At 58.4% G+C, this 55,719-nt stretch carries 58 protein-coding genes and 2 tRNA genes (1 of these 60 only partly in view); 34 read left to right on the forward strand and 26 right to left on the reverse strand.

Annotation, left to right across the window (positions count from 1 at the left end):
• Positions 1–298: 298 nt before the first annotated feature.
• The gene (locus tag AC07W0_RS21840; protein WP_017847687.1) at positions 299–1,582 is read right to left on the reverse strand and encodes an NAD(P)/FAD-dependent oxidoreductase; all 1,284 of its coding nucleotides are present in this window, start codon (positions 1,580–1,582) and stop codon (positions 299–301) included.
• Positions 1,583–1,766: 184 nt separating this feature from the next.
• On the opposite strand from AC07W0_RS21840, the gene AC07W0_RS21845 reads away from it, so the two are divergent.
• Positions 1,767–1,843, forward strand: a tRNA-Val gene (locus AC07W0_RS21845).
• Positions 1,844–2,393: 550 nt separating this feature from the next.
• Positions 2,394–3,071: an HAD family hydrolase gene (locus AC07W0_RS21850; protein WP_017847685.1), complete on the forward strand. Its 678-nt coding sequence runs from the start codon at positions 2,394–2,396 to the stop codon at positions 3,069–3,071.
• Between the two features lie 19 nt (positions 3,072–3,090).
• Here AC07W0_RS21850 and AC07W0_RS21855 read toward each other — a convergent pair whose 3' ends face one another.
• From AC07W0_RS21855 to csrA, 3 genes are all read right to left on the reverse strand, one after another.
• Positions 3,091–3,387 carry a hypothetical protein gene (locus AC07W0_RS21855; RefSeq protein ID WP_017847684.1) on the reverse strand — a complete coding sequence of 99 codons (297 nt, stop codon included), beginning with the start codon at positions 3,385–3,387 and terminating at the stop codon, positions 3,091–3,093.
• A 95-nt stretch (positions 3,388–3,482) separates the two neighbouring features.
• Positions 3,483–3,746: a hypothetical protein gene (locus AC07W0_RS21860; protein ID WP_017847683.1), complete on the reverse strand. Its 264-nt coding sequence runs from the start codon at positions 3,744–3,746 to the stop codon at positions 3,483–3,485.
• Positions 3,747–3,957: 211 nt separating this feature from the next.
• On the reverse strand, positions 3,958–4,152 hold the full coding sequence (csrA, locus tag AC07W0_RS21865; RefSeq protein WP_003192511.1) for a carbon storage regulator CsrA: 195 nt from the start codon (positions 4,150–4,152) through the stop codon (positions 3,958–3,960).
• 247 nt (positions 4,153–4,399) lie between these two features.
• Here csrA and AC07W0_RS21870 point away from each other — a divergent pair, with 247 nt between their 5' ends.
• Entirely contained in the window at positions 4,400–4,780 is a 381-nt protein-coding gene (locus tag AC07W0_RS21870) for a hypothetical protein (protein ID WP_026140121.1), read from the forward strand.
• Between the two features lie 43 nt (positions 4,781–4,823).
• On the opposite strand, the gene AC07W0_RS21875 is transcribed toward AC07W0_RS21870, so the two are convergent.
• From AC07W0_RS21875 to AC07W0_RS21885, 3 genes are all read right to left on the reverse strand, one after another.
• A complete protein-coding gene (locus AC07W0_RS21875) occupies positions 4,824–5,516 on the reverse strand; it encodes an endonuclease (RefSeq protein ID WP_017847681.1) in 693 nt (230 codons plus the stop codon).
• Positions 5,517–5,520: 4 nt separating this feature from the next.
• The gene (locus AC07W0_RS21880) at positions 5,521–5,772 is read right to left on the reverse strand and encodes a DUF1654 domain-containing protein (protein WP_017847680.1); all 252 of its coding nucleotides are present in this window, start codon (positions 5,770–5,772) and stop codon (positions 5,521–5,523) included.
• Between the two features lie 190 nt (positions 5,773–5,962).
• A complete protein-coding gene (locus tag AC07W0_RS21885; protein ID WP_017847679.1) occupies positions 5,963–7,051 on the reverse strand; it encodes an asparaginase in 1,089 nt (362 codons plus the stop codon).
• A 563-nt stretch (positions 7,052–7,614) separates the two neighbouring features.
• Between AC07W0_RS21885 and AC07W0_RS21890 the strand changes: the two genes are divergently transcribed.
• From AC07W0_RS21890 to AC07W0_RS21920, 7 genes are read left to right on the forward strand one after another with little or no spacing between them, the layout of a single operon-like run.
• The gene (locus tag AC07W0_RS21890) at positions 7,615–8,574 is read left to right on the forward strand and encodes a sugar ABC transporter substrate-binding protein (RefSeq protein ID WP_102618313.1); all 960 of its coding nucleotides are present in this window, start codon (positions 7,615–7,617) and stop codon (positions 8,572–8,574) included.
• 57 nt (positions 8,575–8,631) lie between these two features.
• Positions 8,632–10,185: a sugar ABC transporter ATP-binding protein gene (locus AC07W0_RS21895; protein ID WP_102618314.1), complete on the forward strand. Its 1,554-nt coding sequence runs from the start codon at positions 8,632–8,634 to the stop codon at positions 10,183–10,185.
• Positions 10,182–11,159 (forward strand): ABC transporter permease, encoded by a 978-nt coding sequence (locus tag AC07W0_RS21900; RefSeq protein ID WP_102618315.1) that lies wholly within the window; start codon positions 10,182–10,184, stop codon positions 11,157–11,159. Before AC07W0_RS21895 ends, AC07W0_RS21900 begins: the two co-directional genes overlap by 4 nt.
• 3 nt (positions 11,160–11,162) lie before the next feature.
• Complete coding sequence (locus tag AC07W0_RS21905) at positions 11,163–12,185, forward strand: LacI family DNA-binding transcriptional regulator (RefSeq protein WP_046486747.1); 1,023 nt, start codon at positions 11,163–11,165, stop codon at positions 12,183–12,185.
• Positions 12,186–12,208: 23 nt separating this feature from the next.
• Positions 12,209–13,126: a ribokinase gene (gene rbsK / locus AC07W0_RS21910; protein ID WP_026140118.1), complete on the forward strand. Its 918-nt coding sequence runs from the start codon at positions 12,209–12,211 to the stop codon at positions 13,124–13,126.
• Entirely contained in the window at positions 13,123–13,527 is a 405-nt protein-coding gene (rbsD, locus tag AC07W0_RS21915; RefSeq protein ID WP_017847673.1) for a D-ribose pyranase, read from the forward strand. Before rbsK ends, rbsD begins: the two co-directional genes overlap by 4 nt.
• 26 nt (positions 13,528–13,553) lie before the next feature.
• Positions 13,554–14,582 carry a nucleoside hydrolase gene (locus tag AC07W0_RS21920; RefSeq protein ID WP_046382653.1) on the forward strand — a complete coding sequence of 343 codons (1,029 nt, stop codon included), beginning with the start codon at positions 13,554–13,556 and terminating at the stop codon, positions 14,580–14,582.
• Positions 14,583–14,615: 33 nt separating this feature from the next.
• Here AC07W0_RS21920 and AC07W0_RS21925 read toward each other — a convergent pair whose 3' ends face one another.
• Positions 14,616–14,828 (reverse strand): hypothetical protein, encoded by a 213-nt coding sequence (locus AC07W0_RS21925; protein ID WP_017847671.1) that lies wholly within the window; start codon positions 14,826–14,828, stop codon positions 14,616–14,618.
• A 171-nt stretch (positions 14,829–14,999) separates the two neighbouring features.
• On the opposite strand from AC07W0_RS21925, the gene AC07W0_RS21930 reads away from it, so the two are divergent.
• Positions 15,000–15,308: a hypothetical protein gene (locus AC07W0_RS21930; protein ID WP_026140116.1), complete on the forward strand. Its 309-nt coding sequence runs from the start codon at positions 15,000–15,002 to the stop codon at positions 15,306–15,308.
• 144 nt (positions 15,309–15,452) lie between these two features.
• Complete coding sequence (locus tag AC07W0_RS21935) at positions 15,453–15,773, forward strand: I78 family peptidase inhibitor (RefSeq protein WP_017847669.1); 321 nt, start codon at positions 15,453–15,455, stop codon at positions 15,771–15,773.
• A 72-nt stretch (positions 15,774–15,845) separates the two neighbouring features.
• Here AC07W0_RS21935 and AC07W0_RS21940 read toward each other — a convergent pair whose 3' ends face one another.
• On the reverse strand, positions 15,846–16,058 hold the full coding sequence (locus AC07W0_RS21940; protein WP_003234260.1) for a cold-shock protein: 213 nt from the start codon (positions 16,056–16,058) through the stop codon (positions 15,846–15,848).
• A 289-nt stretch (positions 16,059–16,347) separates the two neighbouring features.
• Complete coding sequence (locus AC07W0_RS21945) at positions 16,348–16,662, reverse strand: hypothetical protein (RefSeq protein WP_082118816.1); 315 nt, start codon at positions 16,660–16,662, stop codon at positions 16,348–16,350.
• Positions 16,663–17,034: 372 nt separating this feature from the next.
• Between AC07W0_RS21945 and thrS the strand changes: the two genes are divergently transcribed.
• The 13 genes from thrS to AC07W0_RS22010 all read left to right on the forward strand — a co-directional run bounded on the left by thrS (position 17,035) and on the right by AC07W0_RS22010 (position 28,765).
• Positions 17,035–18,957 carry a threonine--tRNA ligase gene (gene thrS, locus AC07W0_RS21950; protein WP_017847667.1) on the forward strand — a complete coding sequence of 641 codons (1,923 nt, stop codon included), beginning with the start codon at positions 17,035–17,037 and terminating at the stop codon, positions 18,955–18,957.
• Entirely contained in the window at positions 18,957–19,508 is a 552-nt protein-coding gene (infC, locus tag AC07W0_RS21955) for a translation initiation factor IF-3 (RefSeq protein WP_169850653.1), read from the forward strand. Before thrS ends, infC begins: the two co-directional genes overlap by 1 nt.
• A 60-nt stretch (positions 19,509–19,568) precedes the next feature.
• A complete protein-coding gene (rpmI, locus tag AC07W0_RS21960) occupies positions 19,569–19,763 on the forward strand; it encodes a 50S ribosomal protein L35 (RefSeq protein ID WP_002553160.1) in 195 nt (64 codons plus the stop codon).
• Between the two features lie 30 nt (positions 19,764–19,793).
• Positions 19,794–20,150 carry a 50S ribosomal protein L20 gene (gene rplT / locus AC07W0_RS21965; RefSeq protein WP_002553161.1) on the forward strand — a complete coding sequence of 119 codons (357 nt, stop codon included), beginning with the start codon at positions 19,794–19,796 and terminating at the stop codon, positions 20,148–20,150.
• A 109-nt stretch (positions 20,151–20,259) separates the two neighbouring features.
• Entirely contained in the window at positions 20,260–21,276 is a 1,017-nt protein-coding gene (gene pheS / locus AC07W0_RS21970) for a phenylalanine--tRNA ligase subunit alpha (RefSeq protein ID WP_017847666.1), read from the forward strand.
• A 26-nt stretch (positions 21,277–21,302) separates the two neighbouring features.
• Positions 21,303–23,681 (forward strand): phenylalanine--tRNA ligase subunit beta, encoded by a 2,379-nt coding sequence (gene pheT, locus AC07W0_RS21975; protein ID WP_102618316.1) that lies wholly within the window; start codon positions 21,303–21,305, stop codon positions 23,679–23,681.
• A gap of 3 nt (positions 23,682–23,684) precedes the next feature.
• Complete coding sequence (ihfA, locus tag AC07W0_RS21980) at positions 23,685–23,987, forward strand: integration host factor subunit alpha (protein WP_002553164.1); 303 nt, start codon at positions 23,685–23,687, stop codon at positions 23,985–23,987.
• The gene (locus AC07W0_RS21985; RefSeq protein ID WP_003174972.1) at positions 23,968–24,324 is read left to right on the forward strand and encodes a MerR family transcriptional regulator; all 357 of its coding nucleotides are present in this window, start codon (positions 23,968–23,970) and stop codon (positions 24,322–24,324) included. The genes ihfA and AC07W0_RS21985 overlap by 20 nt, the downstream gene beginning before the upstream one ends.
• A gap of 90 nt (positions 24,325–24,414) precedes the next feature.
• Positions 24,415–24,491 (forward strand) — tRNA-Pro (locus AC07W0_RS21990).
• A gap of 593 nt (positions 24,492–25,084) precedes the next feature.
• A complete protein-coding gene (locus AC07W0_RS21995) occupies positions 25,085–26,317 on the forward strand; it encodes an MFS transporter (protein WP_102618317.1) in 1,233 nt (410 codons plus the stop codon).
• Between the two features lie 13 nt (positions 26,318–26,330).
• On the forward strand, positions 26,331–27,248 hold the full coding sequence (locus tag AC07W0_RS22000; RefSeq protein WP_017847603.1) for a LysR family transcriptional regulator: 918 nt from the start codon (positions 26,331–26,333) through the stop codon (positions 27,246–27,248).
• A gap of 85 nt (positions 27,249–27,333) precedes the next feature.
• Positions 27,334–27,978 carry a DsbA family protein gene (locus AC07W0_RS22005; protein WP_102618318.1) on the forward strand — a complete coding sequence of 215 codons (645 nt, stop codon included), beginning with the start codon at positions 27,334–27,336 and terminating at the stop codon, positions 27,976–27,978.
• 67 nt (positions 27,979–28,045) lie between these two features.
• Positions 28,046–28,765: a TetR/AcrR family transcriptional regulator gene (locus AC07W0_RS22010; RefSeq protein ID WP_046385219.1), complete on the forward strand. Its 720-nt coding sequence runs from the start codon at positions 28,046–28,048 to the stop codon at positions 28,763–28,765.
• 126 nt (positions 28,766–28,891) lie between these two features.
• Here the strand turns inward: AC07W0_RS22010 and AC07W0_RS22015 are convergent, their stop codons facing one another.
• Genes AC07W0_RS22015 through AC07W0_RS22025 form a run of 3 tightly spaced genes read right to left on the reverse strand, consistent with a single transcriptional unit; the run spans position 28,892 to position 32,879 of the window.
• Positions 28,892–31,147 (reverse strand): xanthine dehydrogenase family protein molybdopterin-binding subunit, encoded by a 2,256-nt coding sequence (locus tag AC07W0_RS22015; protein WP_102618319.1) that lies wholly within the window; start codon positions 31,145–31,147, stop codon positions 28,892–28,894.
• Complete coding sequence (locus AC07W0_RS22020; RefSeq protein WP_017847599.1) at positions 31,144–31,608, reverse strand: (2Fe-2S)-binding protein; 465 nt, start codon at positions 31,606–31,608, stop codon at positions 31,144–31,146. Before AC07W0_RS22020 ends, AC07W0_RS22015 begins: the two co-directional genes overlap by 4 nt.
• Complete coding sequence (locus tag AC07W0_RS22025; protein ID WP_102618320.1) at positions 31,605–32,879, reverse strand: c-type cytochrome; 1,275 nt, start codon at positions 32,877–32,879, stop codon at positions 31,605–31,607. Before AC07W0_RS22025 ends, AC07W0_RS22020 begins: the two co-directional genes overlap by 4 nt.
• 235 nt (positions 32,880–33,114) lie before the next feature.
• On the opposite strand from AC07W0_RS22025, the gene AC07W0_RS22030 reads away from it, so the two are divergent.
• The 4 genes from AC07W0_RS22030 to AC07W0_RS22045 all read left to right on the forward strand — a co-directional run bounded on the left by AC07W0_RS22030 (position 33,115) and on the right by AC07W0_RS22045 (position 37,133).
• The gene (locus AC07W0_RS22030; RefSeq protein WP_102618321.1) at positions 33,115–34,032 is read left to right on the forward strand and encodes a LysR family transcriptional regulator; all 918 of its coding nucleotides are present in this window, start codon (positions 33,115–33,117) and stop codon (positions 34,030–34,032) included.
• A gap of 111 nt (positions 34,033–34,143) precedes the next feature.
• A complete protein-coding gene (locus AC07W0_RS22035) occupies positions 34,144–34,788 on the forward strand; it encodes a DsbA family oxidoreductase (protein ID WP_102618322.1) in 645 nt (214 codons plus the stop codon).
• A gap of 37 nt (positions 34,789–34,825) precedes the next feature.
• Positions 34,826–35,938 (forward strand): alkene reductase, encoded by a 1,113-nt coding sequence (locus AC07W0_RS22040; protein WP_102618323.1) that lies wholly within the window; start codon positions 34,826–34,828, stop codon positions 35,936–35,938.
• A gap of 52 nt (positions 35,939–35,990) precedes the next feature.
• On the forward strand, positions 35,991–37,133 hold the full coding sequence (locus tag AC07W0_RS22045; protein ID WP_046486601.1) for an FAD binding domain-containing protein: 1,143 nt from the start codon (positions 35,991–35,993) through the stop codon (positions 37,131–37,133).
• A 167-nt stretch (positions 37,134–37,300) separates the two neighbouring features.
• Here the strand turns inward: AC07W0_RS22045 and AC07W0_RS22050 are convergent, their stop codons facing one another.
• The gene (locus AC07W0_RS22050) at positions 37,301–37,570 is read right to left on the reverse strand and encodes a DUF2790 domain-containing protein (protein ID WP_017847593.1); all 270 of its coding nucleotides are present in this window, start codon (positions 37,568–37,570) and stop codon (positions 37,301–37,303) included.
• Positions 37,571–37,975: 405 nt separating this feature from the next.
• The gene (locus AC07W0_RS22055; protein ID WP_368665946.1) at positions 37,976–38,662 is read right to left on the reverse strand and encodes an amidohydrolase family protein; all 687 of its coding nucleotides are present in this window, start codon (positions 38,660–38,662) and stop codon (positions 37,976–37,978) included.
• A gap of 565 nt (positions 38,663–39,227) precedes the next feature.
• On the opposite strand from AC07W0_RS22055, the gene AC07W0_RS22060 reads away from it, so the two are divergent.
• Positions 39,228–40,127, forward strand: coding sequence for a LysR family transcriptional regulator (locus AC07W0_RS22060; protein ID WP_102618324.1), 900 nt, complete (start codon positions 39,228–39,230; stop codon positions 40,125–40,127).
• A gap of 248 nt (positions 40,128–40,375) precedes the next feature.
• Here the strand turns inward: AC07W0_RS22060 and AC07W0_RS22065 are convergent, their stop codons facing one another.
• The 11 genes from AC07W0_RS22065 to AC07W0_RS22115 all read right to left on the reverse strand — a co-directional run bounded on the left by AC07W0_RS22065 (position 40,376) and on the right by AC07W0_RS22115 (position 51,849).
• Entirely contained in the window at positions 40,376–41,011 is a 636-nt protein-coding gene (locus AC07W0_RS22065) for a hypothetical protein (protein WP_173677830.1), read from the reverse strand.
• On the reverse strand, positions 41,008–41,709 hold the full coding sequence (locus AC07W0_RS22070) for a hypothetical protein (RefSeq protein WP_017847589.1): 702 nt from the start codon (positions 41,707–41,709) through the stop codon (positions 41,008–41,010). The genes AC07W0_RS22065 and AC07W0_RS22070 overlap by 4 nt, the downstream gene beginning before the upstream one ends.
• Before the next feature lie 104 nt (positions 41,710–41,813).
• Complete coding sequence (gene pstB, locus AC07W0_RS22075) at positions 41,814–42,575, reverse strand: phosphate ABC transporter ATP-binding protein PstB (RefSeq protein ID WP_017847588.1); 762 nt, start codon at positions 42,573–42,575, stop codon at positions 41,814–41,816.
• Between the two features lie 76 nt (positions 42,576–42,651).
• Positions 42,652–43,545: a phosphate ABC transporter permease PstA gene (pstA, locus tag AC07W0_RS22080; RefSeq protein ID WP_026140105.1), complete on the reverse strand. Its 894-nt coding sequence runs from the start codon at positions 43,543–43,545 to the stop codon at positions 42,652–42,654.
• Positions 43,545–44,510 (reverse strand): phosphate ABC transporter permease subunit PstC, encoded by a 966-nt coding sequence (gene pstC, locus AC07W0_RS22085; protein ID WP_026140104.1) that lies wholly within the window; start codon positions 44,508–44,510, stop codon positions 43,545–43,547. The genes pstA and pstC overlap by 1 nt, the downstream gene beginning before the upstream one ends.
• A 74-nt stretch (positions 44,511–44,584) precedes the next feature.
• Positions 44,585–45,616, reverse strand: a complete 1,032-nt coding sequence (pstS, locus tag AC07W0_RS22090; RefSeq protein ID WP_026140103.1) for a phosphate ABC transporter substrate-binding protein PstS — start codon at positions 45,614–45,616, stop codon at positions 44,585–44,587.
• A 255-nt stretch (positions 45,617–45,871) separates the two neighbouring features.
• Positions 45,872–47,428 (reverse strand): methyl-accepting chemotaxis protein, encoded by a 1,557-nt coding sequence (locus AC07W0_RS22095; protein WP_017847584.1) that lies wholly within the window; start codon positions 47,426–47,428, stop codon positions 45,872–45,874.
• 353 nt (positions 47,429–47,781) lie between these two features.
• Entirely contained in the window at positions 47,782–48,015 is a 234-nt protein-coding gene (locus AC07W0_RS22100; protein ID WP_102618326.1) for a hypothetical protein, read from the reverse strand.
• 396 nt (positions 48,016–48,411) lie between these two features.
• On the reverse strand, positions 48,412–49,218 hold the full coding sequence (locus AC07W0_RS22105) for a sulfite exporter TauE/SafE family protein (RefSeq protein ID WP_017847582.1): 807 nt from the start codon (positions 49,216–49,218) through the stop codon (positions 48,412–48,414).
• Between the two features lie 28 nt (positions 49,219–49,246).
• Positions 49,247–50,917: a bifunctional protein tyrosine phosphatase family protein/NAD(P)/FAD-dependent oxidoreductase gene (locus tag AC07W0_RS22110; protein ID WP_102618327.1), complete on the reverse strand. Its 1,671-nt coding sequence runs from the start codon at positions 50,915–50,917 to the stop codon at positions 49,247–49,249.
• Positions 50,918–50,970: 53 nt separating this feature from the next.
• Entirely contained in the window at positions 50,971–51,849 is an 879-nt protein-coding gene (locus AC07W0_RS22115; RefSeq protein ID WP_017847580.1) for an MBL fold metallo-hydrolase, read from the reverse strand.
• A gap of 241 nt (positions 51,850–52,090) precedes the next feature.
• Between AC07W0_RS22115 and AC07W0_RS22120 the strand changes: the two genes are divergently transcribed.
• The 4 genes from AC07W0_RS22120 to cydB form a co-directional block, all read left to right on the forward strand.
• Positions 52,091–53,428 (forward strand): sigma-54 interaction domain-containing protein, encoded by a 1,338-nt coding sequence (locus AC07W0_RS22120; protein ID WP_017847579.1) that lies wholly within the window; start codon positions 52,091–52,093, stop codon positions 53,426–53,428.
• A 159-nt stretch (positions 53,429–53,587) separates the two neighbouring features.
• Positions 53,588–53,764 carry a cytochrome oxidase putative small subunit CydP gene (gene cydP / locus AC07W0_RS22125; RefSeq protein ID WP_017847578.1) on the forward strand — a complete coding sequence of 59 codons (177 nt, stop codon included), beginning with the start codon at positions 53,588–53,590 and terminating at the stop codon, positions 53,762–53,764.
• The gene (locus AC07W0_RS22130) at positions 53,761–55,332 is read left to right on the forward strand and encodes a cytochrome ubiquinol oxidase subunit I (RefSeq protein ID WP_102618328.1); all 1,572 of its coding nucleotides are present in this window, start codon (positions 53,761–53,763) and stop codon (positions 55,330–55,332) included. The genes cydP and AC07W0_RS22130 overlap by 4 nt, the downstream gene beginning before the upstream one ends.
• A protein-coding gene (gene cydB / locus AC07W0_RS22135; RefSeq protein WP_017847576.1) for a cytochrome d ubiquinol oxidase subunit II crosses the window boundary here: on the forward strand, positions 55,325–55,719 show its beginning. 742 nt of this gene lie beyond the right edge of the window; the window shows 395 of its 1,137 coding nt (coding positions 1–395); the start codon lies at positions 55,325–55,327; its stop codon lies off the right edge, out of view. The genes AC07W0_RS22130 and cydB overlap by 8 nt, the downstream gene beginning before the upstream one ends.

The following is a 55,719-nucleotide window of genomic DNA, read 5'->3' on the forward strand; positions in this document are numbered from 1 at the left end:
GCGGTAGTTCAGTCGGTTAGAATACCGGCCTGTCACGCCGGGGGTCGCGGGTTCGAGTCCCGTCCGCTGCGCCATATCTGCTTCAAGGCCCACTGAACGCCTTGCAGCACAAAGAAAGCCGTTGGCTGCCTTTGACCCGATAGCAAAGACCCTGGTCGAAAGACCGGGGTTTTTTGTGTCTGCGATTCAGCATTGATCAGCGCGTGTCGGCAAGCTACCTCAGCCCCTGTGGACGCAAGCTTGCCTGCGATGATGTCGGCTGAGTGCGCCGTGCCAGCATCCCAGGCAAGCCTTCCCATCAGAACCCCAGCTTATCCCGTAGCCCGTAATACCAGGCGCCCATCGCGGCAAACGGCGTGCGCAACAGTTGCCCGCCGGGGAACGGGTAGTGCGGCAGGTCGGCAAACGCGTCAAAACGCTCTGCCTGGCCTCGAAGGGCCTCTGCCAGTACCTTGCCCGCCAGGTGCGTGTACGTCACGCCGTGGCCGCTGCAGCCTTGGGAGTAATAGATGTTGTCGCCCAGGCGACCGACTTGCGGCAAGCGCGACAGGGTCAGCAGGAAATTGCCGGTCCAGGCGTAGTCAATCTTCACATCCTTGAGTTGCGGGAAGGCCTTGAGCATCTTCGGGCGGATGATTGCTTCGATATTGGCCGGGTCCCGCGCGCCATAGACCACGCCACCGCCGAAGATCAGGCGTTTGTCACTGGTCAGGCGGTAGTAGTCGAGCAGGTAGTTGCAATCTTCGACGCAGTAGTCCTGTGGCAATAGCGTTTTGGCCAGTTCGTCCCCCAGCGGTGCGGTGGTGATCACCTGCGTGCCGCACGGCATCGATTTGGCCGCCAATTCCGGCACCAGGTTCCCCAGGTAGGCATTGCCGGCGACGATGATGAACTTCGCCCTGACCTTGCCCTCGGCGGTGTGTACCACTGGGTTGGCGCCGCGCTCGATACGCAATGCGGCTGACTGCTCATAAATCGTGCCGCCGAGGGACTCTACGGCTGCTGCTTCGCCCAGCGCCAGGTTGAGCGGGTGGATATGTCCGCCGCTCATGTCCAGCAGGCCGCCGACGTAATTGTCACAGGCCACCACCTCGCGGATGCGCCGCTCGTCCAGCAACTCCAGCTGCGTATGGCCATAACGCTCCCACAAGCGCTTCTGCGACTCCAGGTGACCCATGTGCTTGCTGTTCAGCGCGGCGAATACTCCACCGTCCTTCAGATCGCACTGAATCTGGTACTTGGCGATCCGCTCACGAATGATCCTGCCGCCCTCGAACGCCATCTGTCCCAGCAACTGCGCCTGCTTCGGCCCGACGCTGCGCTCGATCACATCGATATCGCGGCTGTAGCTGTTGACGATCTGCCCGCCGTTGCGGCCAGACGCGCCAAACCCCACCTTGGCTGCCTCCAGGACTGTCACGCGAAAACCGTTCTCCAGCAGAAACAGCGCGCTGGAGAGTCCGGTGTAGCCAGCACCGATCACGCACACATCGGTTTCGACTTCACCTTGCAGCACTGGGCGAGGCGGAGCCGCATTCGCCGACGCGGCGTAATACGACTGGGGGTAGGGGGTGTTCGCCATCCTGGAACCTCTGTTTTATATTTTTTACGAGTGCCCCGATCCTACCTGAGTTGAAAATTGCCTGCCAGCCGCCCGAAAAATACGGGTGTACGGGCCGAAAATAAAAAATTCGCATATTCATAGGGTTAGCTGCAAAAAAGATGTTGACAGCCCTCCGGAATTCCGTAGAATGCCGCCTCACAGCAGGCACGTAGCTCAGTTGGTTAGAGCACCACCTTGACATGGTGGGGGTCGTTGGTTCGAGTCCAATCGCGCCTACCAAACAAAATCCGCTCTGCTGGGCGGTCTAGAAGGGCTCACCGAAAGGTGGGCCCTTTTTTGTGTGCGCCTGAAATTTGCGCGCAGTTTCGCCACGCCCCGTTCGCGGCGGACGGTGAAGCGGGCGATCAGAAGAAAAGCTGAGCCACCGCTAGCAGACAGATGATCTGGACGAGCATCTGGCCGAGAATTTCGCCATTGAACGTTTCCATATGCGTTTGTCCGGCGTACATAGTGGCTAGCCTCTTTGTCGGCAATATTGCCCTGAACGATGCACAGAACGTGGGGTTGCATTGTTGAGTGTAGTGGCTGAATGAGAATCTTCACGCCGGGCCGACACAAGGCGATCACCCCCCCCCCACGGTTTGTCGGTCTGCAGCGACAATTCTCCCGCCTTGGAAAAAACCACTCGAAACACGTCGCCCCGCCCTGGGCGCTGCCGCTGTAGCGCCGTGGATGCGTCGCGTGAGCGCTGTTGGCGTTTACAAGCGTCGAGGTGATCCGTAGATTGCCTCGAGTCTATTTTTGTCGTCGCCTGCGAGGAAGCCACACCGTGCCCATCCCCGGTTCAGCCGTATTTGCCCAGCGTTATCGCGCCTTCCTGTTCGATATGGATGGCACCTTGCTCAACTCCATTGCGGCTGCCGAACGGGTGTGGAGTATCTGGGCTGAACGTCATGGCCTGGATGTGGCGGCGTTCCTGACCACCATTCATGGCGCACGGGCGATCGATACGATCAGGCGTCAGGCGTTGCCTGGGGTCGATCCTGAGGCTGAGGCGCAATGGATCACCGAGGCTGAGCTGAATGATGTCGAGGGTGTGGTGGCGATTCCCGGCGCCGTTGCGTTCTTGAATGATGTGCCCAGCGATCAATGGGCGTTGGTGACGTCCGCTCCCAGGGAGTTGGCGCTGCGGCGCCTGCAGGCGGCGGGCATCAGTCCGCCGGCGGTGTGGGTGACGGCCGAGGATGTCGCCAACGGCAAGCCGGATCCCGCCTGCTATAGGCTGGGTGCGCAACGTCTGGGTGTCGCGGCCCAGGACTGCCTGGTATTCGAAGATGCGACGGTGGGGATCCGAGCGGGGGAGGCGGCGGGCGCGGATGTGATGGTCGTGACCTCGACGCACCTGACACCCATGGTGACTGCGCATGCCTGGATCGACGGGTATGAGCAGTTTCAGGTGCGGCGCGACGCTGAAGGCCTGCTGCGCGTCGAGCGCCGAATGGAGTGAGGGGAACAGGCTGCGCGTTCTATCGGCCGTGGCCTTCTTCACACGTGCCTGGGGCGCCGGGCGTGTGCAACGGATAATTTTTCACGCCCTGGCGCGACAGCACCATCTCTCTGAGTATCTCATTGGCAAGTCGGGCAATCGCTTCTTCGCCGCGATAGTGCGCGCGCACGATGCCGGTGATTGCGAAGTGGTCGGTGTTCGGGCCGCTGAGAATGGCTGAGAGGGTGCCGTCAGCATGTAATGTGCAGACGACCTTATAGCTGGGCAAGCGCGATGCCAGTGCAGATTCGATTTGGGATTTGCTCAGGGTGTCCATCTGTTTCAACGCCTTTCAGCCGACCGTGCAAGGCCAAGCATAGGTGCTGCTGCAGGGCTGTAAATACCGGCGATCTGATAGCCAGGCATCAGCCGTCAGCGGGTAGTTCTCCGGTGTTCGCCGGGAGCTGCGCGCTGGCACATTTTGCGCTGGACGGTTTTCTGGATCGGCTTGAGGCAGAACACAAACAGGTAGCCGCCGAGCAACAGCGTCAAGTCCAGCCACGACGGCACATCGGTGACGTAGATGTCTTTGATTTCGAACCTCAAGCCGCATTCCAATCCCGCAAAGACGAGCCCGATGAACAGGGCGATCATCCAGGAACGGGCGGCAAAAGGTCGCTTCGTGCTAGGCCTCATCGATGTGCTCCTGAGTGCACTCGTATGGCGGAAGAGGTTCTCACGAGGTTCGGCTGCAAATCATGTAACAAGTTCCGGGCGTAATGACAGTTTCATCTTTTTAGCGACGATGAAAGGACTGGATACGCTGAACGCGAAAAGAACGCGAGCAGGCCAATAGGGTTTTCGCCAGCCGTGACCGTGAACGAAAAGGCTGGCTACTGAAGGCGCTTCAAGGCGTCTGGTTTTTGTCCGGCGCCGTCAGGCCGGCCTGGATGCGCTGGTAGATTTCCTCGCGATGCACGGCAACATCCTTCGGTGCATTGATGCCGATTCGTACTTGCTGGCCGCTGACGCCCAGGATGGTGATCGTAATGTCATCACCGATGTTTATGCTTTCACCAACTTTACGGGTGAGTATCAGCATGGACTTCTCCTTGATTACTTTTAAGGACACATGTTTCAGACAGGGCAGGTGTCGGATGTGTGTAGCTTACTGCTAAGCGCTTCCCTGTGACTGCCTCTTTTAGGACGCATAGAGGCGACATTAATTCCCATGGCGTCATCATACAGGTCTGCGATACATGATTCGCATTGTTTAACCCAACGTTTATGACGGCCAGAATAGACAGTGGATGATAAAGTTGCCTCTTTATCCTTAAAGGAGCAGGGCAGTGCGTAAAGTAGCGATGGCAATGGCAGTGTTGGCATTGGCCGGTTGCGGTGAAGGCAAACGTGTCGAAGAGCCCAGGGCCAAGCCCGCCGTGACTGAAAGCCAGCCGCAAACCGGTGCGATTGCCGCTCAGGAGTGGGACCTGCGCGTGGGCCCGCCGGATCACAAGCTGCAGGCGATCACCGACCTGACCGCCTGGTTGCTGGAGCATGGTTTCAATTTTTATATCGTGAAGGAAGACGGCAAGGATGTGGTGCTGTTGGGGCCATTCCAAACCAGGGCCGAGGCTGAAGCCAAGCAGGCCTTGCTGACGGAAAAACTTGCCCGTGCCAAGAAAAACGACACCGAGTCGCAGATCATCGAACACAAGGTCGCGCAGTAACCGGCCGATTGGGCGGGAAAATACCGATTTTTCCCGCTCGGTTTCAGTTGCAGGCTTTCAGATTCACCGGGCCGACGAACTCGTTGCCGCGCCCCATCACGCAGGCTACCGTCTGATTGCGTTGGCGCTCCCAGGTCTGCACCGGATAGGTCTTGTTCCAGGCTTCGTACAGTTGGCGATCCTGTTTCGACAGGCGCAAGCCGTATTGTTTACTCATGTAAAAATACGTCCGTGCGATCATCCCGCGAATGGACGGACGCGGCATCACCTTCTTGGCCTTGAAGTCGACCTGGGTCAGGCATGAACCGTACTGCCCGCTTTGCACCGGCAGCCAGCCAAAACTGAAGTTGTTCCGGTCGCCATTGACCTCGCCGATGCTCGGCACGAGGTTGTGCAGGTCGGCTTCGGCGCGTTTGAACACGTCGTCATACCGCGTACAGTTCTTGCGCCCGCCATTCTGCCAGCACTGGCGCTGATGCCCGATCTGCCAGGCCGGCACGATATGTTCCCACTCGATGCGCGCGGCGCGGCTGGCGTTTTTGCGTGGGATGTAGCCGCAGGCTTTCAGGTCTACGCGGTTGCCCGTGTATTTGCAGCCGCAATAGAACTCGGTGGATTGTGGTGCGTAGAGCTTCCAGGCGATTTTCTTGGCTTCGCTGAACGTTCGGGGCGCTTGGGCGTGGGCGGCGACGGCAAAAAATAGGCACAAAAACACAGCAGTAAAACGGACACTCATTGAATCAATCTTCCTTCGGCACAACCCAGAAAATCTGCACGCCACCGTCGTCCCGGTAGGCGAGTGTGACGTTGTCGTTCTCTGCAATTTCCTCCAGCAGACGTTGCCATTCGTCCTCCGGTTCATCCGGCAGGCGGAAGATCAAGGCTGCCTTGGCTTTCTGGGCGTTGGTCGAATTGATGATCTTTTGCACACGAAGGGCCAGGCGTTCGTAAGCATCAGGCGGGGTTGGCGCTGCGGAAGAGGACTTTGCCACGGAGTATTCCTTAGTAAGCTGTACGTGCATACAGTATTTAACTGTAGGCGATTTCGCAACTGCTTAAAATTCAACAAGCTCGTCTGACAGTGATTCAAGCGAATTGATGTAGGGCGGGGAGATATGTAGCGAGGGTTTTGCGGGGAAGCAGGGGCGGGCGAATCCGCCCCTGCACAGGTGTTACCAGGAATCAGTATTCCCAGAACATCCGTTGCAGCTCTTTGCTGTCCTGGGTCTTGGTCAGGCCAACCATCGCCAGAATCCGCGCTTTCTGTGGGTTCAGGTCGTGGGCAGCCACCCAGTCGTACTTGTCGTCAGGCTGTTCGGCGTTGCGCAGCACGAAACCGCCGGCATTCACGTGGGACGAGCGAATGATCTGCACGCCTTGCTTGCGCAGTTCCTGCAGGGCCGGGACGACCTTGGAGGACACCGAACCGTTGCCGGTGCCTGCAAAGATGATGGCTTTGGCGCCGGCCTGGGCCAGGGCTTTGGCGGCAGTGTCGCTTACGTTGCCGTAGCCGTAGGCAATTTCGACGTCGGGCAGGCTCTTGATGGTCTTGATGTCGAACTCGGAGTCCATGGTGTGACGCTTGGCCGGCAGGCGGAACCAGTAGGATTTGCCTTCAACCACCATGCCCAACGGGCCCCATGGGCTCTTGAACGCTTCGGTCTTGATGTTGACCATCTTGCTCACGTCGCGACCCGACTGGATCTCGTCGTTCATGGTCACCAGCACGCCCTTGCCGCGGGCATCCTTGCTGCCGGCGACGGCGACGGCGTTGTACAGGTTGAGCATGCCGTCTGCCGACATGGCGGTACCTGGGCGCATCGAGCCGACAACAATGATGGGTTTGTCGGTTTTTTCCACCAGGTTCAGGAAGTAAGCGGTTTCTTCCAGGGTATCGGTGCCGTGGGTGATCACGATGCCGTCGACGTCCTTGCTGTCAGCCAGTTCGGCGACGCGGCGACCCAATTGCAGCAGGTTTTCGTTATTGATGCTTTCGGAGGCAATTTGCATGACTTGCTCGCCGCGCACATTGGCGATCTGGCTAAGCTCGGGAACACCGGCGATCAATTGCTCGATGCCGACTTTGGCTGCCTGGTAGGTGGCGCTGTTAGCGGTGCTGGCGCCGGCGCCGGCAATGGTGCCGCCGGTGGCGAGGATCACCACGTTAGAGAGTTTGGCTTTGGTTTCGACTTCTTTTGCCTGAGCGGCAACGGGGAACAGCAGCAGGAGGGCGAGTGCGCCCGGAACAAAGGTCTTCAGTGCAGATTTCATTATTTTTCTCTCTGGTTTTTGATGAGTGCGGTAGCAAGTTCATCTAGAGCGCTCGGGCGGTTCTGAACGCCTCGAGGTGCAGGAAGGGAGCAGGATTTGTACCAGCCTGAACGTCTCCGTGTTTATTATCTAAGCTGTTGATTTAAAACAAATTAAATTTATCTTTAAGACGGTTTGTCCATGCACTTGTCCGGCTTTCCGAACAAAGCGTGGCTGTTGCGTTCGGTTGTCCGAAAATAATGACGGGATAGTCGCCGGAGGCGTATGACATCGGCGGCACTGCCTGTCGTTTTAGAGAACGATCCGGCGACGGTGATGTTTAATAACCCCGCGAGACAGGCTGGAACGCAGGCGCTAGAGGGCTTGGGTGGAGGGCGGTTTTCTTCCGTTGACAAATCCTGGCAAGGTTCTCATAGTTTGTTTAACGCAAACGTTTGCGAGATGTTTCGCGGGTGCGCCCTGAACGTCTTGAAAGCTCGTATCAGTCACCCGGGTGGGTGGGCTGCCGAAGTGTTCTTCGGTGCAAGCGTTGCTCCCAATAATCATAAGATCGGAGTGAACCCATGAAGCTGCCATTCGCTGGACGTCTTCTTGCTGTCGCTGTGCTTGCCGCCGCATCTGCTGCTCTGCCTCTCTCTTCTGCATTCGCCGCCGACACCGCCGCCAAACCCAAGGTCGGCCTGGTGATGAAATCCCTTGCCAATGAATTCTTCGTCACCATGCAAGAGGGCGCGAAGGACTACCAGAAGTCCCACGCCGCTGATTTCGACATGATCACCAACGGTATCAAGAACGAAACCGATACCAGCGCGCAGATCGATATCGTCAACCAGATGATCCTCGCCAAAGTGAACGCCATCGTCATCGCACCGGCTGACTCCAAGGCACTGGTCACCGTGCTGAAAAAAGCCTCCGATGCCGGCATCAAGGTCGTCAACATCGATAACCGCCTGGACCCGGGCGTGCTGAAAAGCAAAAACCTCGATATTCCCTTCGTCGGCCCGGACAACCGCAAAGGCTCCAAGCTGGTGGGTGATTACCTGGCCAAGCAACTGGCCGCGGGTGACAAGGTCGGCATCATCGAAGGCGTACCGACCACTACCAACGCGCAGCAGCGCACCGCAGGCTACAAGGATGCGATGGACGCGGGCGGCATGAAAATCGTCTCCACCCAATCGGGCAACTGGGAAATCGACCAGGGCCAGAAGGTCGCCTCTGCGATGCTGAGCGAATACCCCGACCTCAAGGCGCTGTTGGCCGGTAACGACAACATGGCCCTGGGCGCCGTCTCGGCTGTGCGTGCGGCAGGCAAAGCCGGCAAGGTTCTGGTCGTAGGCTACGACAACATCGCCGCGATCAAGCCGATGCTGCAGGACGGCCGTGTCCTGGCGACCGCCGACCAGGCCGCGGCACAGCAGGCCGTGTTCGGTATCCAGAACGCGCTCAAGCTGGTCAAGGGTGAGAAGGTCGACGCTCAAGACGGCGTGATCGAAACCCCGGTCGAACTCGTCCTCAAGAAGTAATCCCGGCTGCACCCAACAGCGTCCGCTCACCCTGAGCGGACGCCTGGAGATTTTCCTATGTCATCTTCCGCCCCGAACGCTGTCCTCTCGGTCAGCGGTATCGGTAAGACCTATGCCCAGCCGGTTCTGTCCGACATCACCTTGACGCTCAATCGCGGGGAAGTGCTGGCGCTGACCGGTGAAAACGGCGCAGGCAAAAGTACCTTGTCGAAGATTATCGGCGGGTTGGTCACACCGACCACCGGGCACATGCAATTCAACGGTCAGGACTACCGCCCCGGCAGTCGCACCCAGGCCGAAGAGCTGGGCGTGCGGATGGTCATGCAGGAACTCAACCTGCTGCCGACGCTGACAGTGGCCGAAAACCTGTTCCTGGACAACTTGCCCAGCCACTGTGGCTGGATCAGCCGCAAGCAGCTGCGTAGCGCGGCGATCGAAGCGATGGCGCAGGTCGGCCTGGATGCGATCGACCCGGACACCCTGGTCGGCAGCCTGGGTATCGGCCATCAGCAAATGGTCGAGATCGCCCGCAACCTGATCGGCGACTGCCATGTGCTGATTCTCGACGAACCCACGGCTATGTTGACCGCCCGTGAAGTCGAGATGCTGTTTGAGCAAATCACCCGCCTGCAGGCCCGGGGCGTGGCGATCATTTATATTTCACACCGGCTCGAAGAGTTGGCCCGTGTCGCCCAACGCATTGCAGTACTGCGTGACGGCAAACTGGTCTGCGTCGAGCCGATGGCCAATTACAACAGCGAGCAACTGGTGACCTTGATGGTCGGCCGCGAGCTGGGCGAGCACATTGATCTGGGGCCCCGTACCATCGGCGGCCCGGCCTTGACGGTGAAAGGGCTGACCCGTGCGGACAAGGTCCGCGACGTCTCCTTTGAAGTGCGTGCCGGCGAGATCTATGGCATCTCCGGCCTGATCGGCGCCGGCCGCACGGAATTGCTGCGCCTGATCTTCGGTGCCGACCTGGCCGACAGCGGCACCATTGCCCTGGGGTCGCCGGCCCAAGTGGTGAGCATTCGCTCGCCGGTCGACGCAGTGGGCCACGGCATCGCCCTGATCACCGAAGACCGCAAGGGCGAAGGCCTGCTGCTGACGCAATCCATCAGCGCGAATATCGCCTTGGGCAACATGCCGGAAATTTCCGGCGGCGGTGTGGTAAATAGTCGCGACGAAACCGCCCTGGCCAAGCGTCAGATCGATGCCATGCGTATCCGCAGTTCCAGTCCGGCGCAGTTGGTGTCCGAATTGTCCGGCGGTAATCAGCAGAAAGTTGTGATTGGCCGCTGGCTGGAGCGCGACTGCTCGGTGATGCTGTTCGATGAGCCGACCCGTGGCATCGACGTGGGGGCCAAGTTCGACATTTACGCCTTGCTCGGCGAGTTGACCCGCCAGGGCAAAGCACTGGTGGTGGTGTCCAGCGACCTGCGCGAACTGATGTTGATCTGTGACCGCATCGGCGTGCTCTCTGCCGGGCGGTTGATCGAGACCTTCGAGCGCGACCGCTGGACCCAGGATGAATTGCTCGCTGCCGCCTTCGCCGGCTATCAGAAACGTGACGCGCTGCTCAATGACGCAGCGCTTAGGGATGCCCAATGAAAACAACAACTTCCCCTGCTAAAGCAGGCGGTAACTTTTACGGCCTGGGCACCTACCTGGGGCTGGCGGGTGCGTTGCTGGCGATGATTGCGCTGTTTTCGGTGCTCAGCGATCACTTCTTGTCCTACGACACCTTCAGCACCCTGGCCAACCAGATCCCGGACCTGATGGTGCTGGCGGTGGGCATGACCTTCATCCTGATCATCGGCGGAATCGACCTATCGGTGGGCTCGGTGCTGGCGCTGGCGGCGTCGGCGGTCAGCGTGGCGATTCTCGGCTGGGGCTGGAGCGTGTTGCCGGCCGCCGTGCTCGGCATGGGCTGCGCCGCGTTGGCCGGCACCATCACCGGCTCGATCACCGTGGCCTGGCGGATTCCGTCGTTCATCGTGTCCCTTGGCGTACTGGAAATGGCACGCGGCGTGGCGTACCAGATGACCGGCTCGCGCACGGCTTATATCGGTGACTCCTTTGCCTGGCTGTCCAATCCGATCGCCTTCGGGATTTCGCCTTCGTTCATCATCGCTTTGCTGGTGATCGTCGTCGCCCAACTGGTGTTGACTCGCACGGTGTTCGGCCGTTACTTGATCGGTATCGGTACCAATGAAGAAGCCGTGCGTCTGGCCGGGATCAATCCCAAACCTTACAAGATCCTGGTGTTCAGCCTGATGGGCCTGCTGGCGGGTGTTGCGGCGCTGTTCCAGATATCGCGCCTGGAGGCGGCAGACCCGAACGCCGGGTCCGGCCTGGAACTGCAAGTGATCGCGGCCGTGGTGATCGGCGGCACCAGCCTGATGGGCGGGCGCGGCTCGGTGATCAGTACGTTCTTCGGTGTGTTGATTATTTCGGTATTGGCGGCTGGCCTGGCGCAGATCGGTGCCACCGAACCCACCAAGCGCATCATCACCGGGGCCGTGATCGTGATTGCCGTGGTCCTCGATACCTACCGCAGTCAACGCGCCAGTCGGCGGGGCTGAACCATGGCGACGATTAAGGATGTGGCAGCACTTGCAGGTATTTCCTACACCACCGTGTCGCATGTGGTGAACAAGACGCGCCCGGTCAGCGAGCCGGTGCGCCTCAAGGTGGAAGCGGCGATCAAGCAACTGGACTATGTGCCCAGCGCCGTGGCGCGTTCGCTCAAGGCCAAGACCACCGCCACTATCGGCCTGCTTGTGCCCAACAGCCTCAACCCGTATTTCGCCGAGCTGGCCCGGGGGATCGAGGATTACTGCGAGCGTAATGGCTATTGCGTGATCCTCTGCAACTCCGACGATAACGCCGAAAAGCAACGCAGCTATTTGCGAGTGTTGCTGGAAAAGCGCGTCGATGGCTTGATCGTGACCTCGGTGGGCGGCGACGACAGCGGCCTGGCCGCGGGCTTGAGCGCGGTCCGCACGCCCATGGTGATTGTCGACCGGGCGTTGGACGGTATTGATGTCGACCTGGTGCGTATAGATCACGAGCAGGGCGCCTACCTGGCGACCCGGCATTTACTTGAACTGGGCCATCGGGACATCGCCTGCATCGGCGGCCCCGGCCATACCCGTGTGGCACAAATGCGTCTGGCGGGGTATCACCGCGCTTTGCGCGAGGCGGGTATCGACGTTGCCGCCAATCGCACCCTGGAAAGCGACTTCACCAGCACCGGCGGTTATGCCGCGGCAGTGAAGTTGCTGTCGGAAAACCCGCCGAGTGCGATTTTCGCCAGCAACGACATGATCGGTTTCGGCGTGTTGCGTGCGGCAGCCGAGCGCAACATCCGCGTGCCGAGCGAATTGTCGGTGATCGGCTTCGATGACATCCAAATGGGCCGTTACGTGTACCCGGCGCTGACCACGGTCGGGCAGTCGATCGTGCAATTGGGCGAGACGGCGGCCGAGTTGTTACTGCGACGAATTGCGACCCCCCAACTGCCGATCGATCAACGCATCGTGACGCCGAGTATTGTCTTGCGTGAGTCGACGGCGCCACTTGCCGGTGTATTCGCGCAATACCGCTGAACCGAATTGATGAGTACTGATGTATGCCAGCAAAAGTAGTGGTAGTAGGCAGCTTGAACATGGACCTGGTCACCCGCGCCAGCCGGTTGCCCCGCGCCGGTGAAACCCTGATCGGCCAATCGTTCTCCACCGTCCCCGGCGGCAAGGGCGCGAACCAGGCCGTCGCATCGGCGCGGCTGGGGGCTGAGGTGGCGATGATCGGCTGCATCGGCTCTGACGCCTACGGCATCCAATTGCGCGATGCGTTGCTGGTCGAAGGCATCGATTGCCAGGCTGTGAGCCGTGTCGACGGGTCCAGCGGTGTGGCGTTGATTGTGGTGGACGACAGCAGCCAGAACGCGATCGTGATCGTTGCCGGCAGTAACGGTGAGCTGACGCCCGCTTCGTTGCAGGCGGCTGATGCGGTGTTGCAGGCCGCCGACGTAATCGTCTGTCAGCTTGAAGTGCCGCTGGAGACCGTCGGGTATGCGCTCAAGCGCGGGCGTGAACTGGGCAAGACGGTGATCCTCAATCCGGCCCCGGCCAGTGGTCCTTTGCCGGCGCAGTGGTATGCCTCGATCGATTACCTGATCCCCAACGAAAGCGAAGCCACCGCCCTGAGCGGCGTGACGGTGGACTCCCTGGACAGCGCCAAGCTCGCCGCGGCGCAGTTGATCAAGGCCGGCGCAGCTAAAGTGATCATCACCCTCGGCGCTCAGGGCGCGCTGTTCAGCGATGGCAACCGTGTTGAGCACCTGGCAGCACCCAACGTCAAGGCGGTGGACACCACGGCTGCCGGCGACACGTTCGTCGGCGGTTTTGCCGCAGCGCTGGCCCATGGCAAAAGCGAAGCCGAGGCGATTCGTTTTGGTCAGGTGGCGGCCGCGCTGTCAGTCACCCGCGCCGGCGCGCAACCCTCTATTCCTACGCTGCACGACGTTCAAGGTTTTGTGCCCTCATGAAAAAGACACCGCTGCTCAATATCGCCCTGTCACGCCTGATCGCCTCCCTCGGGCATGGCGATATCCTGGTTATCGGCGATGCTGGCCTGCCCGTGCCGTCGGGCGTCGAGTTGATCGACTTGGCCCTGACCCAGGGCATTCCCGACTTCATCAGCACCTTGCGCATTGTGCTCAGCGAAATGCAGGTGGAAAGCCACGTGCTGGCCGAAGAAATCCTGCTCAAGCAGCCGCCGGCGCTCAGCGCACTCAATGCCCTGACCGACCAGGCGGCGCTCGGCGAGCGGCGTCTGCTCAGTCATGACGCATTCAAGCAACTGAGCCGCAGCGCGCGTGCCATTGTCCGCACGGGCGAGTGCCAGCCTTATTGCAATATCGCACTGGTGTCCGGCGTCACGTTCTAGAGTTCCCCAACGACAAGGAGTGTTTCATGCCGCGTAATCTTCCAACCCTGAGAAATCTGTTCCGGAGTGTTTTGCTTTTGTCTGCACTCACCGCAGTGAGCGCCCAAGCGGCGGAAAAAATCGACCTGATCATCGACACCGACCCAGGTGCCGACGATGTAGTTGCCTTGCTGTTTGCCATGGCCTCCCCGGAGGAGTTGAACATTCGGGCGCTGACCACCGTCGCCGGCAATGTGCGCCTGGACAAGACCTCGCGTAACGCGCGCCTGGCTCGTGAATGGGCGGGGCGAGAGGACATCCCGGTGTACGCGGGCGCGCCGAAACCGCTGCTGCGCACGCCGATCTACGCCGAAAATATCCATGGCAAGGAAGGCATTTCCGGTGTCGCCGTACATGAGCCGAAAAAGGCCCTGGCCGAAGGCAATGCCGTTGATTACCTGATCAAGACGCTGAGCACCGCCAAGCCGCACAGCATCACCATCGCCATGCTTGGCCCGCAGACCAACCTGGCGTTGGCGCTGACCCAGGCGCCTGAGATCACCCAGGGCATCAAGGAAGTGGTGGTGATGGGCGGCGCGCACTTCAACGGCGGCAATATCACGCCGGTGGCCGAGTTCAACCTGTTCGCCGACCCGGTCGCGGCCGAGATTGTGCTCAAGAGTGGCGTCAAGCTGACCTATCTGCCGTTGGACGTGACCCACAAGGTGCTGACCAGTGAAGCGCGCCTGAAGAAGATCGCCGACATCAACAACAACGCGAGCAAAGTCGTCGGCGATATTCTCAATGAATACGTCAAAGGCGATATGGAGCACTACGGCATTCCTGGCGGCCCGGTGCATGACGCCACAGTCATCGCGTATCTGCTCAAGCCTTCGTTGTTCAGCGGGCGTCAGGCCAATATGGTGGTGGACAGCCGCGAAGGGCCGACCTTTGGCCAGACCATCGTCGATTGGTATGACGGCCTGAAGCAGGAAAAGAATGTGTTCTGGGTTGAGAATGGCGACGCCCAGGGCTTTTTCGATCTGTTGACCGAGCGCCTGGCGCGCCTGAAGTAAGGTGATTGCCGGTCGGTGCTCGCCGGCCGGTGCTTAATCGCGCCCGGGGTTGTGTGCGCCCATGTGATCGGCCGGGTATTTCTCGAAAACCTGGCCAATGAACGCTTGCGCGGCCTGGGTGCCCAACTCCTTGACCAACAGGTCGATACCGATGATCGCCAATTCTTCCGGGCTTCCGGGGCTGTAGGAACTCTGCCCTTGGGGCCACTTGGCTTTGATGTCGGCTTGGAGCGTTACGGTGGTCATGGGTGTCTCACGAGCTGGAAGTACGGGGTGATGCGCTAAAACGCGGTTCTTACGTCGGCAGTTAAGCATTTTGTACGGCGTTTGGCACTGCTACTTACGCATGAGGTATTTCGAAATGAGGCAAGCAGTGTGCGACACTGTCAGCCTGTTTTAATGACCGGGGAACACCGCGTGCAGATCGACTTGAACAACCCCGAGAACCTGACATTGGCCGCCGTGCGCCAACTGCTTGCCAGTGCCAGTGATGATGAACACACTCAATTGCGAGTCACCAGGGCAGGTATTGCCTACATCTCCTCCGGCAAGGCCGTCGGCGGCGTCGATATCGATGGGTTGCTGTTTCGCCTGGAAACCTGGGCCAAGGGCTCCGGTTACGTCGGAAACGTGGCCGCCAGCGATGAGGTCTGGGTCACACAGATTTTCAATGCCTTGAAGCAGAACTGGCCTAAGCCACCGTTTGACTACATCGACATCTACTGAATTCGTTCATATCTGGTGACGATTGATCGGGCGAATGCCTGCCCTGAGTCAGGCAGACTTGCCAGCAGGCGATTTACGTCTTGAAACCAATCCGCCTGATCGCTGTCGCACGATCTCTGTCCATTTTTTATCATAGGAGGCTTCATGCCTTGGAAGCTCGCATCATTCGGTACTTTGTTGGCGGCACTCGCGTTGGCGGGTTGCAGCACCCCGGGTACCTCTGAGCCAGCCAAAGATGCCGCCGTGACCGATGCCGGTCATAGCCGCTGTGAGGCGAAGGCCGCCGAGTTCACGATCGGCCAGAAAGCCTCGCCCCAGTTGCTGGAGCAAGCGCGTACCCGTGCCGGTGCGCAGAACGCCCGAATTCTCAAGCCTAACGATATGATCACCCTGGAATACCGCTCCGACCGCCTTAACCTCAACACCGACGATAACCTGGTGATCACCCGGGTCAATTGCGGCTGATAGCCACAGGCTTTTGCAGCGCCCATAAAAAACCCCGTCACATGGACGGGGTTTTTTTAGCTCAGCGGAGAATTACTCGCCGCGAACCTGTGCAGCTTGCATACCCTTTTGGCCTTTCTCAGCCACGAAGGAAACGGTTTGGCCTTCTTTCAGGCTTTTGAAACCGTCGCTTTCGATAGCTTTGAAGTGTACGAACAGGTCGTCACCGCCACCTTGAGGAGTGATGAAGCCGAAGCCTTTTTCATCGTTGAACCATTTAACGGTGCCGGTTTGGCGATTAGACATGGTGTATCTCCAAGAAACATATATTTTCAGTAGTGCTGTGCTGCTCAGGCCAACTGGGCACACAGGGCTATCATAGTCGAAATGTTCGGCTTGGGAGCCCCCCCAAGGCACTGTTTGCTAATCAATAGCCCCGGGTTTAGTCCTTCGGTTGGCTGAAAGCCCCGATCTACGGGGCTTTCGCACGAAATATCAGCTGGTAAAAAAAGCCGTAAAAGCTGTGTATTTTGTGCGAAATGGCAGTTTTAAGAGGGTTTTTACCGAAAAACTGCCATCCGAATTGCAGCGATTCTTACTTTTTCTTCACGACTTTGCAGGACGAAATAGCCGAGACTGCTTTGTTTTTAAGCGCCTGGCTCGCGTTCTGGTTGGTCATGAGTTCCTTGATTTCCGCGGTGCTCAATTCAGCATTGATCTTGTCGGCGCCGCATTCGCAGTGTGCTTTGGCGGTTTTGATGTCCACGTTCTGGCTGGCGGCTGAGCTGCAGTCTTTGACGAATGCGTCCCTGGCGCCCGCAGGCCAGTTCGAAGGAGCGGCGGCCTGTGCGCCGAGGGAGAGAAGGGTAAGGGATGCTGCAAGCGCGAAGGTCGAGGAAAAACGCATCATTAAATGCTCCTAAAGTCGTGAGGACGAATGGCGATTCTCGGCGGATTTGACGGGGGACGTACAGCTCAAGTTCACTTTTGCCGCTATAAAAGAAAAGCGGGAATTTGTTATTGGCTGTGGCGCCGTGGGCGCGATGACCGTTCATCTGTGCTAGCATCGTGTGCTTGGCTATTTCCGGGCGCGCCAAATGCCGCCTTGCCATGTTTCTTTTTGTCCACTCCAGTCACTCTGGTTCGATCACCGGTTGGCCGAAAGGCTCCTGCCGCTGTAAGGCAGGCGTTCATCACTGAACGGCCTGGTATTGGATCTTGTACTGGCTCATCCCAACCCACGTGACCTTTGGTAGGGGTCACCACTAGGAGAGGAGGCGCCATGCCAACTATTACTCTTCCCGATGGCAGTCAACGTTCATTCGATCATTCGGTTTCCGTAGCCGAGGTCGCCGCATCCATTGGTGCCGGCCTGGCCAAGGCCACCGTGGCCGGCAAGGTCGACGGCAAGCTGGTTGACGCCAGCGACCTGATCACCGCCGATGCCAGCCTGCAAATCATCACGCCCAAGGATCAAGAGGGGCTGGAGATCATTCGCCACTCTTGCGCACACCTGATTGGCCACGCGGTCAAGCAGTTGTACCCGACGGCGAAAATGGTGATCGGCCCGGTCATCGACGATGGCTTCTATTATGACATCGCCTACGAGCGTCCTTTTACTCCGGACGATCTGGCCGCGATCGAACAGCGCATGCACGCGCTGATCGAAAAAGATTACGACGTGATCAAGAAAGTCACGCCGCGCGCCGAAGTGATCGACGTGTTCACTGCCCGTGGCGAAGACTACAAGCTGCGCCTGGTGGAAGACATGCCGGACGAACAGGCCATGGGCCTGTACTACCACGAAGAATACGTCGACATGTGCCGTGGCCCGCACGTGCCGAACACGCGTTTCCTCAAATCGTTCAAGTTGACCAAGCTGTCCGGCGCCTACTGGCGCGGCGACGCGAAGAACGAGCAACTGCAGCGGATCTACGGCACGGCCTGGGCTGACAAGAAGCAGCTGGCCGCCTACGTCCAGCGCATCGAAGAAGCCGAGAAGCGCGACCACCGCAAGATCGGCAAGCGCCTGAACCTGTTCCACCTCCAGGAAGAAGCGCCGGGCATGGTGTTCTGGCACCCGAACGGCTGGACCCTGTATCAGGTGCTCGAGCAGTACATGCGCAAGGTTCAGCGCGAAAACGGCTACCTGGAGATCAAGACTCCCCAGGTTGTTGACCGCAGCCTGTGGGAGAAATCCGGGCACTGGGCCAACTACGCCGACAACATGTTCACTACCCAGTCGGAAAACCGCGACTACGCCATCAAGCCGATGAACTGCCCTTGCCACGTGCAGGTGTTCAACCAAGGCCTGAAGAGCTATCGCGAGTTGCCGATGCGCCTGGCCGAGTTCGGTGCCTGCCACCGCAACGAGCCGTCGGGTGCGCTGCACGGCATCATGCGCGTGCGCGGCTTCACTCAGGACGACGCCCACATCTTCTGCACCGAAGAGCAGATGCAGGCCGAGTCTGCTGCGTTCATCAAGCTGACCATGGACGTTTATCGCGATTTCGGCTTTACCGAAGTCGAAATGAAGCTGTCCACTCGTCCGGAAAAACGCGTCGGTTCCGATGAATTGTGGGATCGCGCCGAAGCCGCACTGGCCGCTGCGCTAGACAGCGCGGGCCTTGCGTATGATCTGCAGCCGGGTGAGGGCGCCTTCTACGGTCCGAAAATCGAGTTTTCGCTGAAAGATTGTCTTGGTCGTGTCTGGCAATGTGGTACTTTGCAGCTCGATTTTAACCTGCCGATCCGTCTGGGAGCCGAATACGTCTCCGAAGACAACAGCCGTAAACACCCGGTTATGCTGCACCGGGCGATCCTCGGCTCGTTCGAACGGTTCGTCGGTATCCTGATCGAGCACTACGAGGGCGCATTCCCCGCGTGGTTGGCTCCGACTCAGGCAGTGATCATGAATATCACTGATAAACAGGCCGATTTTGCTGCTGAAGTTGAAAAAACTCTCAACGAAAGCGGATTTCGTGCCAAGTCCGACTTGAGAAATGAAAAGATCGGCTTTAAAATCCGCGAGCATACTTTGCTCAAGGTTCCCTATCTTTTGGTTATCGGAGATCGGGAAGTCGAGATGCAGACTGTCGCTGTGCGTACTCGTGAAGGTGCTGACCTGGGCTCGATGCCCGTCGCCCAGTTCGCTGAGTTCCTCGCGCAAGCGGTTTCCCGGCGTGGTCGCCCAGATTCGGAGTAATTATTATTAAGCGTGAAATGAGACAAGATAAACGAGCTGCACCGAAAGCCCCGATCAACGAGAATATCTCGGCACGCGAGGTTCGGTTAATTGGCGCTGACGGCGAGCAGATTGGCATCGTCTCGATTGATGAAGCGCTTCGTATCGCTGAAGAGTCCAAACTGGACCTGGTGGAAATTTCCGCCGACGCAGTCCCACCTGTTTGCCGGGTGATGGACTACGGCAAGTCGATCTTCGAAAAGAAGAAGCAGATTGCTGCGGCGAAGAAGAACCAGAAGCAGATTCAAGTAAAAGAAATCAAGTTTCGTCCAGGGACGGAGGAAGGGGATTACCAGGTAAAACTGCGCAACCTGGTACGTTTCCTGAGTGATGGGGACAGGGCCAAGGTATCCTTGCGATTCCGCGGCCGTGAGATGGCCCACCAGGAGCTGGGGATGGAACTCCTCAAGCGGGTTGAAGCTGACCTGCTCGAGTACGGTTCGGTCGAACAGCATCCTAAGATGGAAGGACGCCAACTGATCATGGTCATCGCCCCGAAAAAGAAGAAGTAATCAATAGGGCACGGCAGGCCTTCTGATTATGTTTATCAACTGAATGCGGAGTATCCGAACATGCCAAAGATGAAGACTAAAAGTGGTGCTGCTAAGCGGTTTCTGAAAACTGCTAACGGTATCAAGCACAAGCACGCTTTCAAGAGCCACATCCTGACCAAAATGTCGACCAAGCGTAAGCGTCAACTGCGCGGTAGCAGCTTGCTGCATCCGTCTGACGTGGCAAAAGTCGAGCGCATGCTGCGCCTTCGTTAATTTTTGGATCAAGAATAGAGGAAGTAACTCATGGCTCGTGTAAAGCGTGGCGTCATTGCCCGTAAGCGTCACAAAAAAATTCTGAAACTTGCTAAAGGCTACTACGGCGCGCGTTCACGCGTATTCCGTGTTGCCAAGCAAGCGGTAATCAAGGCAGGCCAATACGCCTACCGTGACCGTCGTCAGAAAAAACGTCAGTTCCGCGCTCTGTGGATCGCTCGTATCAACGCTGGTGCTCGTGTTAACGGTCTGTCCTACAGCCGTTTCATCGCTGGCCTGAAAAAAGCGTCCATCGAGATCGACCGTAAGGTTCTGGCTGATCTGGCAGTGAACGAAAAAGCGGCGTTTGCTGCGATTGTCGAGAAAGCTAAAGCCACCTTGGCTTAAGTACCCCCGACAGTCACCCTGGGCTACTCCTGTGGCCCAAGGTGTTAAACGTCATAAATAGGGGAAGAGCCTTCAAGCTCTTCCCCTATTTTGTATCTGGAGTCTGTACATGGAAAACCTGGACGCGCTCGTCGCTCAAGCTCTTGAGGCTGTGCAAAGCGCTGAAGATATCAATGCCCTGGAGCAAATCCGGGTTCACTACCTTGGCAAAAAGGGTGAATTGACTCAGGTGATGAAGACCCTGGGGAATTTGCCGGCTGAAGAGCGTCCGCAAGTCGGTGCGCTGATCAACGTCGCCAAGGAGCGTGTCACAGAGGTTCTCAATGCGCGCAAGGCGTCGCTCGAGGAGGCCGAACTTTCGGCCAAGCTCGCCGCCGAGTCCATTGACGTAACCTTGCCTGGCCGTGGCCAGGCCTCGGGCGGTCTGCATCCGATCACCCGGACTCTGGAACGTATCGAGCAGTTCTTCACCCATATCGGCTACGGCATCGCCGAAGGCCCTGAGGTCGAAGACGACTATCACAACTTCGAGGCGCTCAACATCCCAGGCCATCACCCGGCCCGGTCGATGCACGACACCTTCTATTTCAACGCGAACATGTTGTTGCGCACCCATACCTCGCCGGTACAGGTCCGCACCATGGAAGCGAACAAGCCGCCGATCCGCATCGTCTGCCCAGGCCGTGTGTACCGCAGCGACTCCGATATTACCCACTCGCCGATGTTCCACCAGGTCGAAGGCCTGCTGGTCGATCGCGATATCAATTTCGCCGACCTCAAAGGCACCATCGAAGAGTTCCTGCGGGTGTTCTTCGAGAAAGAGCTGGCGGTGCGTTTCCGTCCATCGTTCTTCCCGTTCACCGAGCCTTCCGCCGAAGTCGACATGGAATGCGTGATGTGCAGCGGTAAAGGCTGCCGCGTCTGCAAGCAGACCGGCTGGCTGGAAGTGATGGGCTGCGGCATGGTTCACCCCAACGTGCTGCGCATGTCCGGGATCGACCCGGAAGAGTTCTCGGGCTTTGCCTTCGGCATGGGCGTTGAGCGTCTGGCCATGCTGCGTTACGGCGTGAACGACTTGCGTCTGTTCTTCGACAACGACTTGCGGTTCCTCGCGCAATTTCGCTAGTCGTAACGAATCTTTAGGAGAGCAGGATGAAATTCAGTGAACAATGGCTGCGTGGCTGGGTAAGCCCGCAGGTAAGCCGTGACGAGCTGGTTGCTCGTCTGTCGATGGCCGGTCTTGAGGTCGATAGCGTTACTCCGGCCGCCGGCGTATTCAGCGGTGTGGTCGTGGGTGAGGTGCTGAGCACCGAGCAGCACCCCGATGCCGACAAATTGCGTGTGTGTCAGGTCAGCAATGGCGCGCAGACGTTCCAGGTCGTGTGCGGAGCGCCTAATGTGCGCCCGGGCCTGAAGATCCCGTTCGCCATGATCGGCGCCGAACTGCCGGGCGACTTCAAGATCAAGAAAGCCAAGCTGCGTGGCGTTGAGTCCAACGGCATGCTGTGCTCCCAGGCGGAACTGCAGGTGGGCGAGGGCAATGATGGCCTGATGGAGCTGCCGGCCGATGCGCCCGTGGGCCAGGACATTCGTGTCTACCTGGAACTGGAAGACGCCAGCATCGAGGTCGACCTGACCCCGAACCGTGGCGACTGCCTGTCCCTGGCGGGCCTGGCACGTGAAGTAGGCGCGCTGTACGACGCGCCCGTCACCCGGCCGGTGGTTGCCGCAGTTGCTGCGGTGCATGATGAAGTGCGCTCGATCGAAGTACTGGCACCCAACGCGTGCCCGCGTTACCTGGGGCGTGTGATCCGCAACGTCGACCTGTCCAAGCCAACGCCGCTGTGGATGGTTGAGCGCCTGCGGCGCGCCGACGTGCGCAGCATCGACGCCGCCGTCGATATCACCAACTATGTGATGATTGAACTCGGCCAGCCGTTGCACGCGTTCGATCTCGCCGAAATCAATGGCGGCATCCGTGTGCGGATGGCGGAAGAAGGCGAGAAGCTGGTTCTGCTCGACGGCCAGGAAGTCAGCCTGCGTGCCGACACCTTGGTGATCGCCGACCATTCCCGCGCCCTGGCGATTGCCGGCGTGATGGGTGGCGAACACAGCGGTGTGTCCGCGACCACGCGTGACATCTTTCTTGAGAGCGCATTCTTCGACCAGATCGCCATCGCCGGCAAGGCTCGTTCCTACGGCCTGCACACCGATGCGTCGCACCGCTACGAGCGTGGCGTGGACTGGAAACTGGCGCGTGAAGCCATGGAGCGCGCCACTGGCCTGCTGCTGGAAATCACCGGTGGCGAAGCGGGCCCGATCACTGAAACCGTCAGCGAACAATACCTGCCGTCGATTGCACCGATCACCCTGCGCGCCAAAAGCGTTGAGCAAATGCTTGGCCTGGTGATCGAACCAGCGGAAATCGAGCGTCTGCTTTCGGCCCTCGGCCTGGGCATTGCCGCCGGTGAAGCCGGGCAATGGCACGTTGAGGTGCCAAGCCATCGCTTCGATATCAGCCTCGAAGTCGACCTGATCGAAGAACTGGCCCGTCTCTACGGCTACAACCGTCTGCCGGTTCGCTACCCGCAAGCGCGCCTGGCGCCGCAACCCAAGGCCGAAGCGCGCGCGCACCTGCCGGAGCTGCGCCGTCTGCTGGTTGCCCGTGGCTATCAGGAAGCGGTGACCTACAGCTTCATCGATCCTAAGCAGTTCGAACTGTTCAACCCAGGCGTCGAGCCGCTGTTGTTGGCCAACCCGATCTCCAACGACATGGCCGCCATGCGTTCGTCGTTGTGGCCAGGCCTGGTGAAAGCACTTTCCCACAACTTGAACCGCCAGCAAGACCGCGTGCGTATGTTCGAAAGCGGCCTGCGTTTCGTCGGCCAGCTGGATGGCTTGAAGCAAGAGCCGATGCTTGCCGGTGTTGTTTGCGGTAGCCGCTTGCCGGAAGGCTGGGCCCAAGGCCGTGATGCAGTGGACTTCTTCGACGTTAAAGCGGACGTGGAAGCCGTATTGGGGTTTGCCGGAGCACTGAACGACTTCTCGTTCGTGCCAGGCAGCCACCCAGCGTTGCACCCGGGCCAGACGGCGCGCATCGAGCGCGAAGGTCGACTGGTGGGTTTCGTCGGTGCCCTTCACCCGGAACTGTCGAAAACCCTCGGTCTCGACCGTCCGGTCTTCGTTTTCGAACTGGTCCTGGCCGAAGTCGCTTTGGGCAAGATGCCGAAATTCAGCGAGCTGTCGCGCTTCCCGGAAGTGCGTCGCGACCTGGCGCTGATCGCCGATCGTGAAGTGTCCGCCACGGCCGTTCTGGATGTCATCCGTGAAAATGCAGGCGAATGGCTGACGGACCTCAGGCTATTTGACGTCTATCAGGGTAAAGGCATTGATCCGCATAGAAAAAGCCTTGCAGTTGGCTTGACCTGGCAGCATCCATCGCGCACTCTTAATGACGATGAGGTGAATACCACGACACAAAATATCCTCACCTCGCTCGAACAAAGGTTGAACGCCACGTTAAGGAAGTGACGTATGGGGGCTTTGACGAAAGCTGAGATGGCGGAACGTCTGTACGAAGAGTTGGGTCTGAACAAACGCGAGGCCAAGGAATTGGTCGAGTTGTTCTTTGAAGAAATCAGACACGCTCTGGAAGACAACGAACAGGTCAAATTGTCCGGTTTCGGCAATTTTGACCTGCGAGACAAACGCCAGCGGCCTGGCCGCAATCCAAAAACGGGAGAAGAAATCCCGATCACGGCTCGCCGTGTGGTCACCTTTCGTCCAGGGCAGAAGTTGAAGGCCCGAGTTGAGGCTTATGCTGGAACCAAGTCATAACGACGAGCTACCCGTCATCCCAGGCAAACGCTACTTCACCATCGGTGAAGTCAGCGAGCTCTGTGCGGTAAAACCGCATGTGCTGCGCTATTGGGAGCAGGAGTTTCCTCAACTCAACCCCGTCAAACGCACCGGGAACCGTCGGTATTATCAGCGCCAGGATGTGCTGATGATCCGACAGATCCGTGCATTGCTGTACGACCAGGGTTTCACCATCAGCGGCGCGCGCCAGCGCATGTCCGGTGATGAAGCCAAAGACGACACCACCCAATACAAGCAACTGATCCGCCAAATGATCTCCGAACTCGAAGATGTGCTGGTGGTTCTGAAAAAATGATTCAGGCTTTTAAAATACTTCCACATTTCAAAAGCTTGCGGTATATTCCTGATCGCTTCATTGCGAAGCGAACCCAGTAACACGCCTAGTCGGGGCGTAGCGCAGTCCGGTAGCGCACTAGCATGGGGTGCTAGGGGTCGAGTGTTCGAATCACTCCGTCCCGACCATATAATTCAACGACTTAGGCCAATGTTCACAGCATTGGCCTTTTTCGTGTGCGTGACATTTGCATGACTTCTCTATTTTTCACGCCTGCTTCCCGCTCCAAAAGGGGTCTGCCGGGAAAACCAAAGGTCATTCGCCTCTTGCCGGTGTGGCCGCATTTTGAGCAGTAGCTTGCTTCATACGAGCAACAGTATTCAGCGCCGCAATCACACGAACATCCACTGCACTCGAGCGTGCATGTCTGGATCTGTTTGTCTTGGCCATTCCGCTTGATCAGGTAATTGGTACGTCGTTCCAGCCGAAAGCCGGTTAGTTTCTCGGCCACCGTGTAAGCGGCCAGATCCCATCGGAAGTTGTATTTGGCCTTTGGATCATCGGCGAGTCAGTTTACTTGGCGCATGGCGATTCCTCGTCCTCGAATCAAGCGGGAGCGCTCACCGAGCCTGGGTATCTCTTGCGCAAGACGCAACGCGACGTTGCGTCCTGACCATATTCTCTCAAGATGCAGTGCCGCCTATGTTGTTGACCTGGAAAACATCAATGCGCGTGACCTTTTCTGAAGAGTCACCGCTGTCGAACCTCAGGAGTCTATGGCATGGGCGTTTCTACAAGAGATACAGCAGCGACGATACAAAAAGCGTCGATGACAAAGGGTCTCGTGCTTCTGTTTGCTTTTTGTTGCGGTGCCATCGTGGCCAACATCTATTACGCTCAACCGATTATCAGCTTGATCGCCCCGGATATCGGCATGTCGAGTGGACGCGCGAGTTTCATCGTTTCGCTGACTCAGATTGGTTATGCGCTCGGATTGTTTTTCCTGGTGCCCTTGGCGGATCTGGTAGAAAACCGTCGGCTGATGATCGCGACAATTGTGATTACGATCTTCAGCCTGGTAGCCGCCGGTTTGTCCAAGCAGCCGAGTGTATTTCTAGTGGTGTCGGCACTCATCGGTTTCAGCTCAGTCTCCGTGCAGATGCTTATCCCGTTGGCGGCACATCTGACACCGGAAGAATCTCGCGGTCGGGTAGTTGGCGGGATTATGGGTGGCTTGCTGCTAGGGATTCTGCTTGCGCGGCCGCTGTCGAGTCTGGTTGCCGATCATTTGGGCTGGCGGGCGGTGTTTATCGGGGCCGCCGCCTTGATGCTCGTTATCTCCATCGTGATTGGCATGACCATGCCTAAATGGCAACCGACCCATCGCGCGTCGTATGGTCAATTGCTGATGTCCCTGGGACAACTGTTCTGTCGCGAGCCCGTGCTGCGTCAGCGCGCGCTTTATCAAGGGCTGATGTTTGCGGCGTTCAGTTTGTTCTGGACCGCTGTGCCGTTGATATTGAGTCGTGAGTTCGGCCTCACGCAAAGTCAGATTGCGATTTTCTCTCTGGTCGGCGCCATCGGTGCAATTGCCGCACCTATCAGTGGTCGACTCGCTGATGCAGGACATACTCGACGAGCGTCGCAGTTGGCCATGGTGCTGGGGGTATTGAGTTTCCTACCGGCCTTCATCAATCCCTTTTACGGTGTGATTGGATTAGCGGTCACCGGTATAGCGCTGGATTTTGCAGTGCAAATGAACATGGTGTTGGGTCAGCGAGCCGTCTACGCCTTGGGCATTGCTAACAGAGGCCGTCTGAATGCGTTGTACATGATCAGTATCTTTATCGGTGGTGCAATCGGTTCTTCGGTGGCCAGTTCGCTTTATGAACATGCCGGCTGGCTGGCGATTGCTGCGGTGGGAAGCGGATTGTCACTGGTCGCTTTGGTCGTCTTCTCGGTGGTTTCTCGTCGGACCCGAACTGGCGCAATGCTCAAGATGAACAACGGGTGAGTCAAGGAGTGTCATGGACAAGCTGCTCGCATTGAAGATGTTCGTCCAGGCTGTGGATTCGAAGGGCTTTTCTTCTGCCGCTCGACAGTTAGGCCTGGCGACGTCTTCTGTGACTCGGATGATCGATGGGCTTGAGGCGGAACTAGGCGCTGTCTTGCTTAATCGATCCACGCGTCAAATCTCATTATCAGATGCCGGGGCCGCCTACTACTTGAAGGCGCGGGAGGTGCTGAATGCTGTCGCCGAGGCGGATGCCTCGGTCACTGACCGCGGAGAACTCCCTGCGGGTCATCTTCGTATTTCCGTGCCTGTAGCGCTGGGGCGCCGTCTGATTGCGCCGCATATTGCCTCGCTGTTGAAGCGATACCCTCAACTTGTGTTGGACATGACGCTCTCCGATGACATCGTCGAATTACTGGGGGAACGCGTCGATCTGGCGATCCGATTGGGATCGGCAGCAGCCATGGATGGTGTCGTCAGTCGTCCCGTCGGTCATTTCAGACGCCGGGTTGTGGCCAGTGCCGAGTACCTGAATGCACATGGTTTTCCTGAACATCCCATGGACCTCATGCAACACGAGTGTCTGCGTTTTAGTTACGGCCCAAAGCAGCAGGTGTGGACTTTCTTAAAGGAAGGTGAGGAGACTCGAGTACCGATTGAGGGGCGCTTCAAAAGCAACAATGCGGAAGTTTTACGTGAGGTTGCGCTGGCGGGTGGCGGGGTGGCTCTGTTACCTGACTGGCTCGTCAACGACGATATTGGCAGCGGTGATTTGACGTCATTGTTCGAGTCCTTTGTTATCAATCCGAACGATGCCAGTTCGGCCATTTCTGCGTTGTATCTTCCCAATCATCGTGGCTCCAAACGCGTCAATGCGTTTATCGATTTCATCAGCGAATTGCTCGGGCCTGAAGGCTTGGCCGAGCGCTGATCGCCTCATTGCTGTTTTCGCATGTTTGATCCACGACGTAACGAACCTCTTTCGCCGTGTGGCACGGCAGATCCCGGAGATTTGAATGAGCACTGCGACATTGCATTACGTCTACGACCCGTTCTGTGGCTGGTGCTACGGGGCGGCGCCGATGATCACGGCGGCCACCGCTATTCCTGGCCTGGAAATTCAGGCCCATGGCGTGGGCATGCTTTCGGGGGACAAAAGCAAGTTGATGTCGGGTGAGTGGCGCGATTTTGTTCGTCCTCACGAAGCCCGGATTACGGCATTCAGCAAACAGACCTTCGCGGACGCCTATGTTCAAGGCGTACTGGAACATGAAAATGTCCAGCTGGACTCTTCGCCACCGATTGCAGCGATGTTGACCGCTCAACAGCTGTCCGGACGTGGTATCGAAATGCTCAAACGCCTGCAAACTGCCTACTACCAAGAAGGTCAAGCCATTGCTGACCGAGGGGTAATCGCCGGCATTGCCAATGAGCTTGGGTTTGAACCCGAATCGTTTATGGCAACTTTTGATTTGATCACTGCAGACTCATTGCAAGACCACATCAAGCGCAGCAACGAGATGCTTGAAGCTCTGAATGCGCGCGGCTTTCCGGCATTTGCGCTGGAGATCGACGGCCAAATGGAAGTGTTGGCCATGGGGCATTATTTAAGCCGACCTGCGTTGTTCAAGAAGGATATTGAAAGTCGTCTGGCCAAATAGGTGTGGTTCATAGCCAGTGCATTCTTTTGTTTTGTATGATGCCTTAATGAAGCTCCAGCGAGGCGTTATGCAAGACTCAAAAGATAGAGACGAGAACGAGTCGGGAAAATCGGCGAAATCAGCAGACCCCGTCAAATCGACGACTCGACGCCTTTCGCCTGAGGTCAGGGAAAAGCAAATCGTGCAGAAAGCTATCGAGCATTTTGCGACGTGCGGATTCTCGGGCAGTACCCGTGAGCTGGCGCGACAACTGGATATTACCCAACCGTTACTCTATCGATATTTCCCCAGCAAAGAGGCACTGATAGACCGCGTGTACGACGAGGTATATCAGTGGGATTCCTCGTGGGAGGCGATGATCAAGGATCGCTCCGAACCCCTTCAGTCTCGCCTGGTTCATTTCTACACCTCATACGCTCGTGTGATTCTGCGGCGAGAGTGGATTCGTATCTTCGTATTCGCCGGGCTGACACGTGAAGGTATCAATGATCGGTATCTGGCTAAATTGCGTGAGCGGGTCTTCATCCCTGTCATTGCAGAAATCCGCCAGACTCATGGATTGGCGCCATCCTCAGGTGACACGATCAATGAAAAAGAGCTCGAGCTGATCTGGAGTCTGCATGCCAGTATTTTCTATATCGGTGTTCGCAAATGGATTTACGATCTTCCAGTGACTGAAGACATAGATGCGCTGATCGAGCAAATGGTCGATGCGTTCCTTAACGGCAGTCCCCACGTACTGCAGCAAGTCGATAACGATTTGGGTAAGAAGCCTCGCTTGAATTGATCGTTAGTTGCTGCATGAACTCCAGGCGCTCACGAGTGTGCGCCTGGCTACCGATTCAGACGTTTCGCCGGAGTCGGGTGGCTTACTTTTGGCGGAAGGGCATAACGTCGACACCGCCCGGATCGGTCATGACCCCAGGGCATCCTGCCAGCCACGTCGTGCCAGGGGCAGATCGAGCAAGCGCTTGCCGGTGGCATCGTTGATGGCATTGCCCAGTGCTGCGGCCATGGGGCCCTGGACGATTTCTGCGGCACCCAGAAATGGCTGATCCGGCTGATCAATCATGTGGACCTCGACCTGTTGCGGTAAATCCGGAAAACGCATGATCGGATAGCCGCTCCAGTCGAAGCTGTGCATGCCGCTGGCGTCATAGAGGATTCGTTCATAGAGCGTCCAACTCGCAGACTGCACGATGCCGCCCTGGATCTGATTGAGCAGCCCGTCGGGGCTGACAATTTGCCCCACGTCGACGGCGGCGACTACGCGATCGATCATCACTTGCCCGGTCTGGCGCTGCACATGCAACTGCACGGCGATCGCGCAGTAACCCATGATGTTTTTGTAGCGGGCAAAGGCGAAGCCGATTCCGCTACCGGGTCCCGTTGCTTTGTGCGGCCAGCGGAACTCAGCGGCCACGCGCTCCACCACCGCCCGTGCTCGCGGATCGCTCAAGTGATTCAGGCGAAATTGCACCGGGTCGATGGTGGCCCTAGCCGCCAGTTCATCGACGGTGCTCTCGATGGCGAACACGTTGATATGGGCACCGAGCGAACGCATGGCCGAGGTCCTGAATGGCATGGTCAGCACAAAGTTCATGTCGACCTTCAGGTTGGGTATCTCATACAACGGAACGGCATTACGGTCGCCGTCACCTTCGGGCTGAGCAATCGGGACTGAAGGGGCGGGGGTGAAGGGGTTGGCCAACAGCCACGCCGGCAACAGGCGCCCGGCATTGACGATACGTTCGTTGTGCGGGGTGCTCCAGAGCTCGTATTTCCAGTCACGAAGACGCCCACTGTCGTCCAGTCCCGCTTCCACCTCGGCAAGCATGGCCGAGCTGTACGGCTCCCAGAGGTTTTCCTGTTCGCGCATCCATTGCACCCGTATCGGCTTGCCGGGAATGGCCATGGCAATCAGCGCGGCATCGGCGGCGGCGTCATCGGCGCCATTGTGGCCATAGCAACCGGAACCTTCAGCGTGGATGCAACGCACCTGAGCCACTGGCAGGCCGACCATCTCGGCGATACCCGCGCGCAGAGGGTAGACACCTTGGGTATGGGTCCAGACGGTCAGTGTTCCATCCTTGAACCAGGCCACTGCGCAGGAGGGCCCGATGGAACCGTGCATCAGGTATTGCTTGGTCACCCGGGCCTTGTAAGCACGCGGCAGCGGTTGCGGGAGGTCACCCTTGGCGCTCACCGGATAGCGCCGCGCCGGTAATTCGGTGAGGAGTTGATGGATGTGTGTCGAGTCAGGCAGCGGGTTACCTTCTGTCCAGCGGGCCTTGGCGTAGCCTTCGCGCATCGCTTTGACCGCCAGCCATTCATCGGTGGCGACCACGGCGAGGTAGCTGCCATTGCGGACCAGTTTCACCTCGCCGGGAAGTTGCCTGAGGGCGGCCTCGTCGATCTCCAGAAGCTGACTGCCGCGCCGGGGCGGGCGTATCACCCGGGCGTGCAGCATATCGGGCAACCGCATGTCCTGCACATAGGCCGCACCGCCGCTGACTTTGGCCGGGATGTCCAGCCGAGGCAACGATTTGCCGATCAGGGTGAAAGTGCCAGCGGGCTTGAAGGGCGAGTTGGCCGACGCAAAGCGATGCAGTTGAACCCCCACCACTGCCTGTGCGTAGGTCATGCTGCGGCCTTGTGTATCGTAGATCACCGCATCCCGCGTGGTCAGGCTGTCGATGCTGCGCTGCCATTGCCGTGCTGCGGACTCGAGTAACAACTGCCGCACCTGGGCCGTGGCGTTGAACAGTGCAGTGCCGCTGTCGACGATCGTATGGCTGCCGGCGGTGTAACCTTCATTGGGTGTCAGTGCGGTGTCGGCAGTGAGAAAACGGATGAGCCCAGGTGACACTTCAAGGCGTTCGGCGGCGATCTGCAGGAGCGCAGTTTTAACACCCGTGCCCAGCTCCACTTTGCCGGTGTAGACGGTGATGCCATCTTTCGCATCAATGCGGATCCAGGCGTCCAGATAGGGCGTGGCCCGCAGGCTGCCGGGCAGATCAGGCGCCAGGATTGTCGTACCCAAGGTGTCCACCTCGGTGTCAGCGAAGGCACGGGGAATACCTGGAAGCATCGCGAACCCCATCACCAAAGCCCCGTTTATCACGAAGGCGCGGCGGCTCAGATTGACGTTTTGCGTGGGGGTTTTCATACCTTGCCTCCCTGCGCGACAACCGACTTGATCGCGGCGAAGATCCGCACATGGGTGCCGCAGCGGCACAAGTTGGGTGCCATGTGGCGGCGGATCGTTTCATCGTCCGGATGAGGGTTGGCCTCCAGCAGCGCCTGCGCCCTCACGATCATTCCCGCGATGCAATAACCACACTGGGCGGCCTGTTCATCGATAAAGGCTTTCTGCAACGGCCCCGGTTGGTCGACGCTGCCCAGGCTCTCGACGGTGCGTACCGATTTGCCCGCCAGCGCGCCGCACGGCGTCAGGCAGGAAAACACCGGCTTGTCGTTGACTAACACGGTACACGCGCCGCACTGACCCAGGCCGCAGCCGTATTTGGCGCCATTGAGCCCCACCTGGTTGCGCAAGGCATATAGCAGGGGCATGTCGTCCGCGATGTCCAGTTCGTGAGTCTTGCCGTTGATGTCAAGTGTGATCACGGTTGCTGCTCCTGAGCCCGAATACTTTTGATTGTCTTGTCGAGATCCGTCCAGGGTCGGTTTGCACAGCTTTCATTGCGCAAGTACTCGGCAAGTGCAGCCACATGGGTGTCGTCCAGGTTGTGGGCGAAGGCAGGCATGTAGTGGCTGGAAGCGGCGCTGGACATCGGGATGCCCTGCAGGATGGTCTGGATCAAATTGCGTGGCGAGTCCGCCCTCACCGCCGAGGTGTTCGCCAGTGCCGGCCGTGATTCAATGACGCGCATCGGCGCCGCGCGGCCATGGCAACTCGCGCAGGCCCCCTCGAACAACGCGGCGCCCCGCAGCGCCGTGGCGCTGGGCTTGACCCCAGAGGTGCAGGGCGGCGATGGAACATCCGATGAAGTTTTCTTGAGGTCAAGAATGTACCGCGCGATGGCATGCGCGTCTTCCGCCGGCAATTGCGCGATGCTCAGGCTGACCGGCAACATCGGGCCCGCCGCTGCGCCATGTCCTTCGGCGACCTCGCCCGTCAGATAGGCGACCAACTGGGCCTCATTCCAGGGGTGTTGTGCCTCGGTCATTCCGCGCAGGGCAGGAGCTGTCCAGCCGTCGACGACGCCACCGTTGAACAGTTCGCTGCCTTTCTCCCCACCAATCAGATTCAGGGGCGAATGGCACGACGAACAGTGCCCCGCGCCCTCGACCAGATAACGTCCGCGGTTCCATTGTGCTGATCGGTTGGGAAGTGGTTCCAGCGGATCCCCATGCAGGAACAGTAAGTTCCAGAAAGACACCAGCGGACGGAAGTTCATGGGGAAGACCATATGATTTTCCGGTGCGGTGTATTTGATCGGGTCCACGCTCATCAGGAAGGCATAGGCGTCGGCAATATCGGCATCGCTCAGCTTCCGGTAATGCACGTAGGGGAAGGCCGGATAGAGAAAGTGGCCGTCACGCGCGATGCCTTCACGCATGGCCCGTTCAAAGGCGTCCAGCGACCACTGACCGATACCGGACTGCGGGTCCGGGGTGATGTTGGTGGTGAAGAGGGTTCCGAAGGGCGTTACCAGCGGTAAACCGCCGGCCATGTAGGCGCCCCCTGGCCGTGTGTGACAGACCGCACAGTCGCCCGCTTCGACCACGCGGCGGCCTCTGTCCAGCGTCTCGCGATCAGCATTCAGGTGTTGGCTGACAGTGGCAATTTCCGGCCTCCACATCATCCAGAACGCAAAGCCTAACCCCGCGACGCCGATTGCCAGAACGGCACCGATGATCGTCTTGCGCTTCATCGCCTTACCTCTCGAGCTGAATTAACGACAGATTTTTCAATCCGCCGCGTGCGATGGGCGGCGATTTTCCATGTCGTGAGCTTAGAGAGGGCGCTTGTGAGGGAGTACCCCATCAAGGCGCAACGCTACATTGCGCCAGGCGCAACGGCGGCAGAATTAACAACCGTTAACTCGCACAGGGTGCGCCGATGTCCAAAGATAGGCGCTCAAGGAGCGTAATGACGGAAGGGGTTTCATGGACAAGCTGCTCGCACTGAAAATATTCATCCAGTCAGTAGATTCCAAGGGCTTTTCGTCTGCCGCCAGGCAACTCAATCTGGCGACCTCTTCAGTCACCAGAATGATCGACAGGCTTGAGGATGACCTGGGGGCCGTGCTGCTGAATCGCTCTACCCGGCAAGTCACGTTGACCGATGCCGGTAGTGTGTACTACCTGAAAAGCCGGGATATTCTGAGCGCCATGGCTGACGCCGACGAGTCAGTTTCGGACCGCGGTGAAGTGCCCGCGGGACAGTTGCGCATCTCCGTGCCCGTGGCGTTTGGACAGCGTCTTATTGCCCCTCATATCGGCGCGCTTTTAGCGCGCTATCCCCTGCTCGTACTGGATATGACGCTATCGGACGACATCGTCGATTTGCTCGGCGAACGCATCGATCTATCGATCCGGCTGGGGTCGCCAGCGGCGATGGAAACGGTGGTCAGCCGCTGCATCGGCAACTTTCGCCGCCGCGTAGTCGCCAGCGCCGAGTACCTGAACGCTCGAGGATTTCCCGACCGGCCCATGGACCTCATGCAGCACGAGTGCATGTGCTTCAACTATGGCGCGCCACAGCAGTTCTGGACATTTACAGAGCAGGGCCAAGAGCTGCGCGTGCCCGTCGAAGGGCAATTCAAGAGCAACAATGCCGAGGTCCTGCGCGAAGTGGTGCTGGCCGGGTGCGGGGTGGCGCTGTTACCCGATTGGCTGGTCAATGATGACGTCGACAGTGGTCGACTCACTGCCTTGTTCGACGCTTTTGTCGTCAATCCGAACAGCGCCAGTTCAGCGATCTCGGCCTTGTACCTGCCCAATCATCGCGGCTCGAAACGTATCAATGCGTTCATTGATTTCCTCACCGAATTGCTCAAGTCGCAAACACAGCCGACGACGTGATCGGCTCATCGTTGCGTTTTGCGAAAAGCAACGTTGTGCAGCAGGTGGATTCTCTGTCGGCGCTCCGGCACCTACCTTGGGGAGGTGAAACATTCAACCACGGAGACCGTCATGAGTTTGCATTCATCCAAAATTCAGGTGACTTACGACTTCATCTGCCCATGGTGCTGGATCGGTGAGGAAAATCTTGAACGCGCGCTGGCCGCTTCGGGTTTTTCAACGGACCGCCCAATCAGTTTCCTGCCTTATCAGTTGAACCCGGACATGCCGGTTCGAGGCATGGATCGCAAAGCCTATCGCTCTGGCAAGTTCGGCAGCTGGGCGCGTAGCCAGGCCATGGACGCACAGGTCACCCACGCCGGTAAGGCCGTCGGCCTTGAGTTCGATTATGAGCGCGTCGAAAAAAACCCCAACACCCTGACCGCGCATCGGTTGGTATGGCGCGAGCAACAGGCGGGTCGAGACGCTTCCTTGCTGGTCAAGGCCATTTTCAAGGCGTACTTCAGCGAAGGGCGGGATATCGGCGACCTCACTGTGCTGGCCGACATCGCTGCCGAAACCGGGCTGGACCGAGAGGTCATTGTCGACTTTCTCAAGGCCGATGAAGGCACGGCTGAAGTCTTGAGGCTCGAAGCCCAAACCAAGGCGTCCGGTGTGCGCTCGGTGCCGAGTATCCAGATCGCAGATGACGTGATCAGTGGCGCGCAGCCCATCGAAATAATGATCCAGATACTGAAGCGAAGCCAAGCCGCCTGAGGCGGTTTTTCAATCCCAATCCATTCAGGACATCATCATGACTCATCACTTGTTCAGCCCTATCAAACTCGGCCAATTCACCCTCGATCACCGCGTCGCCATGGCGCCTCTGACTCGCTCGCGAGCGGGGCAACCTGGCAACGTACCGACATCGATGAACGTCGAGTACTACCGTCAGCGTGCCAGTGCTGCATTGATCATTACCGAGGCTACACAGATTTCGCAGCAGGGCCAGGGTTACGCCTGGACGCCCGGCATCCATAGCGACGAGCAGATTCAGGGCTGGAAGGCGGTCAGCGAGGCCGTACACGCAGAAGGCGGGCGCATTTTCCTGCAGCTCTGGCATGTGGGGCGAGTGTCGCACCCGGTGTTCCAGCCTAACGGCGGCTTGCCGGTGGCACCGACCGCGCAGCCAGTGCCCGGCAAGACCTTCATCCTGAATGAAGAGGGCGAGGGCGTATGGGGTGATATACCTGTCCCTCAGGCGCTGGACATTCCTGGGATCGAAGCGATCGTTGGCGACTTTCGCAGGGCCGCTCGCAACGCGATTCTGGCCGGTATGGATGGTGTGGAAATTCACGCGGGCAATGGCTACCTGCTCGACCAATTCATCAACAGCGCCAGCAATCAGCGAAGTGATCGCTACGGGGGAAGTATCGAAAACCGTGCGCGGTTGCTGCTTGAAGTCGTGGAAGCCGTGACCGCAGAAGTAGGTGCCGAACGCGTTGCTGTCCGCCTGACACCGATGGGACGTTTCATGGGAATGGGCGATGACACCCCGGAACAAACCTTTGGCTACATCGCATCCCGGCTCAATCACTGGCATCTCGCTTACCTGCACCTGGTAGAACCGATGATGGTCGGCACAGTGCTCGATGAGAGTAACGATCCACGCTGGGACGCGATCATCAAGCAACTGCGTACTGACTTCCACGGCGTTCTGATGTTGGCGGGTGGCTACTCCGGCGAAACGGCCGAACAGGCCATTGCGCAGGGCCGTGCAGACCTCATTGCGTTTGGTCGCCCGTTCATTGCCAACCCCGACTTACCGGCTCGCTTGCGTGGTCGCAACGAACTCAACGTGGCTGACGGCAACAGCTTTTTTGGCGGCGACGCCAAGGGGTACATCGACTATCCGGTGTTGGCATAACGCAACGGTAAACCGCAGCTGCGGGAATCACCCTGCAACGAGGAGAAAGGTAATGAAGAGTTCAGGCGTTCCAAAGGCCTTGGTCATTGGTGGTTCCCTGGGCGGGCTGTTCGCCGCCACGGCGTTACGCGCGATTGGTTGGCAGGTCGATATTTACGAGCGATCCCCTGCGGCGATGGATAGTCGTGGCGGGGGCATCGTTCTGCAAGCGGACGTCCTGCACCATTTTCGTTATGCGGGCATTCATCCGGCAGGTGCGCTCGGCGTCCGGTCCCACGATCGTCTCTATCTGGATCGAGAGGGTAGCGTCGTGCATAAAGAGCCGATGCCGCAAACCCAGACGTCCTGGAACACACTGTACAGCTCATTATTTTCTGCATTTGCTGCTGAGCATTATCACCGTGGCAAGACGTTGGTGGATCTGACTCAGAATGAACACCGGGTGACTGCGATTTTTGCCGACGGCAGCACTGCCGAGGCAGACCTGCTGATTGGCGCTGATGGCTCGGGTTCAACCGTGCGAAGCGTGGTGTTGCCTGGAACAGTACCCAGCTATTCGGGGTATGTGGTGTGGCGCGGGCTGGTCGATGAAGAGCAACTTCCAGACTTCGCCAAAATGCAGCTTTACGAGGACTTTGTTTTTCAACAAGACCCTGAATCGCTGATGCTGGAATACATGGTGCCGAGCGTGAATGGCTCCGTTAATCCGGGCGAGCGTCGGTTCAATTGGCTGTGGTATCTGAAAGCTGCGCAAGGGGCGGAACTGGACGCTGTGCTCACTGACAGCGATGGCCGTCGGCGTAGCCACTCCATTCCACCCGGAGCCTTGGCCACTGGGCAGGATGCTTACATACGGGGAATGGGGGAGCGGCAGGCGAACCCGGCTTTTCGGGAACTGATTCGCCAGACCCAAGATATTTTTGTGCAAGCGATCCTTGATCTCAAAGTTCCTCAGATGGTGTTTGGCCGTGTGCTGTTGACTGGCGACGCCGCTTTCGTGCCGCGTCCTCATACCGCCGGAAGCACGGCCAAGGCAGCCCGCAATGCACTGGCCCTGGCGCAAACAATCGACGACATCGGCGACCTCGATAAAGCCCTGCTTGCCTGGCAGCACCAACAACTTGCAGAAGGCATGCGTATGGCGGATTGGGGGGTGAGTATGGGCAATCGGATTATGGGGATCGCCCAAGCCTGATGGAGCGGCTCACATCGGACTTATTGGCGAGAGCCTTGCGTTGGCGGGATGAAAGTGGGCTGTGATCGTTGGGCTGTTGCAGTCTTTCTAGACTGAATATAAAAAGAGGAGATTAGCTTCAGATCGAAGCGGTCTCCTCTTTTTTAGCACCTGTAAACTTTGAAGTTTTAACCATTCTGGCAAGCGCCACCGAGTATTTTGTATTGCAGGTCGTGCGTTATACCCTTGTGATCCACATACACCATGTGCGCGTCCACTGGGCCACAAGCGTTGTTTGTGTCCTCTGCTGTAGTGATGTCGATGACCTTGGCGATATCCAGGTGTTCGGAATAATTGTACCGCTCAGGTTCAGGGGCAGAGGCATTGTTGTTGGCGCCATCATGGGCTGAAGCGTATACGCTAAACATCATCAGTGAGGCGAGCATTGCATATTTCATCAGGGTGTCTTCCAGTAAGAATGAGAGAGGGAACAAAATCTCTTTGTTTGCTTCTGGAGCTGATTATGCTGTCGCCAGGTTGTTTGTAGAAATGCTCAGGCGGGATACTGATTATTACCGAAAATGATGTTTATCCATGTTTGTCTACAGATGGGCCAATATAATTTGAGGGGTGTAGTGCTTGCTGTCGGCAATGCGGGTCGGTTGGTTTTTTATAGTCTTTTGACTGATTTATTTAAAGCTGTATGGGCCCATGGTTATGATTGATCAGTATTTGTTTATTCGGTTCGATCATCTTGGCTGGGGTCCCGAGCGAACGGCAGAGACGATCTGGTGAAGTCTTGAACGGTTCGCAAAAAAAGGCCGGTCAGGCCGGCCAAAGGGAAATCGAGAGTTTCGCCAACGCTATACGGGGAGTTTCAGGATTCTGGCCGCGTTGGCGCCGAGTACTGCCGCTTTCTCGCGCGGACCCAAGCCTACGCTTTCGACAAAACGCACCGGCTGTTCATAGCCCATGTCGAAGCAGTAGTCGCTGCCCAGGACCAGATGGTCGATACCGACGTTGGCGATCAAATAGTCCAGCACCGGCCCGGAGTGCGACACGGTGTCGTAGCTGAATCGCGTCAAGTAGCTGCTCGGCTTCTGGGCCAGGCGTCGTGTCTCAGGGCGTGAGGTCCACCCGGCATCGAGACGTCCCACGAGTATTGGCAAAGCCCCTCCGGCGTGAGGCAATGACACATGCAGTTGAGGGTATTGATCCAATACTCCGCCGAGGATCAGATGTGACGCCGCGATAGCTGTATCGAACGGGTTGCCCAGCAAGTTGCTCAAGTAGTAGTTGCTCAGACGGTTGCCGCCGACCGTTTGTTGCGGGTGCAGGAATACTGGGAGTCCGAGCTGTTCTATACGGGCAAAGACGGGCGCGAAGCGCGGATTGTCCAGGTCCAGGCCGTTGATGTTTGTGCCCATGTACACCCCACGTACCCCAGGCAATTCGGCGGCGCGTTCCAGCTCGGCGATGGCATCGTCAGCCTCTAGCATCGGCAACGTGGCCAGCACCACAAAACGTTGTGGGTGTTGGCGATGGACCATCGACGCAGCATCGTTCCTGACACGTGCCAGGCGGGCATTGAGTTGTCGATCTGCCCAGTACACCATTGGCACGCTAAGGGACAGCGCTGTACGTCGACGCCGGAACGGTCCATATCGAGCAAACGCGCCTGCACATCGATGAATTTCAACGGCAATGGCCCCAATCCTCCGGCCGGGGTGGAGAAGCTGAAAGTAGTATCCTGGCGGGTATAACTTGCACCGAACGTTTTGCCCTCACTTCCCAGGAGGTGTAAGAACTCTTCAGGGTAGTAATGTGCATGGATGTCCACCGATCGCACCGGGACATCGGCACCTTTCTTGATCGGTGCCGCCGAGGCGGGTGATAAACGGGTCAGAGCGACCGGTTCTCGCCGTGGCATGTACCCGCTTCGAGACGCCGCTCTATTAATCGATCGATTATTTGATCAAATCTGATTATCATCCGATCAATAGGGAGATCGCAAGCCTCCTTAATCAATCAGGCCATTGAGCACAGCCATGCAAGACTCCCATTGCCTGGTCATGCACAGTCGCTACCTTTACCTTTCGATCTCGGAATCCGTGCATGGACAAGTTGCTGGCGCTGAAAATGTTTGTCGAAACGGTGCGCTGTGGGGGTTACTCATCTGCGGCGCGTAAGCTCGGCATCTCCACATCGTCTGTGACACGGCAGGTCGCGGGGCTGGAAAGTGAGTTGGGTGCCAGCCTGCTCAACCGCACCACGCGCAATACGAGCGTCACGGTGGCGGGGCAGCACTATTTCGATAAAGTCGTGGCGATCCTTGAGGCTATCGATGGCGCGGATGCCGTCGTTGCCGACCGTGGCAGCGAAGCTCAGGGGCGTTTGCGGGTCAGTGTCCCGGTGGAATTCGGCCGGCGAATCATCGCCCCGCACTTGGGGCGGTTGCTTGAACGCCATCCCGGTCTGGAAATCAGTCTTTCGCTGAGCGACGAGGTCAGTGACCTGCTCAGCGAACAAATCGATGTGTCAGTACGTCTTGGTTCATCGGTTATCAGTGATGACATCGTCAGCAAGCGGCTGGGCTATTTCCAGCGTTGGGTGGTGGCGAGTCCCGAATACCTGACACGAACCGGACTGCCGCGACACCCTCGCGACTTGCTCGAGCACCCGTGCTTGCGTTTCGATTACCACACGGGCCACCACGACTGGACATTCCTGGGCGATGAGGACGTCATCCGCGTGAATGTGCAGGGACGGCTGCAAAGCAACAATGCCGACATTCTGCGCGAGGCTGCCTTGGCCGGTGGCGGGGTGACGCTATTGGCCGATTGGCTGGTACGTGAGGACGTCAGTGCAGGTCGGCTGACGCGGGTGCTGGAGCAATATGAAGTCAACCCAGGCAGTGCAAGCACCTGCATCAATGCGCTGTATCTGCCCAACCACCGTGGTTCCAGCCGCATCAGTGTATTCATCGCGTTTCTTCAGGAAATACTCGCGCCCTAAGCACGTCCTGCGCATCAGGCAAGATCGCGTTGCGCGTCGCTTTTGATCGAATTGACTGCCAGCCAATACCAGCGCTGCGTGCGAATACCCTCTTCCTCACCCGCAGGCCCACAACGTGTCCGGTTAGATCGGACACGATCCTGGGTAAAGGCAATGGAGCGATTTCGATGAACACACAAGAGAATGTCCAGACGGTGAAGTTTTTTTTGCAGCCATGGGCCGCGGTGATAAGCCAGGGTAACTAAAAATCACGAGGGCACAATTTCCGAGCATTGTTGTGCTGGCTTCTTGTTCCTGAACGGTTGTTGCCAAGCGAGCTGTGCTTTGACTTCCGCCACGGCATCGAGGACTTTCTGTGCCCAGCGCTCATCCTCCGGATGCACGACAACAACGCGAAAACCGTGATCACGCCCTTCAGTCCGCACGCCTTCGGAATCGTCGACATGTAAGTCGATATCGAATGCCGGCGGAAATTTCGAGGGCGCGTTCGACAGGCCATGCACCGTCAGGGCACGGTTATGCAGCATGCTGTTGACCACACCGTCGACGCGGATGCCGTACAGCAATAGCCAACGCCTGATGTAGGACGGAGTGCGACCGGACGAGGTGTAGACCCAGATACTGCAGCCCTGGCGACGTAACTCTTGGGTCAGGGAGCGTGTACCGATACGCAGTGGTTCACCCAGCCAACGGTGCACACAGGCCGGCAGCCGGCTTGGCTCGACTGCGCAGTGGTGGAGTTGGCAGGCCAGGGTGTCATCGATATCGAACGAAATGCGTATGCGCTGACGCCTGAATCCGTGCATCGGGACGGCGCGCCGCATGGCGTGCCATACCCGGCTGCCGGAAGCTCGGCATTTAGCGAGCGTGGGATACCGGCTCATCGATGACCCTCCTGGTAAAGGGGCGAGGCCTTGTCGTTGAGAAGAAATTTCATTGAATCAGATGCCTGATCTTCCAGGAAGGCTGCATACTTTTTCTTGATCTTGGGCAACTCATACAACGCCTTGACGCCATGCTTGGCGGAGTTGCGTATGACCGATGACGGGTTGAAGTAGCCCTCGGCGTTTTTCAGCGTCAGCACGAATGGAGGCAGACCTGCGCGCATGAGCAAATAGCTGACGATGAGCGACCCACTGCGGTTATTGCCTTCAATAAACAACTGCGGCTTGCTGAGGATTCGCACGTAGACACCGGCTGCACGTTTCCAGACGGATTCGCTGCGATACGCACAGTACCAATTGAACAAGTCTTTTATCCCCCCCTCGACGTTGTTGAAGAAGTGTTCCTCGGTCGCCGCCAGATGTTGAGCGTATTCCCGTCGGCGTACCGGGTCCCGACCACAGAGCACGGTGGCGTTGATCTCCAGCATCAGGTTCAGTTGCTGAAGGTCGAACAGGTCTACGCCGCTTGCGACATAGCTGTCAATCAACGCATAACCTTCAAGTACATTGTGCAGCACTTCGTCAGTCAAGGGGTCGCGCGGCTCGGTAAAGTGCCTGCTGAGCTCGGAAAAGCGGCTCTGCACCTCGCGTAGCGCGCGTTCGATTGCAGGTAAATCAAGACGACGGGGTGCAGGCATTGGCAATCCTGGGAAACGGTAGATAAGCAGGTAAAACGACCGGATGCCCGCTAAAGCACCTTTGGCACTATAGCGGTATGCGGTCTTGACTGGACGTTTGCTGTTTAGCTGAACTTGCCGCTGATGTAATCCCCGGTCATTTGTTCGCGCGGGTTATCGAAAATCTGCGCCGTTGGGCCCATCTCAACCAAATAACCGGTGCGCGTGCCCTGGGAAATATCAACCGAGAAAAACGCCGTCGTGTCCGCAACACGGATGGCTTGCTGCATATTGTGGGTGACCAGGGCGATGGTGTAATCCTTCTTCAGCTCAACCATCAACTCCTCGACCCGGCGCGTCGCGATCGGGTCGAGTGCCGAACAGGGCTCATCCAGCAACAGCACTTCAGGTTCGGTCGCGATGGCGCGAGCGATACAAAGCCGTTGTTGCTGGCCGCCGGAGAGTGACAGGCCGCTGACCTTGAGCTTGTCCTTGACCTCATCCCACAGCGCCGCGCCTTGCAGGGCGTGCTTTACACGGTCTCCCAGGTCGCCTTTGTAGCGATTGAGGCGCAGGCCGAACGCAACGTTGTCGAAAATGCTCATCGAAAATGGGTTCGGCTGCTGAAAAACCATACCGATGTAACGCCGCACGACCACCGGGTCAACGCCCTTGCCATAGACGTCTTGCCCAAGGAAATGCACGTGCCCTTCAAACCGAAAGCCTTTCACCAGATCGTTCATCCGATTGAGGCTACGTAGCACGGTACTTTTGCCGCAGCCAGAAGGGCCGATGAAACCGGTGATCTTGTTTTTTTCGATCGGCACATGGCTGTCACGTACCGCCATGAAGTTGCCGTAGAAAATTTTGTCCAGCTTGCAGTCCATGACGACAGGCGCCTGGGTGACAAACGGAGCGGCTATTTGCGCAGTTGATACGTTCAAAATTCAGATGCTCCCGTTCTCAATACTTGGGCTTGCCGAAAATGCGGCTGACAATATTCACGACCAATACGATCATCACCAGCACCAGCGAGGCTGCCCATGCGAGCTCGAGTTGGTTGTCGAAGGGCATACCGGAGAAGTTGTAAATCAGCACGGCAAGCGATGCCGTCGGATTCATGACTGCCAGGCTGCCGTCGTGAAAAATCCAGTAGTTGCTGAACAGCGCGGTAAACAACAACGGCGCGGTTTCGCCCGCGGCGCGGGCCACGGCGAGCATGACGCCCGTCAGGATTGCCGGCATGCCGGTAGGCAATACGATTTTCCAGATGACCTGCGAGCGGGTACAGCCCATGCCGTAGGCCGCATCCTTCATGATTTTAGGCACCATCCTCATCGACTCTTCAGCCGTCAGCACGACGATGGGCAACATCAGTACCGCCAGTGCCACGCCACCCGCCGGTGCTGAATAGGTACCGGTGGTCATCACCACCAGCGCGTAGGCAAACACCCCGGCCAGAATGGATGGCAGGCCCGTAAGCATCTTGGCGGCAAAGCGCGCGGCGTTTGCCAGCTTGCTGTCTGGCCCCAGTTCAGCCAGAAAAATGGCCGCCATGATGCCGACCGGCACTGCGATTGCCGCCGCGATACCGACCATGACGAAGGTGCCTGCCATCGCGTTGCCGAAGCCACCGCCGGTCTCGAAACCGGTTGGCGGCAGTTCGGTGAATACCTCCAGGCTCAGGCGTGCCCCTCCGCGCGTGATCAGCATGTAGAGCACGGAAATCAGCGGCACGCTGGCCAGTAGAGCACCACCCCAGACCAGTGTGGTCAACACCAGGCTGCGCAGGGCGCGGCCTTCAAACTTGCGCTGCAGGCTTGGTAAAGCGGCTGTAGAGGAAGTGATGTCAGTCATCATTTAGTACCACGTTGGGCATAGACCATGATCATGGAACCGATGATGTTCACCAGGAGCGTGATAAACATCAGTACCAGTGCGGCGTACATCAATACTTCGATTTCGTTCGGCCCGGCTTCGGGGAAGTTCAGCGCCAACAAGGCCGCTAGCGTATTGGCCGGGGCAAACAGAGAAAGCGAGATGTTGTTCGCGTTGCCCACCAGCATGGCCAGCGCCATGGTTTCCCCCAGCGCGCGACCCAGGCCGAGGACCAGGGAGCCGAAAATACCGGTGGCAGCGGATGGCACCATCACCTTCAGAATCGCTTCCCAATGGGTCGTCCCCATGCCGTAGGCGGCTTGCTTGGTTTTCATCGGGACACCGGTGAGGGCGTCCTGCGACACGGCCGCAATGGTCGGCAGAATCATGATGGCCAGTACCAACGCCGCAGGAAGCAGCCCCGGCCCGCTCAAGGTCGTGCCAAAAAAAGGTATCCAGCCCAGTTCGCTGTTCAGCCACGCCGTAAGCGGGCGAATCGTCGGGATCACCACGTAAATCCCCCACAGGCCATAAACGACGCTGGGGATGGCCGCGAGTAATTCGACGATGGTTCGAAACACGGCTGCCAGCTTCGCCGGCAGGAAATCCTGGGTCAGGAAAATCGCCATGCTGACGCCGAAAAAGCCTGCGATCAGCAGTGCGATCAGGGCGCTGTAGAGCGTGCCCCAAATGGCCGGCAAAATGCCGTACTTGCCTTGGTTAACGTCCCAGACGCTGCCGAGAAGCACATCAAAACCGTGCTTTTCCATGCCTGGAAGGGCCTTGCGTCCCACCTCGAATACCAAGGCGAAGACCAACGCCAGAATCAGAATCACCCCTATTCGTGCGAGCGCACGGAAGGTGCGATCAACCAGGAAATCCTTTGCAGAGGGTGGCTGGCAGGCAGAATCCTGGTTAACCGGTACGACAAAAGGTGTGCTCATTGGCTAACTCCGGAACAAGGGGGAAACGCTCCCGGTATGGCTGAGCGCGCATACCGAGAGAGGCCTCACGTGCGTTACTGGATGTTGGCGGATGCTTTGCGAACCTCATCCACAACCGATTTCGGCAGCGGGATGTAACCCATCGAGTCGGCGATTTTCTGCCCTTCGGTCAGGCTGTATTCGACCATTTCGCGCATCGCCTTGGCCTTGGCCGGGTTCTCGTTGTGCTTGCGGAAGATCATCCAGGTGTAGGACGTGATCGGGTAGGACTTGGCGCCGTCCGGATCCGGCAGCCAGGCCACCAGGCTTTCCGGCATTTTCACTGCCGCGAGGGCCTCGGCACCGCTTTCTGCGTTAGGGACAACGTACTTGCCGGCCTTGTTCTGCAGTTGGGCAAAGTCAACCTTGGCCAGCTTGGCGAAACCGTATTCGATATAGCCGATAGCGCCCGGAGTCTGGCGCACGGTCGCTGTCACACCATCGTTCTTCGGCGATTTGATGAATTTGTCGCTGGCAGGCCAGTTGACAGTGTTGCCTTCACCCAAATCTTTCTGGAACTGTGGGTTGATCGTCGCCAGATGCTTTGTGAATACCGCAGTGGTACCACTGGAGTCTGCACGCACGACAACGGTGATCGGCATATCAGGCAGTTTCAGGCCCGGGTTGGCAGCAACGATTTTCGGGTCGTTCCACTTGGTGATTTTGCCCAAGAAGATGTTGGAGTAAACGTCGCGTGGCAATTTAAGTTCTTTAGGATTGCCCGGCAGGTTAAAAGCCAACACGATTTCACCTGCCGTCATCGGCAGCAACTGCACGCCTTCGGCAACCTTGGCGATATCTTCGTCTTTCATTGCCGAGTCACTGGCGGCGAAATCGACGGTTTTGTTCAGGAAGTCCTGCACACCGGCGCCACTGCCCTTGGATTGATAATCCACAGTGACGCCTGCGGTTTTCTTACTGAAATCCTTGAACCAGGTCAGGTAGATCGGTGCCGGGAAACTAGCGCCTGAGCCGCTCAGGCGAACGCTTTCCTCAGCAAAAGCCATGGAACTTGCACAAAGAGAAACCGCAACGGCGAGTGCAGCAGACTTCATCAAATTTTTCATCGAAGGAACTCATTGTGATAACGGGCTCCCGAACTCTGCAGCACTTTCGTTAAGCTTTTATGAAAGTTGAATGGCGGGTCGCGCCAATCGCGCCAGGCGCTAGGGCCTGGCCGTTGTGCATTAGGTGGTCTAGCCTTGTTTCGCCCTTTGCTTTTTGGGGGAGGGGCTGAGGGGGCAAAGTCTGAGCCTTGCCCGCTCCTGACAGACGATCAGAAAGGGGAGTGATGGCCTCTGGCAAAGCCCAGGCCGCCGCACCTAGACCTTGAAACGCTCCACCAGCCGTTCCAGCTCATGTCCCAGCCGCGCCAGTTCGTTACTCGACGCGGCGGTTTCCTCGCAGGTGTTGGCCGTCTGGTCGGAGATGTCGCGAACGTTGATCACGCTGCGATTGATCTCCTCGGTGACGGCGCTTTGCTCTTCCGCCGCCGTCGCAATCTGCTGATTCATGGCCTGAATGATCGAGACCTTGCTGGTGATGTTCTCCAGCGCGCTGACGGCACGGTGAGTGCATTCCACGCTGCTTTCGCTCAGCAGCAGGCTGCTTTCCATGCCCGAGGCCACGGCTTGGGTGCCGCTTTGCACACCGGCGACCAGGCTCTCGATTTCTTCGGTGGAGCTTTGGGTGCGCAGGGCGAGGTTGCGCACTTCGTCGGCTACCACCGCAAAACCACGGCCGGCCTCTCCGGCGCGGGCGGCTTCAATCGCGGCGTTCAGCGCCAGCAGGTTGGTTTGCTGGGCGACGGCTTTGATCACATCCAGGACACCGCCGATTTTATCGCTCTGTTCCTGGAGGTAGCGCACAGCGTCTGCCGACTGGTTGAGTTCTGTCGCCAGGCGCTGGATCTGCTCGATGGCTTCACCCACGATCTGCTCGCCCTCGCTGGCTTGCTGATCGGCGGCCGAGGCAGCGACGGAAGCTTCCTCGGCGTTGCGTGCGACGTTGTGGACGGTGGCAGTCATCTCGTTCATTGCGGTGGCGACATGATCCGTTTCGGCTTTCTGGGTGCTGATCCCCGAATTCGTTTGCTCGGTCACCGCCGACAGTTGTTCGGCCGCGCTGGCAACCTGAATGACGCCGGATCGAATGCCATCGATCAGCTCATGAAGGTTGAGCATCATCTGCTGAAGGCCCGACTGCAGTTGGCCCAGCTCATCGCGCCGGGTCACCGTCACATGCTCGGTCAAATCGCCCCGGGCAATGCGGTTCACCGCCTGGAGTGTGTGTTGCAGTGGATTGACGATTTGCCGTGTGATCACCCATGCGGCGAGCGCGCCCAGCAGCAGCGCCAGGGTCGCGACGAGGCTCAGCGAGGCCTTGGCGGACGCGGCATCGGTATCGCGTTTGGTGTTTTGCGATTCAATCAGCTTTTGTGTGGTGTCGAGCAACACGTCGCCCAACTGGCCCATCCGTTTAAACAAGGGCGCCTGGTCAATGTTGGGGGTGGCCAATTCATGCAGCAGTTGCCCGTACCCTTTGACTGCATTTTCCTGCTGTTGAATCAGGTTTTGATCCTGTGGGTCGACGAACGTATCCCCGATACTGTCCAAGTGGGCTGCGAGGCGATCCAGGGTTTGCTGCAGCGGTTGATAGGCATCCGGTTGGGTGCTCGTACCGATGCGTAGGCGAATGATTCGCAAGTCTTTGGTGTAATCGCTGACCTGAGCAATTTCCTCAACCTTGAGCCCGCGGTCGGTCAATGTCACCACTGCGTACCAGCCGGTCGCGGCCAGCAACAACGCAAGCCCCAGTACCAGGCCGAATCCCAAACTTAATTTAGCACTGACTCGGATATTGCTGATCCAGCCGAACATATGGACTCCAGTGAGTAACTCAGGTTGATTGATCCTTTATCACCTGAATGTCGACCATCCTTCCCAATGCTTTAGCACTAGTGTGACGGTCAGGCTGATCCAGATGGCAAATCGGGCCATGTATGAAAAATATCAGGATGCGAGGGAGATTGATTGGCGGTGCGACTGAAAGGATACAGCTCCACGTCTGTCGGGCGTTGGCGGAGTTGTCGGCTATTCAACTAAGGTGGCTTTTTTCGACACGCGTAGTGCGGCTTTGTACTTTAGTCGAATATTCAGCTGGCCCGAGTTCTGGCGGGCGCTGTTTTCGGCGCGCGAACGACCGAAAAGAGTGCAGGGCCGTACTGATAAGTCTAGATCTTGATCGCTTTTTTCAGATAGGAAAACAGCTGGTCCTGGCAGGCCCTGTATTGATTTTCAAGGTGTTCGACTTCCCACATGCGAGCCAGCCATACCTCATCACAGGCCGCTTCCAAATGATTGACAGTTGTCATCCAGGCGGTTTGGGCGTTAGCCGTCGCTTGGAGTAATTGCAACAGCTCCTCATTTATCGGAAGGGTGTTCGGTGAAGAGGGGATGGGCAACATTCAAAGTACCGGGAATCAATTTTAATAGTGGATGGTTTTTCTATTACACACTATAAAACGCTGTCCGCGAAAGGCAGTATTCGACTAATGGCTAACGGGTGAGGCGGCAAAGTTCAATTCCTTTGGGGCGCCTATTCATGCGATTTATAATGTTGCGCGCGTACTTATAGTAGTTTCTCGGATTAAGCCAGTGATTCGATTCAGCCGATAAGTTGGATATTTATTTGGCCTTTATCTAATAACGTGCCGCGCGGGTACTTGTATCTTGGCGGCCCGGGTGATCAACGGCTGCCACGATGGCCCGCCAATGCCCACGCCTGCCAGGCACGACCGAAGCGTGACGTTGAACCCTGACAGGCGTGTTTCAGGCACGCCTGGAAAGTCGGGAATCCGCGCTCACGATCCAAGCGCTTTGACCAGCAGGGCCACCGCCACCAGCATCGACACGGCGGCAAATCCGCGTTGCAAGTGCGGGCCTGCCAGCCGCGCCGCGATCAGGCGCCCGCCGGCCATTCCAAACAAGGCGCCCACGGAGAACGGCAGGGCCACGGCCCACTGCAAATGCCCGGCCGCCGAGCTGGCGGCCACGCCGGCCATCGACACCAGCGCAATCACCGCCAGCGACGTCGCCAGCACCGACTGCGCGGTCAAATTGGTGTAGCGCTGCAGCGCCGGCACCATCACAAAGCCGCCACCCACGCCGAGCAACCCCGAAAGCCCGCCCGCGATCACGCCCGACACCGTGAGCGCCCAGGCGCACGGCGCCGTCCAGTTCAGCTTGCCGCGTTGGGCGTCCAATACACAGGGCGGCGGTTTGGTCGCGACGGCGGCCTTCGACGCCGGGGACGGCGGCAACGACCGTTTGAATACCCGGAACGCCACGTACATCAGCACGCAGGCAAACAGGATCGTCAACGGACGATTCGGCGTGCGCTGCGCCAACCACAGGCCCAGCGGCGAGCAGATGATCCCGGCGGTGGCGATCAACAGCGCCGCCTTGTAGCGGACGGTGCCGTTTTTCAGGCCCATCACCGCGCCCAGCGTCGCGGCCAGGCCCACCGCCAACAACCCGATGGGCCCGGCCTCGGCCATGCTCAAGCCCGCCCCAAACACCAGCAACGGCACCGCGAGTATGCCGCCGCCGGCGCCGGTCAGGGCCAGAATCACGCCGACTGTCAGCCCGAGCAGTAAGACGATGATCATCTCAGTCTCCTTGCGTTCAGCGCTGATTTCATTGGTCGGTCAACTCGGGTTTCGCCAGCCATTCGCGGCCCTTGAGCATACCCTTCCAATACAGCGGCGGAAGAATCCGCTCTTTGAGCAGCCACGCCAGCCGGGAAGGGCGGGTGCCGTCGATCAGCCATGACGGGAAGCTGGGGGCGACCTTGCCGCCATAGGTGAACTCAGCCAGGACGATCTTGCCGCGCTCCACCGTCAGCGGGCAGGAGCCGTAACCGTCGTACTGCGCGCAGCCGTTGGCCTTGCCCATGGCCGCCAGCACGTTATGCGCCACCACCGGCGCCTGCTTGCGCGCGGCGGCCGCGGTCTTGGCGTTGCTCGTGTTGGCCGCGTCGCCCAGCGCATGGATATTGGCAAAGGTTTTGTGACGCAGCGTGGTGGGGTCGACATCGATCCAGCCGGCCGCGTCAGCCAACGGGCTGACCCGAATGAAGTCCGGCGCGACCTGCGGTGGCACCACATGCAGCAAATCAAACTCACGGGTCAGCACACGGGGGCTGCCATCCGGGTTCACGCCGCTGAACGTGGCCGTCCGCGCCGGGCCATCGACGCGGGTGAGGGTGTTGCCGAAATTCAGGTCGATGCCGTAAGCGGTGACGTATTCCATCAGCGCGGGCACATAGTCGGGAACCCCGAACAGCACCGCGCCGGCGCTGTAGAACTCGATCTCGACGGCATCCAGCACACCGCTGCGTTTCCAGTGGTCGGCCGATAAGTACATGGCTTTTTGCGGCGCCCCGGCGCATTTGATCGGCATCGGCGGCTGCGTGAAAATCGCCCGACCACCCCGCAGTTGCTGGACCTTTTCCCAGGTATAAGGCGCCAGGTGATACAGGTAATTGGAGGTCACGCCGTTGCGGCCTAGGGTCTCCGACAACCCCTCGATGGCATGCCAATCGAGCTTCAGGCCGGGGCACACAATCAGTTGCTCGTATTTGACGACCCGGCAGCCATCCAGAATCACCGCATTTCGCTCGGGTTCGAAAGCCGCCACCGCCGCCTTGATCCAATGCACGCCGCGGGGCAGGGTGGTGCCCATGGTGTGCGCCGTTTGGCGCGCATCGAACACACCACCGCCGACCAGCGTCCAGCCGGGTTGGTAGTAATGCACATCGGCCGGGTCGATGATCGCAATGTCGAGCCCCGGCGCGCGGGCCAGCAGGCTGGAGGCGGTGGCGATACCCGCCGCGCCGGCGCCGATGATGACCACGGTATGTTGTGCTTCGGCCACTTCGACCGGCGTGCGGCCCTGGTTCGCGATCCGCCGGATCACGCCTTTCATATCGAAGCCGGCTTTTTTGGCGCTTTCGACGATGTGCGGCAGGTCGTGCTGACCTGCTTGCGACAGCGCCCACATCGTTGTCGAGCGCATCCCGGACCGGCAATAAGCCAACACCGGCTTGGGCAGCGTTTCCAGCAACTCGCCGAAGGCAATCCCCTGCTCGTCGGTGACTTTGCCCGACTCGGCGGGAAGGTAGTGCGCTTCGATGCCGATCGCGTCGGCGGCGCGTTTGATTTCGGCAAACAACGGTTGGTCACTGCCTTCGCCATCAGGGCGGTTGCAGATGACGGCACGAAAGCCGGCGGCTTTCAGTTCGGCCAATTGGCTGGGGAAAATCTGTTCTGATACTGATAAAGCAGGCGCAAGGCGGCGGATATCCATAAGTGTCTCCGTTATGGGTATTTTTCTTATGATTTTTTTAGGGTGGGGGAATGTCAGGCGACGTTGAGTGGAATTTTCAGGTAGCGAATCCCGTTCGATTCAGGCTCGGGCAAATGCCCGGCTCGCATGTTGACCTGGACCGAGGGCAGGATCAGGGTCGGCATGTCCATCGAGGCATCCCGCTTGGTACGCATCGCCACGAACTCCTCCTCACTGATGCCATTACGCACATGCACGTTCTGCTCGCGCTGTTCGGCAACGGTGCTGACGAATTGCACTTCGCGGCCACCCGGCTGGTAGTCGTGGCACATATACAGCAATGTATCCGCCGGCAGGCTCAACACTTTGTTGATTGACTGGAACAGCGTGCGCGCATTGCCGCCGGGGAAGTCACAGCGGGCGGTGCCGTAGTCGGGCATGAACAGCGTGTCGCCGACGAAGGCCGCCGTTTCGCTGCCATCGCTGACGACATAAGTCATGCAGGCCGGCGTATGGCCGGGTGTATGCAGTGCGGTGCAATGCAGCGTGCCAATGCTGAACGACTCGTCGTTGACGAACAGGTGATCGAACTGACTGCCATCGCGGGGCATATCGCTACCGGCATTGAACAGCGTGCCGAAGACCTTTTGTACCGTCGAAATCTGGCTGCCGATGCCGATCTTCCCGCCGAGCTTTTCTTTCAGGTAGGGCGCGGCGGTCAGGTGGTCGGCGTGGACGTGGGTCTCGAGAATCCACTCGACCTGCGCATTCAGCTCGCTCACCCGCGCGATCAGGCGGTCGGCGGACGTGGTGGCGGTGTGGCCGGATTTAGGGTCGTAATCCAATACGCTGTCGATGATCGCGCAGTGGAGGGTGGTCTCGTCCAGTACCAGATAGCTGACGGTGTTGGTAGCAGAGTCGAAGAAGCCTTCGACGTGAAGTTTGACGCGCATGAACTGTCTCCTTAGGGGGGGCTTTTTTTCGAGCCGCTTAGACTAAGGACTGACATAGCAATAAGTTTGCCAGGCCATGGTTTTGCCGAAATAGCCTAATATCCAATTGATTTTATTGGGCTTTGTGTTTCTGTATAGGGGTATTCAGGCCTGTATCTGGGGGATTCTTCTGCCATTGGCAGTGCCTTGACAGAGGTGGCAGTGCCACAACAGGATGGAAAAATGGATTCCAGGAGCCATGATGAAGACTTTTCTGCCTACCCCAGCCAACGCCGTCCCACACCCGGATCAAGTGCAGTCGCTTGTTTCGTTTCTGGAACACGAACCCAATCCGATGATCGTGCTCGATCCGGACTACAACATCCTGGCAGCCAACACGGCCTATCAGCGCCAGTTCGGCAGCGCTGACAAACCCTTTATCGGCCATAAGTGTTATCAGATCTCACACCATTACGACGTCCCTTGTGACCAGGCGGGTGAGAATTGCCCGATGAAGAAGGCCCAGGAAAAGCGCGGGCCGGATCGTGTCTTGCACATCCACCACACGCCTCGGGGGCCTGAGCATGTCGATGTCGAATTACGGCCGATCCTCGACGAAAATGGGGCGATCACCGCTTATGTTGAGCGCCTGACGCTGGTGCGTAGCGCCTCGGCGCGGCCGAGCAACGAAGGGCTGGTCGGCTGTTCACCGGCCTTCAACCTTGCCCTGTCGGAACTGCAGCGGGTGGCGCCGTCCATGCTGCCGGTGCTGCTCCTGGGCGAGTCGGGTACTGGCAAGGAGCTGTTCGCGCGCGCCGTCCATGAAACCAGCGAACGGGCCAGCGGGCCGTTTGTCGTGGTGGATTGCTCGGGCTTGACCGAAACACTCTTTGAGAGCGAGCTGTTCGGCCATGAAAAAGGCGCCTTCACCGGTGCCATCAGCCGCAAGCCCGGCTTGGTCGAAACCGCCCAGGGCGGCACATTGTTCCTGGATGAGATTGGCGATGTGCCGTTGGCCATGCAGGTCAAACTGTTGCGCCTGATCGAATCGGGCACCTATCGCCGGGTCGGCAGTGTCGAGACCTTCCACGCCAATTTCAGGTTGATTGCCGCCACCCACAAGCCGCTGGAAAAAATGATGGAAAAAGGCGAGTTCAGGCAGGACCTGTACTACCGCATCAGCGCCTTCCCCATTCATTTGCCGCCCTTGCGCAACCGGGTAGAAGACATCGCCTTGCTGGTGAATTCATTCCTGCAACGGCGTGGTGCCGGCAAACGTCGACTGACCATCGATGCCGAAGCCCTGGCAGCCCTGCAGCAGTACTCATGGCCAGGCAATGTGCGTGAGTTACGCAACGTCCTGGAAAGGGCGAGCCTGTTCGCTGACGATGGGGTCATCCGCGCCATCCATTTACCCCAGGCCACCGTGGCGCCGCCACCTCAGGCTGCGCCTGCGCCTGCGGCTTCGACGCCGTTCGACGGCAGCACACTGGCGCAGGCCCTGGCCACATTCAAAGGCACCCGCAGTGAACTGGCCAAGCACCTGGGGATCAGCGACCGGACCTTGTACCGGCGCCTGAAGGAACAAGGCCTGGCCTAGCCCTCTACGACTGCCAGTGACTGCCAAGCTGCCAGACTGGCAGCGTATTGACCAGCAGCGGTGCGCCAGGGCTACCGCTAAAAAACCAATAACCAATTGTTTTATAACGATAAAAATAGAAGATCTGGCTTTGGCATGCCCTGTGCTTACTGCATAGACATGACTATTTCCGACAAACGCCTACTACGCCATCTACTCACCGCGGTGCTGATCAAGCTCGTGCTGCTGAGCGTGCTGTGGTGGCTGTTCATCCGGGATTCGCACGTCAGTGTCGACCCGAACATCGTCGGCAACCGTTTCGGTGTACCCACCTCGACTCAAGGGGCAAGCAAGTGATCTCAGAACAACTGGTGGATTTGTCACGGCTGCAGTTCGCAGCTACTGCGCTTTACCACTTTCTATTCGTACCGCTGACGGTTGGCATGGTGTGGCTACTGGTCATCATGGAAAGCGTCTATGTGATGACCGGGAATGTCATCTGGAAGGACATGACGCGCTTCTGGGGCAAGTTATTCGGCATTAACTTCGCCCTGGGTGTGACAACCGGTATCACCATGGAATTCCAGTTCGGTACCAACTGGGCGTACTACTCCCACTACGTGGGCGACATCTTCGGTGCGCCGCTGGCCATCGAAGGCTTAATGGCGTTCTTCCTCGAATCGACCATGATCGGTCTGTTCTTCTTTGGCTGGGATCGCCTGAAGAAAGAGCACCACTTGCTGGTCACGTTGCTGATGGCCATCGGTACCAACCTGTCGGCGCTGTGGATTCTGATCGCCAATGGCTGGATGCAGAACCCGGTTGGCTCGGAATTCAGCTACATCACCATGCGTATGGAGATGGTTGATTTCTGGGCCGTGGTATTCAACCCGGTGGCTCAGGCCAAGTTTGTACACACGGTGTCGGCCGGTTATGTCACCGGTTCGATGTTTGTGTTGTCGATTTCCAGCTGGTACCTGCTCAAGCGTCGTGATGTCGAGTTTGCCAAACGCAGCTTCCGGGTGGCGGCGGCGTTCGGCCTGGCGTCGGTGCTGAGCGTGATCGTGCTGGGGGATGAATCGGGTTACACCGTGGGTGAGGCGCAGCAAACCAAGCTGGCGGCCATGGAAGCCATGTGGGAAACCAAACCCGCGCCGGCGGGCCTGACCTTGCTGGCCAGCATCAACGAAGCCGAGTCCAAGAATAACTGGGAAGTCGATGTGCCCTGGGTGATGGGCCTGATCGGCACACGCTCGATCAGCAAGCAGATTCCTGGTATTCACGACATCAAAGCGAAAAACCGCGCGCGCATCCTGCGTGGCATTACCGCCGTCAATGCGCTTGAAGCCCTGCGGGCCGATCGCACCGATAAGGCGGCGTTCGATACCTTCGAAGAGTACAAAGCGGACCTCGGCTTTGGCCTGCTGCTGAAAAAGTACGTTGAAGACGTCAACCAGGCCACGCCGGAGATCATCGACAAGGCGGTGAACGATACCGTACCGCACGTGACCCCGATGTTCTGGTCGTTCCGGGTCATGGTCGCGATGGGCTTCGCCATGCTGCTGCTGTTCGGTCTGGCTTTCTGGAGCACCTTGCAGTCGGCCTGCACACGCCGCCGCTGGCTGCTGCGTTGGGCCCTGTGCATGCTGCCTGCGCCTTGGCTGGCCTGTGAGTTGGGCTGGTTCGTCGCTGAATATGGCCGTCAACCCTGGACCATCTACGGCGTGCTGCCCACTCACATGAGTGTTTCCACCCTTAGCGTCAATAACATCTATGGCTCGCTGGCAGGATTCGTCGGTTTCTACACCGTGCTGCTGGTGGTTGAAATGTTCCTGATGGTCAAGTTCGCCCGCCAGGGGCCGGGTAGCCTCGGAACCGGCCGTTATGCCCACGATGCCAACATGAAGGAACTCCACCATGTTTGATTACGTCACCCTGAAACTTATCTGGTGGGCACTGGTCGGCGTACTGCTGATCGGCTTCGCCATCATGGACGGCCACGACATGGGCGTCGGCACCTTGCTGCCCTTCGTCGGCCGCTCGGACGTGGAACGCCGCGTCGCGATCAACACCGTGGGGCCGCACTGGGACGGCAACCAGGTGTGGTTCATCACCGCGGGCGGGGCGTTGTTCGCCGCGTGGCCGGTGGTGTACGCCACCGCGTTCAGCGGGTTCTATTGGGCGATGATTCTGGTCCTGTGGGCGCTGTTCTTCCGCCCGGTGGGGTTTGACTATCGCAGCAAGATTCACAATGCCAAATGGCGCAGCACCTGGGACTGGGGCCTGTTCATCGGCGGCGCCGTACCACCGCT

It is taken from the genome of Pseudomonas sp. GW704-F2, from assembly GCF_059423025.1.

Coding starts and splice junctions, on each gene's coding strand:
- AC07W0_RS21840 (WP_017847687.1), bottom strand. CDS start 1,582: ATGGCGAACACCCCCTACCCCCAGTCGTATTACGCCGCGTCGGCGAAT.
- AC07W0_RS21855 (WP_017847684.1), bottom strand. CDS start 3,387: ATGGACACCCTGAGCAAATCCCAAATCGAATCTGCACTGGCATCGCGC.
- AC07W0_RS21860 (WP_017847683.1), bottom strand. CDS start 3,746: ATGAGGCCTAGCACGAAGCGACCTTTTGCCGCCCGTTCCTGGATGATC.
- csrA (WP_003192511.1), bottom strand. CDS start 4,152: ATGCTGATACTCACCCGTAAAGTTGGTGAAAGCATAAACATCGGTGAT.
- AC07W0_RS21875 (WP_017847681.1), bottom strand. CDS start 5,516: ATGAGTGTCCGTTTTACTGCTGTGTTTTTGTGCCTATTTTTTGCCGTC.
- AC07W0_RS21885 (WP_017847679.1), bottom strand. CDS start 7,051: ATGAAATCTGCACTGAAGACCTTTGTTCCGGGCGCACTCGCCCTCCTG.
- AC07W0_RS21890 (WP_102618313.1), top strand. CDS start 7,615: ATGAAGCTGCCATTCGCTGGACGTCTTCTTGCTGTCGCTGTGCTTGCC.
- AC07W0_RS21895 (WP_102618314.1), top strand. CDS start 8,632: ATGTCATCTTCCGCCCCGAACGCTGTCCTCTCGGTCAGCGGTATCGGT.
- AC07W0_RS21900 (WP_102618315.1), top strand. CDS start 10,182: ATGAAAACAACAACTTCCCCTGCTAAAGCAGGCGGTAACTTTTACGGC.
- AC07W0_RS21905 (WP_046486747.1), top strand. CDS start 11,163: ATGGCGACGATTAAGGATGTGGCAGCACTTGCAGGTATTTCCTACACC.
- rbsK (WP_026140118.1), top strand. CDS start 12,209: ATGCCAGCAAAAGTAGTGGTAGTAGGCAGCTTGAACATGGACCTGGTC.
- rbsD (WP_017847673.1), top strand. CDS start 13,123: ATGAAAAAGACACCGCTGCTCAATATCGCCCTGTCACGCCTGATCGCC.
- AC07W0_RS21920 (WP_046382653.1), top strand. CDS start 13,554: ATGCCGCGTAATCTTCCAACCCTGAGAAATCTGTTCCGGAGTGTTTTG.
- AC07W0_RS21925 (WP_017847671.1), bottom strand. CDS start 14,828: ATGACCACCGTAACGCTCCAAGCCGACATCAAAGCCAAGTGGCCCCAA.
- AC07W0_RS21935 (WP_017847669.1), top strand. CDS start 15,453: ATGCCTTGGAAGCTCGCATCATTCGGTACTTTGTTGGCGGCACTCGCG.
- AC07W0_RS21940 (WP_003234260.1), bottom strand. CDS start 16,058: ATGTCTAATCGCCAAACCGGCACCGTTAAATGGTTCAACGATGAAAAA.
- AC07W0_RS21945 (WP_082118816.1), bottom strand. CDS start 16,662: ATGATGCGTTTTTCCTCGACCTTCGCGCTTGCAGCATCCCTTACCCTT.
- thrS (WP_017847667.1), top strand. CDS start 17,035: ATGCCAACTATTACTCTTCCCGATGGCAGTCAACGTTCATTCGATCAT.
- rpmI (WP_002553160.1), top strand. CDS start 19,569: ATGCCAAAGATGAAGACTAAAAGTGGTGCTGCTAAGCGGTTTCTGAAA.
- rplT (WP_002553161.1), top strand. CDS start 19,794: ATGGCTCGTGTAAAGCGTGGCGTCATTGCCCGTAAGCGTCACAAAAAA.
- pheS (WP_017847666.1), top strand. CDS start 20,260: ATGGAAAACCTGGACGCGCTCGTCGCTCAAGCTCTTGAGGCTGTGCAA.
- pheT (WP_102618316.1), top strand. CDS start 21,303: ATGAAATTCAGTGAACAATGGCTGCGTGGCTGGGTAAGCCCGCAGGTA.
- ihfA (WP_002553164.1), top strand. CDS start 23,685: ATGGGGGCTTTGACGAAAGCTGAGATGGCGGAACGTCTGTACGAAGAG.
- AC07W0_RS21985 (WP_003174972.1), top strand. CDS start 23,968: ATGCTGGAACCAAGTCATAACGACGAGCTACCCGTCATCCCAGGCAAA.
- AC07W0_RS21995 (WP_102618317.1), top strand. CDS start 25,085: ATGGGCGTTTCTACAAGAGATACAGCAGCGACGATACAAAAAGCGTCG.
- AC07W0_RS22000 (WP_017847603.1), top strand. CDS start 26,331: ATGGACAAGCTGCTCGCATTGAAGATGTTCGTCCAGGCTGTGGATTCG.
- AC07W0_RS22005 (WP_102618318.1), top strand. CDS start 27,334: ATGAGCACTGCGACATTGCATTACGTCTACGACCCGTTCTGTGGCTGG.
- AC07W0_RS22010 (WP_046385219.1), top strand. CDS start 28,046: ATGCAAGACTCAAAAGATAGAGACGAGAACGAGTCGGGAAAATCGGCG.
- AC07W0_RS22015 (WP_102618319.1), bottom strand. CDS start 31,147: ATGAAAACCCCCACGCAAAACGTCAATCTGAGCCGCCGCGCCTTCGTG.
- AC07W0_RS22025 (WP_102618320.1), bottom strand. CDS start 32,879: ATGAAGCGCAAGACGATCATCGGTGCCGTTCTGGCAATCGGCGTCGCG.
- AC07W0_RS22030 (WP_102618321.1), top strand. CDS start 33,115: ATGGACAAGCTGCTCGCACTGAAAATATTCATCCAGTCAGTAGATTCC.
- AC07W0_RS22035 (WP_102618322.1), top strand. CDS start 34,144: ATGAGTTTGCATTCATCCAAAATTCAGGTGACTTACGACTTCATCTGC.
- AC07W0_RS22040 (WP_102618323.1), top strand. CDS start 34,826: ATGACTCATCACTTGTTCAGCCCTATCAAACTCGGCCAATTCACCCTC.
- AC07W0_RS22045 (WP_046486601.1), top strand. CDS start 35,991: ATGAAGAGTTCAGGCGTTCCAAAGGCCTTGGTCATTGGTGGTTCCCTG.
- AC07W0_RS22050 (WP_017847593.1), bottom strand. CDS start 37,570: ATGAAATATGCAATGCTCGCCTCACTGATGATGTTTAGCGTATACGCT.
- AC07W0_RS22055 (WP_368665946.1), bottom strand. CDS start 38,662: ATGGTCCATCGCCAACACCCACAACGTTTTGTGGTGCTGGCCACGTTG.
- AC07W0_RS22060 (WP_102618324.1), top strand. CDS start 39,228: ATGGACAAGTTGCTGGCGCTGAAAATGTTTGTCGAAACGGTGCGCTGT.
- AC07W0_RS22065 (WP_173677830.1), bottom strand. CDS start 41,011: ATGAGCCGGTATCCCACGCTCGCTAAATGCCGAGCTTCCGGCAGCCGG.
- AC07W0_RS22070 (WP_017847589.1), bottom strand. CDS start 41,709: ATGCCTGCACCCCGTCGTCTTGATTTACCTGCAATCGAACGCGCGCTA.
- pstB (WP_017847588.1), bottom strand. CDS start 42,575: ATGGACTGCAAGCTGGACAAAATTTTCTACGGCAACTTCATGGCGGTA.
- pstA (WP_026140105.1), bottom strand. CDS start 43,545: ATGACTGACATCACTTCCTCTACAGCCGCTTTACCAAGCCTGCAGCGC.
- pstC (WP_026140104.1), bottom strand. CDS start 44,510: ATGAGCACACCTTTTGTCGTACCGGTTAACCAGGATTCTGCCTGCCAG.
- pstS (WP_026140103.1), bottom strand. CDS start 45,616: ATGAAAAATTTGATGAAGTCTGCTGCACTCGCCGTTGCGGTTTCTCTT.
- AC07W0_RS22095 (WP_017847584.1), bottom strand. CDS start 47,428: ATGTTCGGCTGGATCAGCAATATCCGAGTCAGTGCTAAATTAAGTTTG.
- AC07W0_RS22100 (WP_102618326.1), bottom strand. CDS start 48,015: ATGTTGCCCATCCCCTCTTCACCGAACACCCTTCCGATAAATGAGGAG.
- AC07W0_RS22105 (WP_017847582.1), bottom strand. CDS start 49,218: ATGATCATCGTCTTACTGCTCGGGCTGACAGTCGGCGTGATTCTGGCC.
- AC07W0_RS22110 (WP_102618327.1), bottom strand. CDS start 50,917: ATGGATATCCGCCGCCTTGCGCCTGCTTTATCAGTATCAGAACAGATT.
- AC07W0_RS22115 (WP_017847580.1), bottom strand. CDS start 51,849: ATGCGCGTCAAACTTCACGTCGAAGGCTTCTTCGACTCTGCTACCAAC.
- AC07W0_RS22120 (WP_017847579.1), top strand. CDS start 52,091: ATGAAGACTTTTCTGCCTACCCCAGCCAACGCCGTCCCACACCCGGAT.
- cydP (WP_017847578.1), top strand. CDS start 53,588: ATGACTATTTCCGACAAACGCCTACTACGCCATCTACTCACCGCGGTG.